This window comes from Streptomyces sp. NPDC037288, assembly GCF_055603265.1.
In genome coordinates this window covers 1-53,575 of the sequence record NZ_JBVJVY010000001.1, presented here as the reverse complement: position 1 = coordinate 53,575, position 53,575 = coordinate 1, and the positions used below count along the sequence as shown (strand labels likewise).

Below are 53,575 nucleotides of genomic sequence, written 5' to 3'. Positions count from 1 at the left end.
GTGCGCCGGGGGCTCGCGAACAGCTCCTGCGTCTCCTTCGAGTCGCGGAACTACCCCGGCGACTACCTGCGCCACTACGACTACAAGCTCTACCGGCAGCCCATGGACGGCACCGCCCGGTTCCGGGCCGACGCCACCTTCTGCCCGCAGACCGGCAAGAGCGGCACCGGCATCTCGTTCGCCTCCTACAACTACCCGACGAGGTACCTGCGGCACTACGCCTACGACCTCTACACAGCGAGCGACGGCGGCTCCAACGACTTCGACAGCGGCACGTCCTGGACCGACGACGTCAGCTGGGCGGTCAGCTCGCCCTGGGCGCCGTAGCCGCAGCGTCCGCGAACTGTGCGGATACGACGGGCAGTCGGGCGGTCACCGTGAAACCGCCGCGTGGCGACGGGCCGGCCGTGAGCGAGCCGCCCGCCGCCGCGAGGCGCTCGGTCAGCCCCTTCAGTCCCGTGCCGCCGATGCCCTGCTCGGGCCGGCGCGCGGGACTGCCGCCGTCGTTGTCGGTCACGGTGAGCCTGGCCTGCTCGGTGCCGCTCTCCACAGAGATCTCACAGCGGCCCGCGTCGCTGTGCCGGACCACATTGGTGACCGCCTCGCGCACCACCCAGCTCAGCAGGGCCTCCGTCTGTGGTTCGAGCGGCACACCGGACTGGCGCACCACCGGCTCCACGCCGGCCGCGGCCAGCGCCGAACGGGCCCGGGTCAGCTCCGTGGCGAGGCTGCCCTCGCGGTAGCCGGTCACCGCCTCGCGGATCTCGGTGAGCGCCTGCCGGCCCACCGACTCGATGTCCGTGATCTGGCCCAGCGCCGCGTCCATGTCGCGCGGAGCCAGCCGCCGGGCCGCCTCCGACTTCACCACGATCACCGACAGCGTGTGCCCGAGCAGGTCGTGCAGGTCCCGCGAGAAGCGCAGCCGCTCCTTCTCCACCGCGCGCCGGGCCAGCTCCTCACGGGCGGCGCGCAGTTCCCGTACGGCCTCGGACAGACCGAGGATCGCGGCGGTCACCATGCTGGAGAGGAAGGTCGCGTAGCCGATGTTCGTCGCGTCCTCCCAGCCGCCACGGACGGCGGAGACGCAGGCCGCGTACACCGTCAGCAGCAGCCCTGTGCGGCCCAGCCACGGCCCGCGCAGGGCGGCGCCGACGGCGAGGCCGAGCAGCGGGAAGAACATCAGCCAGTTGCCGCCGTAGCCGAGGGCGAGTCCCGTGGTCACCAGGCTCATCAGGAGCACCGCCACCCTGGTGGAGGCGGCCTCCCGCTTCTCCCGGTCGAAGGAGCGGAAGGTGACGTAGATGTACAGGGAGTTGAAGGCCATCAGGCCCAGACCGCCGATCAACGGGTTCGGGGTCCTGCCCTGGAGCAGGTTGGAGAAGGACCCCATCCCCATCAGCAGCCAGGGCAGCAGGGTGAAACCGGTGGGCGGCGGCCCCGGATGGTCGACGTCCGGCTCCCCGCCCTGCTTCCGGGCGGCCCGTTGCGCCGCCTTGAAGCGCTCGTGCGCGGCCCGCCACTGGTGCCGCTCGGCCTGCAGGGCCTGTATCTGGCACCGAACTCCCGTAACCCACGACATCTCTGTTTCCCCCGGTCAGATGGTCCCCGCCCGACGGCGGGACGACAGCACAGCGTATGAGCCGAACAGAACGAGCCAGGCCGTCGGCACGATGATGGCACCGGCGCCTGACGCACGGCAGATGCGCATGTACGGCCTCGGGCAGTACGAATGTCACCGCCGCTACACCTGACACAGCGTCAGGAGCCTTCACAACTGCGGGGCGCTGGGCTATACAGAGGGCGCCGGACTGGAACGCGTTCTAGATCGGCCCGTGGCGACCTCGGTGCGGCCGACGGTGCGGACGGCCGTGCCGAGGTCTTGAGACCTCCCAGGAGTCCCATGCCCATCGACGCAGCCAAAGCCCTGGCCGCCGAGCCACGCTCCGGCCCGATCACCTGGACCACCAAGGACGTCCAGCTCTACCACCTCGGCATCGGCGCGGGCATCCCCGCCACGGACCCGGACGAACTGCGCTACACCCTGGAATCCCGGCTGCACGTCCTGCCGAGCTTCGCCACCGTCGCCGGCTCCGGCGCGCCGGGCGTGATCGGGGGGCTGTCCCTGCCCGGTGTGGAGGTCGAGCTCGCCAAGGTCCTGCACGGCGGGCAGACGCTGGAGGTCCACCGCCCCCTCCCGGCCGAGGGCACGGCGACCGCCACCCGTCGGCTCGCCGCCCTCTACGACAAGGGCAAGGCCGCCGTCCTCGTCCTGCGCACCGAGGTCGCCGACGACGACGGCCCGCTGTGGACGGACGACGCGCAGATCTTCGTCCGGGGCGAGGGCGGCTTCGGCGGCGACCGCGGCCCGTCCGGCCGCCTCGACCCGCCCACCGGAGAACCCGACCGGACCGTCGAACGCCCCGTCCGCGAGGACCAGGCCCTGCTCTACCGTCTTTGCGGCGACTGGAACCCGCTGCACGCCGACCCCGAGTTCGCCAGGCTCGCCGGGTTCGAGCGGCCCATCCTGCACGGCCTGTGCACCTACGGCATCACGCTCAAGGCGGTCGTGGACACGCTGCTGGGCGGCGATGTCACCCGCGTCCGCGGCTACCGCACACGGTTCGCCGGGGTGATGTATCCGGGCGAGACCCTGCGCATCCGCATGTGGCGGCAAGAGGGCGGCGTCCGGGTGGCCGTGAGCGCGGTGGAGCGGGGCGACGCGCCGGTCCTCGCCGACACCGTCGTCCACCACTCCTGAGCCAGCCCACCTCCGAGGGGAGAGGCGCACCATGCGCGCAGCCGTACTGCACGAGATCGGCCAGGAAAAGCTGGAGGTCCTCGACGACGTCGAGGCGGTGGGATTCGGCCCCGGCAGGGTCCGGGTCCGGGTGCGGGCCACCGGGTTGTGCCACTCGGACCTGTCCGCGATGAACGGGGTGCTGCCGCAGCCCGCGCCGTTCGTGCCGGGCCACGAGGGCGCGGGCGAGATCCTCGAAGTGGGGGAGGGGGTGCGGGGCCTGAAACCGGGCGACCGGGTCGTCCTGTGCTGGCTGCCCGCCTGCGGTGCGTGTCCGGCGTGCAGGCGCGGGCAGACGGAGCTGTGCCTGGCCGGGTTCATGAACGCGGGCACGCCGAACTTCAGGCGTTCCGGCACCGACGTGTTCGGCTTCGCCGGCACCGGTACCTTCGCCGAGGAGGTCGTGGTCGACGCCGGCTGCGCGGTGCCGATCCCCGAGGACGTGCCCTTCGACATCGCCGCGCTGATCGGCTGCGGCGTGACCACCGGACTCGGCGCCGCCCTCAACACCGCCGATGTGGAGGCCGGTTCGTCGGTCGCCGTCATCGGGTGCGGGGGTGTCGGCATCTCCGCCGTACAGGGGGCCCGGCTGAAGGGCGCCGCCGAGATCGTCGCCGTCGACCCGGTGGCCTCCCGGCGTGAGTCCGCTCTCAGGTTCGGTGCGACGAAGGCGGTTTCGCCGGAGGAGCTGGCCGACGCCAAGCAGCAGGTCACCGGCGGCGAGGGCTTCGACTACGTCTTCGAGGTCGTCGGCAGGTCCGCCACCGCGCGGACGGCGTACGAGAACACCCGGCGCGGCGGCACCCTGGTCGTGGTCGGCGCCGGCGCCATGGACGACTTCCTGCAGCTCAGCATGTTCGAGCTGTTCTTCGACGAGAAGCGGATCCTGCCGTCCTTGTACGGCGGCGGGGACGTCCTGCGCTCCTACGAGCGCACGATCGCCCTGTGGCGGGCGGGCCGCGTCGATCTCGCCGGGCTGATCACCCACCGGGTGCCGCTGGCCGGGATCAACGAGGCACTGGACCAGATGCGTGCCGGGACGGCCCTGCGCACGTGCATCGAGATCTGAGGACGCCGCGCATGTCACTGCCACTCGAAGGCCGGTCCGCGATCGTCACCGGCGCCGGACGCGGGCTCGGCCGGGCCGAGGCCCTGGAACTCGCCCGGCTCGGTGCGGCCGTCGTCGTCAACGACTACGGGCAGCCCGGCCGGGACGGTTCGGGCGCGGCCTCGGCGGGCCCGGCCGAAGAGGTCGCCGCCGAGATCCGCGACCGGGGCGGCCGGGCCGTCGCGCACATCGGGGACGTCGCCGACTTCGCACAGGCGCAGGAGCTCGTCAGGTCGGCGATCGAGGAGTTCGGCAAGCTGGACATCCTCGTCAACAACGCGGGCATCCTGCGCGACCGCATGGTCTTCTCCATGAGCGAGGACGAGTGGGACGCGGTGATCCGCGTCCACCTCAAAGGCCACTTCAACACCACCCGCTTCGCCGCCGCGCACTGGCGGGAGCGGTCCAAGGCGGCTGGGGGAGCGAAGGTCTACGGGCGGATCGTGAACACCTCCTCGGAGGCCTTCCTCGCCGGCTCCGCGGGACAGCCCAACTACGCGGCGGCCAAGGGCGGAATCGTCGGGCTCACCACCTGCACGGCCCTCGCCCTCGCCAGGTACGGCGTGACCGCCAACGTCATCTGCCCCCGCGCCCGCACCCGGATGACCGAGGACGTCTTCGCCGGCTTCCAGCGGCCGGACCAGGGCCTGGACCCGCTGGCACCCGAGCATGTCGCCCCGCTCGTCGGCTACCTGGCCGCACCGGCCGCCGCCCGCGTCAACGGCCAGTTGCTCGTCGTCCACGGCGGCATGGTCGCCATCGTCGAACGGCCCCGGGTGCAGGCCAGGTTCGACAGCAAGCAGGAGACGTTCACGTACGACGAACTCGACGCGCTGCTCACCCCGCACTACGCGGAACGGCCCGAGGGGGAGACCTTCGCGGCGGCGGAGGTGCTGGGGCTCAAGCGGGGCTGAGAACGGGAAGAGGGGGTGCCCGTCAAAGGCACCCCCTCTTCCCGCAACCGTCAGGCAGCCGCCTCCGCGGTCTCCTCGGCCGGCCTACGGTGCCGGCCGTGCGGAGCCGTCTCGCTCTCCTGGGCCGCGACCGGGCCGCGGTGCCTGCCGTGGCCGGCAGCCTCCTGGGAGTCGGCCTGGGAGTGGGCGGACAGCTGCTCCATCGTGCTGGTGTCGCTCATCGGACGTATTCACCCCGTCATATGATCTTTCGTACAGCCGGGCGAGTGTAACCAACGCACCACCGGCCGAATCCAGGCGCACACGCCAACCGCCACTACTTCGTTACAAGACGTCCCAAGGGCGCCTGCTGCAGCGGCACAGGACGTGCCGCGACCGGCTGCGGAGCCGCCTGAAGGTGCGCAGGCTCCGGAGGGTCCGGTTCCGTCGGCGGCCGTGACGCCTCGGGCGCCTCGTCCGCCGTGCCGTCCCGGACCGGACCCTCCAGGCCCGCGCCCCCCGACCCCCCGGTTCCCCCCGAAGACCCGGCGATGCCGCTCCCCGCGGGGGCCGGGCCTCCCGTCTCCCCCCTGGGCGCCGCCAGCTCCGCCACGCCGCACGGAGTCTCCCGCGTGGCGTACGGCAGCCGCAGCACCCCGTCCCGAGTCCACAGCCCGGCCCCGGCCAGCCAGCCCTCGGGCGCCGGGAGATGACTCACCTGCCGCCCGGCCGGCCGCCAGGTGCTCACCCAGCTGCCGACCGGTCCGTCCACGCGCAGCGCCACCGCGCAGTTCTCCGGCATCAGCACCTGTCCGGGCTGGATCGCGAACGGCGTCACCGCGCAGTCCGGCATGCGCAGGCTCTCCGGGAAGCGGACCGGCAGCATGCTGCCGAGCACGCCCCAGCCCAGTCGTTCCTCCCCCGGCGAGGGGGCGTCGGAGGAGATGAGCAGCAGTCCGCTGTCGGGGTCGGCGAGCAGCAGCCGGTCGTGGCTGGTGGCCGCGATCTGCAGCAGCGGCGACACCTCGGCGCGCTCCAGGTCCACCACGACCGTCTTGACCGGCCCGCCCAGCTCGCGGTCCAGCGCCAGCATCCGCCCGGCACGGTCCAGCCAGACCCCGCCCGAACAGCGCCCCGGCACCTCGGCGAGCCGCTCGGGCCCGAAGGTGCCGCCCGCCACCAGCCACACCACGCTGGAGCGCGGGCCGACGGCGAGGGCGTACGCCCGTGCACCCCCCGGTGCCGGCGGTAGCAGCGTGAGACGGGTGCCGGGTTCGGGGCACTCCACCGCGCCCAGCGGCAGCTCACCGGTGCCGGGGCCGGCCGGGTACAGCAGCGAGAAGGCGTGCCGGTGCCCGACCAGCCGGTGGATCAGGACCCGGCCGTCGGACAGGGGCTGCACCTCGGTGCCGGGCTCCTCCGGCTGGTTGCCGGGCAACGGCACCGCGTACGGCTCCGGGCCGTCCAGCGTCCAGCGCTCCGGGAACCACGACTCGCCGTTCCGCGCGAGCCGGGCCGCGTACGCGCCGTCCGCCGTGATGGCGCACCCCGCCCCGCCGCCCTCCGCACCACCGGTCGACGGGGGTTCGATCGCACAGGCCGTCATCGTTCGGTCACCTCCGGTGAACGAAGCTAGTTTTCGCACGCACAGGCGGGGGAGCGGCCGACATCGGCTTCACACATAAGGGTGGAGCAGAAGCGATTCACCTGAGGAAACCGGTGCTTATGTGCTGAGCGGGGTCAGACCCGGCGCATGCGGTACGGCCCGCGGACCAGCCAGGTAGCCTTTCCCTCGTGCCCCGTCTGTCTGAAGTCATCGCCGCGCTGGAGAGCCTGTGGCCCGCCGAGCGGGCCGAGTCCTGGGACGCGGTCGGCACGGTCGTGGGCGACCCCGACCAGGAGGTCACCCGGGTCCTGTTCGCCGTCGACCCCGTGCAGGAGATCGTCGACGAGGCGCTGAAGCTCGGCGCCGACCTGCTGGTCACCCACCACCCGCTGTACCTGCGCGGGACGACCACGGTCGCCGCGAACCACTTCAAGGGGCGTGTCGTGCACACCCTCATCAAGAACGACATCGCTCTGCACGTCGCCCACACCAACGCCGACACCGCCGACCCGGGTGTCTCGGACGCCCTCGCCGGCGCGCTCGACCTCCGGGTCGTACGCCCCCTCGTGCCGGACCCCACCGACCCGCAGGGCTGCCGGGGCCTGGGCCGCGTCTGCGAACTCGACCACCCGCTGACCGTCCGTGAACTGGCCGCGCGCGCCGCCGAACGGCTGCCCGCCACCGCGCAGGGCATCCGGGTGGCCGGCGACCCCGACGCCGTCGTCCGCACGGTCGCCGTCAGCGGCGGCTCCGGCGACAGCCTCTTCGACCAGGTCCGCGCGGCGGGCGTCGACGCCTTCCTCACCGCCGACCTGCGCCACCACCCCGCCTCGGAGGCGGTGGCCCAAAGCCCCCTCGCGCTGCTCGACGCGGCGCACTGGGCCACCGAGTGGCCCTGGTGCGAGCTGGCCGCAGCCCAGCTCGACGAGATCTCCGACCGCCACGGCTGGGACCTTCGGGTCCATGTCTCCAAGACGGTCACCGACCCCTGGACCGCCCACGCGGCGTCCACCGTCACCACTAGCTAATGGGAGCCCCCAACTGAACGCCGCGCCCGCCGACCAGATCCGACTCCTCGACGTCCAGGGCCTCGACGTCCGCCTGCAGCAGCTGGCGCACAAGCGGAAGTCGCTGCCCGAGCACGCCGAGATCGACTCGCTGAACAAGGACCTCACGCAGCTGCGTGACCTGCTCGTCGCCGCGCAGACCGAGGAGAGCGACACCGCCCGCGAGCAGACCAAGGCCGAGCAGGACGTGGACCAGGTGCGCCAGCGGGCCGCCCGCGACCAGCAGCGCCTGGACTCCGGCGCGGTCACCTCGCCGAAGGACCTGTCCAACCTCCAGCACGAGATCACCTCCCTCGCCAAGCGGCAGGGCGATCTGGAGGACGTGGTCCTGGAGGTCATGGAGCGCCGCGAGGCCGCGCAGGAGCGGGTGAACGAGCTGACCGAGCGTGTCGCCTCCGTCCAGTCGAAGATCGACGACGCGACCGCGCGCCGGGACGCGGCCCTCGAGGAGATCGACGGCGAGGCCGCCTCGGTGACCAAGGAGCGCGAGGTCGTGGCGGCCGCCGTCCCCGCCGACCTCCTCAAGCTCTACGACAAGCTGCGCGAGCAGCAGGGCGGCATCGGCGCGGCCAAGCTGTACGCCCGCACCTGCCAGGGCTGCCGCCAGGAGCTGGCGATCACCGAGCTGAACGACATCCGCGCGGCGGCGCCGGACACGGTGGTGCGGTGCGAGAACTGCCGCCGCATCCTGGTGCGTACGGCCGAGTCGGGTCTGTAAGAGTCGGTAAGGGGCTTTCGGGGTGCGGGAGTTCATCGTCGAGGCGGACGGCGGGTCGCGGGGCAACCCGGGGCCCGCGGGCTACGGGGCGGTCGTGCGGGACGCGGCGACGGGGCAGACCCTGACGGAGGCCGCGCAGTACATCGGCGTCGCCACGAACAACGTGGCCGAGTACCGAGGCCTGGTGGCCGGCCTGCGCGCCGCGCACGCCCTCGACCCGTCGGCCCGGGTCCACGTCCGCATGGACTCCAAGCTGGTCATCGAGCAGATGTCGGGGCGCTGGAAGATCAAGCACCCCGACATGAAGCCCCTGGCGGCCGAGGCACGGTCGGTCCTCCCCCCGGACCAGGTCACCTACGAGTGGATCCCCCGCGAACAGAACAAGTACGCGGACCGCTTGGCGAACGAGGCGATGGACGCGGGCGCCAAGGGCGGGCAGTGGTCCCCGTGGGAGTCGAGGGCGGCTCTGGACACGGCGTCCACGGTCCCGGAGCCGTCAGGCCCGCCGGGCGGCGCGGCGGCACGGGTGGGCGCCGGGGGCACCTCCCGGGCCGTTCCGGTACCGGGGGAGGCACCTCTCGGCGAGCAGCGCCCTGCCACCCCCGACGAGCAGCGCCTCTCCAGTGCCCCTGGCTGGAGCTCGGCCCCCGACCTCGGCGCCCCCGCCACCTTCGTGCTCCTCCGCCACGGCGAAACCCCCCTCACCCCCCAGAAACGCTTCTCCGGCAGCGGCGGCACCGACCCCTCCCTCTCCGCCGCCGGCCGCGAACAGGCCCACCGGGTCGCAGAGGCACTCGCCAGGCGCGGCACCGTCCAGGCCGTCCTCGCCTCCCCCCTCACCCGCACCCGCGAGACCGCCGCCGCCGTCGCCGCCCGCCTCGGTCTCGAGGTGACCATCGAAGACGGCCTGCGCGAGACGGACTTCGGCTCCTGGGAGGGCCTCACCTTCGGCGAGGTCCGCGAGCGCTACCCGGACGATCTGAACGCCTGGCTCGCCGACCCGGAGGCCCACCCCACCGGCGGCGGCGAGAGCTTCGCCGAGACGGCCACCCGGATCGCCGCGACCCGCGACAAGCTGGTCGCGGCCTACGCGGGCCGCACCGTCCTGCTGGTCAGCCACGTCACCCCGATCAAGACCCTCGTCCGCCTCGCCCTCGGCGCCCCGCCCGAGTCGCTGTTCCGCATGGAACTGTCCGCCGCCTCCCTGTCGGTGGTGGCGTACTACGCGGACGGCAATGCGAGCGTACGGCTGTTCAACGACACGTCCCACCTGCGTCCCTGAGCCCGGCGAGCCGCGCCGCGCCCCGCGCCAGCTCTTCCACGCGGGCCCAGTCCCCGGCGGCCACCGCGTCCGCCGGGACCATCCAACTCCCGCCCACACAGCCGACGTTGGGCAGCGACAGATACTCCGGTGCGGTCGCCGGACCGATCCCGCCCGTCGGACAGAAGCGGGCCTGCGGCAGCGGACCGGCCAGGGACTTCAGATAGGCCGTGCCGCCCGCGGCCTGCGCCGGGAAGAACTTCATCTCCCGCACCCCGCGCTCCAGCAGCGCCACCACCTCCGAGGTGGTCGAGACGCCGGGCAGGAACGGCACCCCGGACGCCCGCATCGCCGCCAGCAGCGCGTCCGTCCATCCAGGGCTGACCAGGAACCGTGCCCCGGCCGCCACACACTCGGTCACCTGCTCCGGGGTGATCACCGTCCCCGCTCCCACGACCGCCTCGGGCACCGCACCGGTGATCGCGCGGATCGCCTCCAGTGCCGTCGGAGTCCTGAGCGTCACCTCGACGGCGGGCAGCCCGCCCGCCACCAGCGCCCGCGCCAGCGGTACGGCGTCGGAGGCGTCTGAGAGGACCACCACGGGCACGACGGGCGCGAGATCCAGTACGGAGGCGGCCGAAGAGGAGGGCAGCGGTGAGGTCATGCCCTCATCGTGGCCAGGGGATGCAGCATGCGCAAAGAGCGTTGCGCATGCTGCAATGCCGGAGGGGTCGGCACCCCCAACGGCGATTCCTCAGTGGATCTCCTCCACCAGCACATCCAGCGACCACGGCTTCCCGGCCTTCCCCGGCGCCTCCGCCTCCACCTCGTACCCGAGCTCCCGCAGCACCTCGACCAGCTCGGCGGGGTCCTTCGGCGCGGCACCGGCCGTCAGCAGGCTCCGTACCATCCGGCCCTTGGTCGCCTTGTTGAAGTGGCTGACCACCTTCCGGGTCGGCGCGTGCAGTACCCGCACGGTCGCCGTCCGCCCCGCGACCTCGCCCTTCGGCCGCCACGCCGCCGCGTAGGCCGAGGAGCGCAGGTCCAGCACCAGCCCGTCCCCGGCCGCCGCCGGCAGCACCTCGGCCATCGGCGTCCGCCAGTGCCCGGCCAGCGCGCCGAGCCCCGGCAGCTTCACGCCCATCGAGCAGCGGTAGGAGGGGATGCGGTCGGTGACCCGCACCGCGCCCCACAGCCCGGAGAACACCAGCAGCGCGTCCGCCGCGCGCCGCCGGGCCGCCGCGTCCAGCGTGGCCAGGCCGAGGGCGTCGTACAGCACACCGGTGTAGATCTCCCCGGCGGGCCGGGCACCGGCCGTGCGCAGCCCGGCGTTCTTCGCGACCTCGCCGCGCAGCCCCTCGCTCAGCCCGAGCACCTCGCGCGCCTTCCCCTCGTCACCGCAGCACAGCTCGACCAGCTCGCCCAGCACGGCTTCCCGCGCGGCGGTCAGCCCCGGCAGCGACAGCGACCCAAGCTCCAGCGCGGCACCCTCACCCGCGTTCGCCTTGCCTTCCGAGGGCGGCAGCAGGACCAGCAACACGTACTCCTCACGTAGACCTCCGCGACAGCGTACGGCGTGCTCCCGGCCCGGCCCCGCCATACGCTCGCTGTATGCCCCGCCGCAAGATCCGCGTGACCGGTGCCCCCGAGGCCCCCTTGCGGGCCGCCCTCGCCGCGCTGCGCGGCGAACTCGGCCTCCCGGGGGACTTCCCGCCGCAGGTTCGGGCCGAGGCCGAGCGAGCGGCGAAGTCGCCCGTCCTGCCGTCGTACGACGCCACCGACATCCCCTTCCTCACCCTCGGCCCTCCCGCCCCGACCGACCTCGACCAGGCCGCCCACCTGTCCCGGCAGGGCGCCGGCTACCGGGTCCGGTACGCCGTCGCCGACGTCGCCGCCTTCGTCGTACCCGGCGGAGCGCTGGACGCGGAGGCGCACCGGCGGGTGAACACCCTGTACTTCCCGGACGAGCAGGTCCCCCTGCACCCCGCCGTGCTCAGCGAGGACGCGGCCGGCCTGCTGCCGGACCGGGTCCGCCCCGCCGTCCTGTGGACGATCGACCTGGACGCGGAGGGCCGGGCCGTCGCCGTCGACGTGCGCCGCGCCCTGGTCCGCAGCCGGGCCCGGCTCGACCACGCGGGCGTGCAGCGGCAGATCGACGCCGGGACCGCCGAGGAGCCTCTCGCGCTGCTCAAGGAGATCGGCCAGGCCCGGGAACGGCAGGAGACCGAGCGCGGCGGCATCTCCCTGACCGTGCCCGAGCAGGAGATCACCGAGCAGGACCACACCTACGTCCTCGGCTACCGGGCCCCGCTGCCCGCCGCGGCCTGGCACGCCCAGCTCTCGCTCCTCACCGGCATGGCCGCCGCCGACCTGATGCTCGCCCACGGCACCGGCGTCCTGCGCACCCTCCCGGCGGCCCCGGACGGCGCCGTCGCCCGGTTGCGCCGTACCGCGACCGCGCTGCACATCGACTGGCCGCACCATGTGTCGTACGCCGCGCTGGTCCGCACCCTCGACCCGCACCACCCGCACCACGCGGCCTTCCTCCAGGAGTGCACCACCCTGCTGCGCGGCGCCGGCTACACCGTCTTCCGCGACGGCGTCCTGCCGGCGATCACGACCCACGCCGCCGTCGCCGCCCCCTACACGCACTGCACCGCCCCGCTGCGCCGCCTGGCCGACCGGTACGCCTCGGAGATCTGCCTCGCCGCCGTCGCCGGTCAGGCCCCGCCCGACTGGGTGCTCAGCCGCCCTCGACGCGCTGCCCCGGCGGATGGCCGACGGCTCCCGCACCGCCGGCACGGTGGAGCGCGCGTGCGTGGACATCGTGGAGGCGGCCCTGCTCAAGGACCGGGTCGGGGACGTCTTCGAGGGATGTGTGGTGGACGTCGACGAGCACCGGCCGGGCGTGGGGACCGTGCAGGTGGACTCGCCTGCGGTCATCGGCCGGATCGAGGGCGACCGCCTCCCGCTCGGCGAACGCCTGCGGGTACGGCTCGGCCGGGCCGATCCCGGGACGGCGAAGATCCTGTTCAGGCCCGCGTGAGCGCCTGGACGAGGGTGCCGGGGTCGTCGGCGTGCAGGCGCACCGTGCGCACCTGCCGGGGGCGGCCGAGGAACGACCGGTGGGTGACGGGCTCCGCCAGCTCCAGCCGCACCGACGTCCGGGAACCGATCGCGAGGTCCAGCACGTCGTCCGCCGGCCGGTGCGTCATCCGTGTCTCGCGGTGGACGGCCGTGATCGCGCCCAGCGGAATCCGCAGGTCCACATGGACCCCGTACCGCACCCGCAGCGCCTGCCCGGTCAGCACGTGCGGGCGGACCACACAGGCCGCGTGCAGGCCGACGACGAGCAGCACGGTGTAGACGTCCAGCACGAGCAGGACGTCGTGCGCGGTGGGCATGTCGCGCAGCATCGCGGACACGCCGATCGTCTCGACCACGCACACGAAGGCCAGCCCCCACATCGTGGCGCCCTGCCCGCGCATGTACCCGAAACCCCGGCCGCCGCCGGTCCCCTGAGTGCGTCGGGCCAGCCACAGCGCGAGGCTGGTGTAGAGCCGCACCTCGTGCGCCGCCAGCCGTCCCAGTGCCTTCAGCATCCTCATCCCCCCTCCTCGGCAAGGATATTGAGCGCGCGGCGGATCACCTCGGCCTGGGCGGGCGCGAAGTCGGCGTACAGGGCGCGCAGGACGGCGTGGCCGGAGTCGACCGGACCGGCCGGCAGCAGTCCCGGGGGGATGCAGCCGGCCAGGGACCGCGCGGCCTCCGCCACGCGCGGGTCGTCCGGTTCCGCGTTCGCGAGCACGTCGAGCAGCGCGTACACCTCGCGGGTCCGCGCCAGGGTCTCCGGATCGTCCAGGACGCCGCGCAGCGCGCACAGCAGCCGCTCCCGCTCCTCGGGCCCCGCCCCGGTGTCGATCAGGGCGAGAATCTCGCGGTCCTTGGCGGCCGTGGGGGAGTCGTCACCGGCCAACGAGCCGAACAGTTCGGCGAGTTGCGGCGAGACGGGACCCTCGGCGGGCAGCTCCCCACCGTCCAGCAGGGCCCGCAGCCGCTGCCGGCGCTCCCGGATCTCCGCCTCCTGCCGGGCCAGGTCCCCGTCCAGTTCGGTGAGCACCTCGACCAGGTCCTTCCCGGCGTCGTCGGCGAGCACGTCCCGCACCTCGGCGAGACCCAGACCCAGCTCGGTCAGCCGCCGGATCCGGGCGAGGACGACGGCGTGCCGCAGGGTGTAGCGCCGGTAGCCGTTGGACCTGCGCTCGGGCTCGGGCAGCAGGCCCAGGTGGTGGTAGTGCCGCACGGTGCGCGTCGTGACGCCGACGGCGGCGGCGAGTTCTCCGATCCGCATGGGACCAGTACAGACGTTGACGTCGCGACAGGGTCAAGCGGCGACCCGGGGCATGCCGAGCCAGTGTTCCAGGGACTCCGGCAGGCCCTTGCCGCCCTCGTTCCCGGTGGCCCAGGCCACGAACCCGTCCGGCCGCAGGAACAGCGCCTTGAGTTCGGGCCGGTCCGGGCAGGCGAGCGTACGGACCTCCAGCCGGTCGCCGTACCCCTCGGCGCGGGCGCGCAGTCCGGCGTCGTCGGCGAGGTCGAGCAGCAGGGCGCGCCCGGAGTGCAGATGGTCGCCGAGCCGGGAGCCGTCGGCCAGTACCAGGTCGGGGGCGCTGGCACCGGTCAGCGGGTGGTCGCCGGGCAGGTCGTAGCGCTGCCAGATGCCGGAGATCCGCGTGACGAGGTACGTCGTGCCGGTGGTGGTCAGCGCCAGGTCGGTGACCACCCGGCGCAGGGCGCGGGCGTGCCGGTCCGGGCGCATCACCGCGATCTGCGCGCGGGTCCAGTCGAGCACCCAGGCGCCGATGGGATGCCGTTCGGCGGTGTAGCTGTCCAGCAGCGACTCGGGTGCCGTACCGCGTACGACGGCGGCCAGCTTCCAGCCCAGGTTCATCGCGTCCCCGATGCCGAGGTTGAGCCCCTGCCCGCCGAACGGCGAGTGCACATGCGCGGCGTCGCCCGCGAGCAGCACCCGGCCCCTGCGGTAGTCGGTGGCCTGGCGGGCGTTGTCGGTGAACCGGGTGGCGGTGATCACCCTGTCGACGCAGACCTCGGGAACGCCCGAGACCCGGCGCAGGCTGGCCTGCAACTCCTCGGCCGTGACGGGCGCCGACCGGTCGGCGGGCGGCCCGTCGAACTCCACGCTGAGGACACGGCCCGGGAAGGGCCCGTAGACGTACGTCCCCACGTCCGTCGTGTTCCAGCCCGTGCGCAGCCGCTCGCCGCCGGTCAGCTCCACGACCGCCTGATAGCCGGTGATCTCCGGATCCGTGCCCGGGAAGTCGAACCCGGCGAGCTTGCGGACCGTACTGCGGCCGCCGTCGCAGCCCACCAGCCAGCCGGCGCGGATCGTCCCCTCGCCGGTGTGTACGGCGACCCCGTCCTCGTCGGCGTCGAAGCCGGTGAGCTCCACGCCCCGGCGCACCGCCACCCCGAGCCGCGCGGCCCACCGGGCCAGGATCCGCTCCAGCTCGGCCTGGGGTACGCCGAGCCCCGTGTCCCCGGCGGGGCCGGCGTCCGCCCAGGCCGGGTCGGAGCCGTCGAAGAGGTCGGGGTCCATGGTGATCCCGGCGAAGTGTCCGGCGAACTTGGGCGGGAGCTTGCTGAGCTTGCCCCTGTCCTCGGGCCTGCCGCTCTTCTGGAAGGCGCGCAGCCGTTCCCGCGCCGCCTCCCACACCGCCGCCAGCTCCGGCAGCAGCCCCCGCCGATAGAAGGAGACCGCGCTCGGGACGTTGATCGCACCCGCCTTGATCGTCTCGTCCACCTCGGCCAGCCGCTCCACGACCAGCACCCGCGCACCGCCGAGCCCCAGCTCACAGCCGAGGAAGAGCCCCACGGGACCGGCGCCCGCCACCACTACGTCGTACTCGGTCATCGTCGTCATGGGCGTTTACTATAGTCACTAAAAGTTTTGAGCGGATATAATTTCTCCATGCATGAGGAGCTTTCCCTGAGGGAGCGCAAGAAGCGGGAGACGCGGCAGCGGATCTCGGACATCGCGACGGGCCTGTTCGCCGAGCGCGGCTTCGACGCCGTGACCGTCGCGGAAGTGGCGCGGGCGGCGGGGGTCTCCGCGATGACGGTCTTCAACTACTTCCCGCGCAAGGAGGACCTGTTCCTCGACCGCATCCCGCAGGCCGCCGAACTCCTGGCCGGGGCGGTCCGCGACCGCGCACCCGGTCAGTCCCCGCTCACCGCCCTGCGCGGCCTCGCGCTGCGCCTGCTCGACGAGCGGCACCCGCTCGGCGGCGTGGGCGAGACCTTCGCCCCCTTCTGGCGGGTCGTCGTCGGCTCGCCGGCGCTGTGTGCCCGCGCCCGCGAGGGGGTCGAGGAGGTGGAGCGGGCGCTGGCCGCCGCCCTCGGCGAGAGCGGCGCGCCCGACCCCGACCTGCTGGCGGCCCTGGTCGTGGCGGCCTACCGGACGGTTTTCGCCGCCTCCGTGCGCCGGCTGATGTCGGGCGACGCGGTGGAGGAGGTGGCCCGGGATCACCGGGCGGCCCTGGAGGCCGCCTTCGCCGCGCTCGAACGGACGGGCCTGGACGGCTGACGGTCGTGGCCCGGGTGCCCGGCGCACCGTCGCCGCCTGCTCGCCGCCTGCTCGCCACCGCGATGGCTGCCCGGCGCCCGCTGGTCGGCGAGCGCGGCGCCTTGCGTGAAGGCCTGGCCAACAGCGCCGGCAAGGCGAGCGCCGGCCAGCCGGTGCGGCGCAGGGCGGTGAGGGTGGCCCGGAGTGCGGCCCTGGACTTCCTCCTCCTGCCCGCCCCGGCCTTCCCGGCCTTCCTGGCCGACGCGCCCCGCACGGCCAGGGGACAGCCGGCGCCGGACGGCTCACGCCCCGGGCCCGCGAGATCGTGACGGCCGCCCGCGACCTCCCGGAGGAGTCCGGGCCCGCCCTGCTCACCCCGCGCACCCTCGCAGACCGCATCGGGGACAAGGCGCCGTATCGAGGAGCCGGCCGACCGCCATGAAGCCACCGAGACCGCGCCCCGGCTCCCTCTAGGCTCACCGGCCGACGCCGACCTCGGCGCGGCATGGAAACGGGGCCCGAAGGCGTTGCCCCCATGAGCGCATGACAGGCAAGGGGGTGCCCGATGACGGAACAGGCGCTGTGGACCAGGGCGCGACTGGGCCGGCTCGGTCCGCCGCTCGACCTGCTGACGGCGAACTTCCGCCGGCACACCTACGCCCCGCACGCCCACGAGGAGTACACGGTCGGCGTCTGCGTCGGCGGCTGTGAGGTGATCGACTACCGGGGCGGCCACATCCGCACCGGACCGGGCACCATCGTCGTCCTCGACCCCGGCGAGATGCACACCGGCGGCCCCGCCAACGCCGCCGACGGCTACGCCTACCGCGCCCTGTACGCGGAGCCGGCGCTGCTGACCGACGGCATCCTCGGCGGCCTGCCGTACTTCCGCGAACCGCTCCTCGACGACCCCGAGCTCGCCGCCGCGCTCCGCCGCGCCCACACCGAACTCAGCTCCTGCCCCGACCCGCTGGAGGCCGAGTCCGTCCTGCCCTGGCTGCTGACCGCGCTGGCCCGCCGCCACTCCACGGCCAGACCGGGACGCGACCTGGTCCCCGGCGCGCGCACGATAGCCCTGACGGTCCGCGACCGCCTGGCCGGCGAACTCACCGCACCCCCGCCGCTGTCGTGCCTCGCCGCCGACCTGGGCCTGTCCCGCTACCAGCTGCTGCGGGCCTTCCGTACGACGATGGGCGTACCCCCGTACGCCTGGCTCGCCCAGTACCGGGTGAGCAGGGCGCGGGGCCTGCTGGAGGCCGGTCTGCGCCCGGCGGAGGTGGCGGGCCTGGTGGGCTTCGCCGACCAGGCGCACCTGACCCGCTGGTTCCGCCGGGTGCTCGGGGTGACGCCGGCGGCGTACCGCACCAGCGTCACCTCGGCGGCACATCGCAACAGCGTTCAAGACACCCTGTGAGGACGCGGCCGAAACTCGTCGCATGACTGCACGTGGCTGGTTCCTGTTCTCCCTCATGGGAGTGATCTGGGGCGTCCCCTATCTGATGATCAAGGTGGCGGTGGACGAGGTGTCCCCGCCGGTGGTCGTGTTCACCCGCTGTGCGCTCGGCGCGCTCCTGCTGCTGCCCTTCGCCCTGCGCCAGGGCGGCCTGCCCCGGACCGTACGGACCCACTGGCGGCCCCTGCTGGCCTTCGCGTGTCTGGAGATCATCGTCCCCTGGTTCACGCTCACCGACGCCGAACGGCATCTGTCCAGTTCAACGGCCGGCCTGCTGATCGCGGGCGTACCGATCGTGGGCGTGATCGCCGCCCGCCTGCTCGGTGACACCGAACACCTCGGAGCCCGCCGCCTCACGGGCCTCGCCCTGGGCCTGGGCGGAGTGACGGTCCTGACCCTTCCCCACCTGACCGGCGGCGACGCCCGCTCCCTGGCCGAGGTGCTGCTGACGGTCCTGGGTTACGCCACCGCCCCGCTGGTAGCCGCGCGCCGGTTGAAAGAGGTCCCGTCCCTGCACCTGACGGCGGCCTGTCTCACCCTGGCGGCCGTGGTCTACGCCCCGGTGGCGATCGTGGCGCGGCCGTCGTCCGTCCCCTCCTCCACCGCCTTGGCGGCCCTGGCCGGCCTGGGCGTGCTCTGCACGGCGGTGGCGTTCGTGGCGTTCCTGGAGCTCATCAGGGAGGCGGGTCCCACTCGTGCCACGGTGATCACGTACGTCAACCCGGCGGTCGCGGTGGCGGCGGGCGCGGTCTTCCTCAGCGAGCCGCTGACTCCCACGGTCCTGGTGGCCTTCGCCCTCATCCTGGCCGGCTCGGTCCTGGCCACGGCCGCCGGCCCGCGCCGGCCCCGGCGCCCGGTACCATGGTCGACACGGCAGACGAGCCGGGCGGGCGGCCGCGTGGAGTCCCCCTAGGGGGCTTCCCGAGGAACGTCCGGGCTCCACAGGGCAGGGTGGTGGCTAACGGCCACCCGGGGTGACCCGCGGGACAGTGCCACAGAAAGCAGACCGCCCGGGGCTCCGGCCCCTGGTAAGGGTGAAACGGTGGTGTAAGAGACCACCAGTGCCCAGGGTGACCTGGGCAGCTAGGTAAACCCCACCCGGAGCAAGGTCAAAAGGAAGCACTCCGGTGCTTCTGCGCGGACGTTCGAGGGCTGCCCGCCCGAGTCCGCGGGTAGACCGCACGAGGCCGGTGGCAACACCGGCCCTAGATGGATGGCCGTCGCCCCGGCGCCCGCGAGGGCACCGGGGAACAGAACCCGGCGTACAGCCCGACTCGTCTGCCTCGCTTGTTTTCGCGCAGGAGCCTCAGCTCGCGGCCGGGTGACAGGATGTGTGACGTCCGGGTGTCCCAGGACGGCACCTCCTGCTACTTCTCCTGCTCCTAGCTCCTCCTGCCCCTACTCCTCGAACAGCACCTCCTGCTCGCCCTCCTTCTTCACCCGCACCCGCCGCGCGCGCACGCCCACGACCAGCGCCGTCGCCGCGGCCGTGGCGCCGAGGGCCGCCGGGACCATCCAGCCGCGGTCGAAGACATGGCCGAAGGCGTGGTCGAGGGAGAGCCGGCCGGGGCCCGTGACGCCGAGGCCGGCTGCCGCGAGCCCGAGGCTCGCCGCGTGCTCGTAGCCGCCCTCCTGGGCGAAGAAGCCGTTGGGCAGGTGGACCGCCGCCGCCCCCGCCATCGCGCCGGCCGCCGCCGCGCCCGCCGCCGGGGTCGCCAGGCCCAGGGCGAGCAGGGTGCCGCCGCCGGCCTCCGCGAGCCCGGCCGCCGTCGCGCTCGCCCTGCCGGGCGCGTAGCCGACGGACTCCATGAACTGACCGGTGCCCTCCAGGCCGTGCCCGCCGAACCAGCCGAACAGCTTCTGCGCGCCGTGCGCGGCCAGCACCCCGCCGGTCCCCAGCCGGAGGAGCAGCAGGCCCAGATCACGTCGGTCGTAACAGCTCACGGTGACTCCCATGCAGACAGGCGGACGGGGACAGGTTCCTCCCGCGTTTCCACCGTCGCAGCTCTCACACCGGCGGGCCCGCCGTGGCGGGCGTTCGGGTGGCGGGTCGGGGAGGGCGGTGTGAACCTGGCGCCATGACGATTCAGCCAGCCAAGCTCAGCGATCCGGCGGTCCGGGCCTTCGTGAACGCCGTCAACTCCCATGACCGGGAAGGCTTCCTGGAGTTGCTCGCGCCCGGCGCGACCATGTCCGACGACGGCTCCGACCGTGACCTCGCCGACTGGATCGACCGGGAGATCTTCTCCTCCCACGGCCACATGGAGGTCGACAACGAGTCCGCCGGCGGCCGGGCGCTGCTGGCCCGCTACTGCAACGACACCTGGGGCGAGATGCGCACCAGGTGGACCTTCACGGTGGAGGACGACGGCCGGATCTCCCGATTCGAGACCGGGCAGGCATAGGCGGGCAGCGGAAAGGGAGTTGAGAAACCGAGGTAACTCATCGGATTTTCATAACGCGGCAAATTCCGCGCCCTCCGGCCCGCCCTGGGCGAATCCCCTGCTGGGCGCGGTGTACGGTCCCCGGGTGCGTGAATGTTCCCGGCTCAGCCGACGTGCCGTCCTCGGGTTGACGGCCGCCGCCCTTCCCGTGTCCACGGCCACCGCGGCCGCCGCCGTCGACTCCCCCGTCATCGGGGGTGAGCGGCTGGCCCGCTCCGGTGTCCAGGTGCGCGGCGCCTCGGGGCTGCCCAAGAAGATCACCGCCCAGTCCTGGCTGATCGCCGACTGCGACAGCGGAGACGTGCTCGCCTCGTTCAACGCGCACCGGCGGCTCCCGCCCGCGTCCACGCTGAAGATGCTGTTCGCGGACACCGTGCTGAAGAAGTTCGACCGCGCCGAGCGGTACACGGTCAAGGACGCCGATGTCGCCGACGTCCCGGCCGGCTCCAGCCTGGTCGGCATCAAACCCGGCATCACCTACACCGTCGAGCAGCTTTGGCAGGGCGTGTTCCTGCGCTCCGGCAACGACGCCGTGCACGTGCTCTCCCACATGAACGGCGGCATCGCCAGGACCGTCGCCGAGATGCAGGCCAAGGCCGCGGACCTGCAGGCCCTGGACACCCATGTGGTCAGCCCCGACGGCTTCGACCACCCCGGCCAGATCTCCTCGGCGTACGACCTCACGCTGTTCGCCCGGCACGGCCTCAAGGACGCCGACTTCCGCGGCTACTGCGGCACGCGGACCGCCGACTTCCCGGCGGGCGGCAAGAAGACCTTCCAGATCCAGAACACCGACCGCCTGCTGACCGGGGCGTGGGGACTGAAGACGTACAACGGCCTGATCGGCGTCAAGAACGGCTACACCAGCCACGCCGGCAACACCTTCACCGGTGCGGCCACCCGGGGCGGGCGCACCCTGCTGGTGACGGTCATGCACCCCGCCGAGGGCAGCAACGCCGTCTACGAGCAGGCCGCCGCGTTGCTCGACTGGGGCTTCGGGCACGGGCGTTCGGCGCAGGCGGTGGGCACGCTCGTCGATCCGCTCAGCGAGGGCGGGGCGAGCGCGGGTCCGGCACGCGCGCGCAAGGCGGTACAGGCTGCGGCCGGCGCGCCCGGCCCGGACTCCGGCGGCCCGTCCACCGGACGGCTGGTGGAGGGTGCGGGAGGCACGGCGCTGCTGCTGGCGGCGGCGGGCGTGCTGGTGGTGAAGAAGCGGCGCAGGGCGGTGGCGGCAGCCGCGGCGGCCGAGGCGTCCCAGGGGGCCGGGGAACCGGCGGCGCCGGGCGGCCGGCACCGGCGCTGACGTGTGCGGCGGCCGTTCCACCGGCCGGTGCGCACCCCGCGTCGCGCGGGGGCCGCCCCCAACTCCGGCCCGGTGGAACGGCCGCCGCCTCCCCCCTCGGTATGGCCTGCGGAATCCACATGCTCCAACTGTGAAGCTCTTGTGGAGGAAAGTTGAGCATATGTGCTTGACCGGCCGCAATACCGCAGGTGTTCGAAGTCCGTGCGCGCGGGCAGGGTCAGCCGCGTCCGATGTACGGCATCGCCGTCGCCAGTACCGTCGCGAACTGCACGTTCGCCTCCAGCGGCAGCTCGGCCATGTGCCGCACGGTGCGCGCCACGTCGGCCACGTCCATCACCGGCTCCGCGACCACCTCGCCGTTCGCCTGGAGTGCGCCGGCCTGCATCCGGGCCGTCATGTCGGTCGCCGCGTTGCCGATGTCGATCTGCCCGACCGCGATGCGGTACGGCCGCCCGTCCAGCGACAGCGACTTGGTCAGCCCGGTCAGCGCGTGCTTGGTCGTGGTGTAGGCGACCGAGAGCGGGCGGGGCGTGTGGGCCGAGATCGAGCCGTTGTTGATGATCCGGCCGCCTTGCGGATCCTGCTCCTTCATCCGCCGGTACGCCGCCTGCGCGCACAGGAACGCCCCGTTGAGGTTGGTGTCCACCACGTGCCGCCAGTCGTCGTACGACAGCTCCTCGACCGGGACCTCGCGGGGACCGTTGATCCCCGCGTTGTTGAACAGCAGGTCCACCCGGCCGAACCGCTCCACCGTCGCCGTGAACAGGGCCTCCACGTCCTCGGGCCGGGACACGTCGGTGCCCACGGCGAGCGCGGCGGCCCCCGGGACCAGTGCCGCCGTCGCCTCCAGCGGCTCGGTGCGCCGGCCGGCCAGCGCCACCGACCAGCCGGCCCCGAGCAGCTCCACGGCGACGGCCCGCCCGATGCCGGAACCGGCGCCCGTCACCACCGCGATCTTCGATTGCCTGTCAGTCATGGCTCCGCAGCGTAGGCGGAACATCCGCCATGCGGAATCCAGTGTCCGCCATACGGTTACACGGCCGCGGCGACCGTCTCCCCGGGACACCGCACCCCGATCCGCTCCCGCGGTCGCCCGTACCGCCGGCGATCGAACAGTGCGGCGCCGCCACCGCCCCGCCCTCGCTCACGTGTGCCCCGGCGGCGTGTGCGAGCTGAGAGCATGGGTGCCGGTCAGCACCAGGGAGGGACAGATGCCCGAGCACGCGGCGGCACCGCCACCGGAGACGGAACACGGCTCCACCACCCCTGCCACGCCACCGACCGCCGCCACCCGCCGCACCGGCCTGCTCGTCACCCTCGTCCTCGGCGGCCTCACCGCGACACCCCCGCTCGCGATGGACATGTACCTTCCGTCCCTGCCGGAGGTCACCCGGTCCCTGCACGCCCCCGCCGCCACCGTCCAGCTCACCCTCACCGCCTGCCTGCTGGGCATGGCGCTCGGGCAGCTGATCGTCGGCCCGATGAGCGACCGCTGGGGCCGCCGCCGCCCGCTGCTCACCGGCCTCGCCGTCTACCTCCTCGCCACCGCCCTGTGCGCGGTGGCGCCGAACGTGGAGACCCTCGTCGCCTTCCGCCTGGCCCAGGGCCTCGCGGGCGCGGCCGGCATCGTCATCGCGCGGGCCGTCGTACGCGACCTGTACGACGGAGTCGCCATGGCCCGCTTCTTCTCCACCCTGATGCTGATCTCCGGGGTCGCGCCGATCGTCGCCCCGCTCATCGGCGGGCAGATCCTGCGGGTGACCGACTGGCGCGGTGTGTTCGTCGTCCTCACGGCGGTCGGCGCCCTGCTCACCGCGCTGGTCTGGCTGCGGCTGCCCGAGACCCTGGCACCGGGCGACCGGCACGAGGGCGGAGTCGGCGAGGCCCTGCGTTCCATGCGGGCCCTCCTCGCCGACCTGCCCTTCACCGGCTACATGCTGGCCGGCGGCTTCGCCTTCGCCGCGCTGTTCGCGTACATATCCGCGTCCCCCTTCGTCGTCCAGGAGATCTACGGCGCCTCCCCGCAGACCTTCAGCCTGCTGTTCGGCCTGAACTCGGTCGGCCTGGTGATCGCCGGGCAGGTCAACGGCAAGCTGCTGGTCGGCCGGGTCGCCCTGGACAAGGTCCTCGCCACCGGCCTGACGGTGACCGTGCTCGCCGCGACCGCCCTGCTGCTGATGTCCACCGGCGCCCTCGGCGAGGTGGGCCTCGCCCCCGTCGCCGCCGCGCTGTTCGTCCTCATGTCCGCCATGGGCATCACCCTGCCCAACGCGCAGTCCCTCGCCCTGCTGCGCACCCGGCACGCCGCCGGCTCCGCCTCCGCGCTGCTCGGCACCTCCTCCTTCCTCGTCGGCGCGGTCGCCTCACCGCTCGTCGGCGTCGCCGGAGAGCACACCGCCGTCCCCATGGCGCTGGTCCAGCTGGCGGGAGCACTGGTCGCGGCGGCCTGCTTCGTGGGAATGTGCCGTCCCTGGAACACACGTGGGAACGCACGTGCGCGATCGGAGGGAGACGGGAACTGAGCGCACCGAGACTGCGCGCCGACACACCGGAACGGGCCGGGCTCGACCCCGTGGAGCTCGGGCACCTGGTCGGCGAGGCGCACGCCCTCACCGCCGGCGACCGCCCCTGGGCGGCCGGCGCCGTCGTGCTGGCCGGCCGCGGCCCCGTGATCGCCGTGGCCGAGGCGTCGGGCTGGGCGGTCCGCTACGCCTCCTACGACCCCGAGACCGACACCGCCGTCGAACTGCCGCCCGCCGCCCGGGTCCCGGCCACCGTCGGCACGCCCTTCGACCTGGCCTCCCTCACCAAGCTGTTCACCGCCGTCGCCGCGGTGCAGCAGATCGAGCGCGGCACCCTCGGCATGGACGCCCGGGTCGGCGACTACCTGCCCGACTTCCACGCCGCGGCCGCCCACGGCATCACGGTGCGGCAGCTCCTCACGCACACCTCAGGGCTGCGCCCCGAGCTGCCCCTGTACGACTGCCCGGACGACGCCGCCCGGCTGGCCCTGCTGCGCGCCGAGATCCCCACCGCCCAGCCGGGCCGGTACCGCTACTCCGACCTGAACATGCTCCTGCTCCAGTTCGTCCTGGAACGCATCACCGGCCGCGCCCTCGACGTCCTCGTCCGGGACGGCATCACCCGCCCGCTCGGCATGACCGCCACCGGCTTCTCACCCTGCCCCGGCGCCGCCGCCACCGAGGACCAGCGGCGTCCGTGGGCCAAGGCGGACCGGGGGATGCTGCGGGGCGTGGTCCACGACGAGAACGCCTGGGCGCTCGGCGGCGTCGCCGGGCACGCGGGCCTGTTCTCCACCGCCCGCGACCTCGCGGTCTTCTGCCGCACCCTGCTCGCGGGCGGCTCGTACGGCCCCGCCCGCATCCTCGGCCCCGACTTCGTCGAACTGCTGCTGACCCCGCCGGGCCTGGGCTTCGTCGTCGACCAGCCGTGGTTCATGGGCGAACTGGCGGGCGACGGCGCGGCGGGCCACACCGGCTTCACCGGGACGTCGCTCGTCCTCGACCCGAGGACGGACACGTTCCTGGTGCTGCTGGCCAACACCGTGCATCCCAGGCGCAGGGCACCGGACAGCGGACCCCGGGCAGCACTGGCCACCCGTCTGGCGAGGGCGGTGATCTGAGTCCGCCGTAGAATCACCGGGTGAACGACCCCGTGACCCCGGCCCAGACCCTGCGCGCCGCCCTGGACGACGTCCTCGCCGGGCTCCCGCCCACCCAGGCCGCCGGAGCCGTGGAACGGCTGATCGACAACTACCGCGGGGAGACCCCCACCCACGCCCCGATCCTCCGCGACCGAGCCGACGTGGCCGCCTACGCCGCCTACCGCATGCCCGCCACCTTCGAAGCGGTCCGCTCGGCACTGGAGGCGTTCGCACAGGCCGTGCCCGACTGGACGCCCGGCAGCCACACCGACGTCGGCGGCGGCACCGGCGCCGCCACCTGGGCCGTCACCGCTACCTGGCCCGGCGAGCGCGGCGTCACCGTGCTGGACTGGGCCGAGCCCGCGCTCGCCCTCGGCCGGGAGATCGCCGCCGCCAACCCGGCCCTGCGCGGCGCCCGCTGGCAGCGCGCCCGGATCGGCGCCGACCTCACCCTCCAGGACACCGACCTCGTCACGGTGTCGTACGTCCTCAACGAGCTGGCCGAGCCCGACCGCGCCGTCCTCGTCGACGCCGCCGCGGACGCCGCGCAGACCGTGGTGATCGTGGAGGCCGGCACCCCGGCCGGCTACGCCCGCGTCATCGAGGCCCGCGACCGCCTGATCCACGCCGGACTCCACGTCGTCGCCCCCTGCCCGCACAGCGCCGCCTGCCCCATCGAGCCCGGCAGGGACTGGTGCCACTTCTCCGCCCGGGTGAGCCGCTCCTCCCTGCACCGCCGGGTCAAGGGCGGCACCCTGCCGTACGAGGACGAGAAGTTCTCGTACGTCGTCGCCACCCGCCTGCCCGCCGAGCCGGCCCCCGCCCGCGTCATCCGGCGCCCGCAGATCCGCAAGGGCCAGGTGCTGCTGGACCTGTGCGAGGCCGACGACCAGCTGCGCCGCACCACGGTCACCAAACGCCACGGCTCCCTGTACCGGGCGGCCCGCGACGCAGAGTGGGGCGACGCCTGGCCGCCGGAGGACGCGGACGCCTAGGCAGCGCCCCGAAGGGCGCGAGGCGGTGCCCGGTGCGCGGCCGCCGCCGCGTGGGCGCGACCGGCCACAACGGACCCGCAGACGCCGGACGACCCGTCCCGGCGCCACCGGCGCACCGCCGGACCAGCGGAGCTTGTAGCGTCGCCCCCATGGTCAACAAGCCGGCCCCCGACGCCACCCGCCGCAGCGAGAGATCCCGCCGAGCGATCTACGACGCCGCCCTCGCCCTGGTCGGCGAGGTCGGGTACCCGAAGACCACCGTCGAGGGGATCGCCGCCCGGGCCGGGGTCGGCAAGCAGACGATCTACCGCTGGTGGCCGTCCAAGGCGGCCGTCCTGCTGGAGGCGTTCCTCGACCTCTCCCGGCAGGCGGCACAGGAAGCGGGCCAGGAGCCGTACGTCATCCCGGACACCGGGGACCTCGCCGCCGACCTCAAGACGGTGCTGCGGATCACGGTGGACCAGCTGCTCGACCCGCGCTTCGAGGTGCCCGCCCGGGCGCTGGCCGCCGAGGGGGTGGTCAACGAGCCGCTCGGCCGCGAGTTCGTCACCGAACTCCTCGAACCCCAGCTCCAGCTGTACGTCGACCGGCTGCGCGCCGCACAGGACGCCGGGGACGTACGGGTCGGCGTCGATCCCCGTATCGCCCTGGAACTGTTCGTCTCACCGCTCGCGCAGCGCTGGCTGCAGCACACGGGACCGATCTCGTACGCCTACACGGACACGTTGGTCGAGTACGCCCTGCACGGAATCGCATCTCAGCCACCCCGAAGCGCATGAAGACGGGACGATAAGGCACACTGTCCGCACACCAGCGAGGCGACCACCCAGACTGAGGCGATAGATGAGCGCGACGTTCGGCAGCCGGTCGGGCCGGCAGGGCAAACTCTCCCAGTGGCTGCTCGGACGCCGCCCGAAGGAAGCCGCCGACGAAGGCGGCCGTGAGTCCCTGCTGCTCGCCGCCGCCGGGGCGGGCCTGCCGCTCGCCCCCGCCGCGTACCCCGCGCCCGGCTACCGCTGCTCCTGCGACCGCGTCGGCTGTCCCACCCCGGCCCGGCACCCGGTGTCGTTCGCCTGGCAGACCCAGTCCACCACCGACCGCGCCCAGATCGAGCGCTGGGCCCGGCACCAGCCGCAGGCCAACTTCATCACCGCCACTGGCATGGTCCACGACGTCCTCGACGTGCCCCTGGAGGCCGGGCGGGAGGCCCTTGAGCGGCTGCTCTCCTGCGGGGTCGAGGTCGGCCCCGTCGCCGAGAGCGACGACGGCCGCATGCTGTTCTTCACCCTCACCCGCGGCACCCCCGAGGACGAGGACGAGTGGTGGCCGTGCGAGCTGGACTGCCACCCCGAGACCATGGACGAGCACCCCGGGCTGCGCTGGCATTGCCGGGGGTCGTACGTGCTCGTGCCGCCGGCGCGACTGCCCGGTGACGATCAGCGGGTGCGGTGGGTGCGGGGGCCGGAGCACGCGTTGCCGGACCCCCTGAGTCTGCTGGAGGCGCTCACCGACACGGCGGCGCGGTACGCGGACACCGGTGCGGGTTGGCCTTTGCGGCACTGAGCGGTTGCCCGCGCCGCTGACGGAGTTTCACTCACCCTGCGCCGACACAAGACCCGGCACTCTCCCCAACACCGACACCTTGCCGCTCCGCGCCGGGTCCAGGGCCACGTCGGCCGACATGAACTCCAGGGTCAGGGACTGCTTCACCTCGCCCTTGGTCAGGGCCTGCACGTCCTTCGTCTGGGTCGGGACCGTGGTGCCGGTGGCGGCGGTCTGTTTCTCGTAGTGGTGCGTGGTGAAGAACACCAGCGCACCGCCGTCCGCCGTGCGCAGCGCCAGCGGGGCGTAGTCGCCGCTCGTCAGCGGCCGGTCAATGAACTGCGTGACCAGGCCCGGCCGGTGGCCCCGCTCGGCGCGGTTGGCGCGTTCGGCACTGGTGTACGTGCCGTCGGCGAAGGTCTGGCCGCCCTTCTTCAGGTAGGTCGCGTAGTCCGCGCTCAGCTTCCCGGGCGCGACGGCGAGCTGTGCGGAGCCGGCCGGTACCGCCTCCGCCCAGCCGTCCTTGTCCGTCTTGAACTCCGGTACGGTGCCGGGCGCCAGGAGGGTCACGTACGCCACCCGCCAGCGCCGGCCGAGGTCGCCCCGGGTGAACACCATCAGCCAGCGGGCCTTGCCGGTCTTGCTGCCCTGGGCGTCGGCGACGAACCAGCGCGGCCAGCCGGTCTTCTCAGGGATCGTGATCTTCACGTCCGACAGCTTCAGCGGCACGTGGTTCGGGTTGCCGGACGGGCTGCCCGCGTGCAAGGCCTTCAGCCGGGCGGCGGTGATGTCGCCGAACGGGCCGGTGAGATAGGGCGCGTCCAGGGAGTTGTCGTATGCCTTGTCGGCCTTGTTGTACGCGGTCGTGAACGCGGTGAGCGCCTTGGCGGCCTCGGCGCGGGTGGCGGCGGGGAGCATCTCACGCTCCCCGTGCACCACCACGCATCCGCTCGCCGTCAGCGACAAAGCGGTCAGCGAGGCCGCTATGAGTGCGTTCCGGTCACGCCTGCGGAGCCTGCGCGGGCTGTGATCCCTGCTCATCGGATCCCTTCACCTTCCCCTTTCCGGAGGCGAACCCTACCGGGGCGAGGAAGATCGCGAGCGTCGGGATCAGGTACAGCAGCCACACCGTGACCTGGAGGACCGTCGGGTCGGGCTGGAAGTTGAGGACGCCCTTGAGGAGGGTGCCGTACCAGCTGTCCGGCGGGATGGTGTCGCTGATGTCGAAGGCCAGGTGCGTCAGGCCGGGGAGCCAGCTCGCCTCCTGCAGGTCGTGGAAGCCGTAGGCGAGGACTCCCGCCGCGACCACGACCAGCATGCCGCCGGTCCAGGTGAAGAACTTCGCGAGGTTGATCTTCAGGGCGCCCCGGTAGAACAGCCAGCCGAGCAGGACCGCGGTGGCCAGGCCCAGGGCCACGCCGATCAGCGGGCGCGGGGTGCCGTCGCTCGCCGCGTGCACCGACGCCCACACGAACAGCGCGGTCTCCAGGCCCTCCCGGCCGACGGCCAGGAACGCGGTGGCGACCAGCGCGCCCGTGCCCATGGCGAGGGCCGCGTCCAGCTTGCCGTGCAGCTCCGACTTCAGGTGCCGGGCGGTGCGCCGCATCCAGAACACCATCCAGGTCACCAGGCCGACGGCGACCACCGACAGCGAGCCGCCGAGTGCCTCCTGCGCCTGGAACGTCAGCTCCTGGGAGCCGTACTGCAGGACACAGCCGAAGCCCATCGCGATGGCGACCGCGATGCCGATGCCGATCCAGACCGGCTTCAGCGCGTCCCGGCGGCCGGTCTTGACCAGATACGCGATGAGGATGCAGACGACGAGCGACGCCTCCAGGCCCTCGCGCAGGCCGATCAGGTAGTTGGAGAACACGGGCTACGCCTCCTCGGAGAACAGCGTGCGGCCCCACCAGTCGCCCGAGTCCCGGACGCCGGGCGGTACCGCGAAGACCGCCGAACCCACGTGCTGGATGTACTCGTTGAGCGCGTCGTGCGCGGACAGCTTGCGCTGCAGCGGGATGAACCCCTTGCGCACGTCCCGCTGGTAGGCCAGGAAGAACAGGCCGGCGTCCAGGCGGCCGAGGCCGTCGGTGCCGTCGGTGAAGGAGTAGCCCCGGCGCAGGATCGTGATCCCGTCGTTCGAGTCCGGGTGCGCGAGGCGCACATGCGCGTCGGGCTTCATCGCCTTCAGGAACGGCTCGTCGTGCTCCTTGGCCTTGCCGACCGGCGCGCCCTCGCGCTTGTCCCGCCCGAACACGTCCTCCTGCTCCTGCAGGGAGGTGCGGTCCCAGGTCTCGATGTTCATGCGGATGCGCCGGGCGACGAGATACGACCCTCCGGTCATCCAGGCGTCCTCGGCGCCCACGTCGCCGTCGCCGACCCACACGAACTTCTTCAGCCGGTCGGTCTCGGTGCCCGCGATGTTGCGGGTGCCGTCCTTGAAGCCCATCAGGTTGCGCGGCGTCTGCGCGTCCGGGGTGGTCGAGGAGGTCTTGCCGAAACCGAGCTGCGACCAGCGGATGGCGACCTTGCCGAAGCCGATGCGGGCGAGGTTGCGGATCGCGTGCACGGCCACCTGGGGGTCGTCCGCGCAGGCCTGGACGCACAGGTCGCCGCCGGTGCGGGACCTGTCCAGGTTGTCGCCGGGGAACTGCGGCAGGTCGGCGAGGGCCGCCGGCCGCCGGTCGCGCAGCCCGAAGTGCTCGAAGAACGAGGGCCCGAAGCCGATGGTGAGCGTCAGCCGCGAGGGCTTGAGCCCCAGCGCCTCGCCGGTGTCGTCCGGCGGTGCCTCGGTGAGTGCGCCGTAGGCGCCCTCGCCGACGGGCTTGCCGGCGGCCATCCGCCGGGCCGCCGCCGTCCAGTCCTTGAGCATCCGGACGAACTCGTCGCGGTCCTCGGTCTTCACGTCGAACGCGGCGAAGTGCAGCCGGTCCTGGACGGGCGTGGCGATGCCCGCCTGGTGGGCGCCGTGGAACTCCACCGCGCCGCCCGCCTCGGCGGCCACCGGGTCCACGTCGTTGCCGGCGTTGGCCATCGCCACCGCGCCGCCGGCCGCCGCGGCACCGAGCGCGAGCCCGGCACCGCCCCAGCCGATCAGCGCACGGCGCGACGGATTGCTCCCCTGGGTCTCGGTCATCGCCCTGTCCCCCTGCTTACTTCACGACCGCGGCGGCGAGCTTGGACAGCGGTTCGGCGAGCGCGTTCACCGAGTCCGACAGCTCCTTGCGCTGCTCCTTGGTGACCTTGTCGTAGGAGACGAAGTCATAGGAGTCCTTGTCCGAGCGGTACTTGTCGAGCACGCCGTTCAGGGCGGTGAACTGCTTGTCCAGCTCCTTGGTGAGCGCCGGGTCGTTCTTCGCGGCGACCGGCTTCAGCAGCTCGTACGCCTTCTGCGCGCCCTCCACGTTGCCCTTGAAGTCGGCCAGGTCGGTGTGCGAGTAGCGGTCCTCCTCACCGGTGACCTTGCCGGTGGCGACCTCGTCGAGCAGTTCCTTGGCGCCGTTGGCCATGGAAGTCGGCGTGATCTCGGCCTTGCCGACCCGCTGCTGCCAGTCCTTCAGGTCGCTCACCAACTGGTCGGCGAGGGCCTTCTCGTCGGCGCCGATCTTCTTGTCCGCCCAGAGGGCCTTCTCCAGCCGGTGCCAGCCCGTCCACTTGTGGCCCTTCTCCAGGCCGTCGGCGCGGGTGTCGGTCTTGGGATCGATGTCACCGAAGGACTCGGCGACCGGCTCGGTGCGCTCCCAGCCCAGACGGGAGGGCGCGTAGGCCTTCTTGGCGGCGTCGAGGTCGCCGGCCTTGATCGCCTCGGCGAAGGTCTCGGCGAGCGGCACGGTGGCGTCGGCCTGGTCCTGCGCGTACTGGCGGTAGTCGGCGACCGCCTTGTCCAGCTGCGGGTTCCGCTGCGCGTTCGTACCGCCGCCGGTCACGTCGAGCTTCTGCCGCACGCCGTGGCCCTTCATGCCGGGGCGGCAGGCGATCTCGTACGAGCCCGCCTTGATCTCGGCGGTCAGCGTGTACTCGGTGCCCGGCCCGATGTTCTCCTTCTCGGAGACGATCCGGTCGTCCGGGAAGAGGATCTCGACCTCGGTGGCCTTGGAGCCCTTGTTCTCGATCTTCAGCGTGACATGGCCGGCGGGGACCGACTTGGCGGAGGTGTCGCACTTGGAGTCGGCCGCGGTGACCTGGATCGCGTCGCCGTCCTTGGCCTCGCTCTTCGCGGTGCAGGCCGCGAGGGCGGTCAGGGCTGCCGTGGCGACGGCGGCGGTGACGGTAAGTCGGGCGGCTCGCATGCGGGCTCCAAGCGGATCTGGTGTGGTGAGGCTGGCCTAACTTACCTGAGGCTTACCTCACCTCTACCCACCCGGTTGGTGATTCAGCTCTCACGGATCGGTCGCAGATACGGCTTGATCTCGATGGCTCAAAGGAGACGCCAATAAACGGCAAAGGAAAGGCCAAGGGGTGGGAAGGTGGGCGGCATGGGGAACACGCGCAGGGAACTCCTGGGGGCCGGCCGGCTGGTGCTGGAGATCGCGCACCGGGCGGCGCCGCCCGCACTCCGCTTCGAGGCCACCGAGGACGGACGGCGGAAGGTGCTCCGGCAGGGCGAGGCGCCCGTCCTGCTCGGCGGCCTCACCGGCGACGGATGCTGCCACGACCTGCACCTGCACCGCCTGACCGGCTACCGCTCACCCCTGCCGCCCCTCCGCTCCGCCGAACTGAGGGCGACCGTCAACTGGCCGCACCGGTACGCGACATGGCTGGTGGAGGCCGCGGGAACACCCCTGGACGACGGGCGCTGGGAGCTCGCGCTGCGCACCGCCCTGCCCTCCTACGTCTGGACGTCCGACTTCGTCCGCGACTGGCCCGGCGGCAGCCTGGAGCTGTACTGCGGCGGTGGCTGGCAGGGCGTCCTGCCGTTGCGGGAACTCGCACCGCCGGACGCCCCGCGCGTGAAGGCGTACCGCAGACACGCCCGTGACGGCACCCTCGCGCCCGTCCTCCTGTGGTGGGTGCCCTTCCTCGACGGCTGGATGATTCTCGACGGCCATGACCGGGTGGCCGCCGCGCTGGCGGAGGGACGGGCCCCGGAGTGCGTGGTGCTCACACGGCTGCTCGACGAGGAGCTGTGGCGCCGCGACGCCCAGGTGATGACCGAAGGCCACCGCCGGAACATGGACCGGCTCGCCGCACGCCCCGCCACGCCCGCGCTCGAACGGCGGCGGGCGGCCATGGAGCAGGGCTACGGCGACGCGCTGGCCGGGCTGCCGTACGGCCCCTCCGGCCTGCGCACCTGGCCGCTCCCCGGCGGCGCCCCCGCCTGGGACGCGCTCGCCGCCGCCGCGATGTTTCAATTCCCCTGTGACTGACTACGACGTGCTCCGTGTCTTCTGCGGACCGAACGGCGGCTACGGCAACGAACTCGGTGTCGTCCGCGACGGCTCGGTGCTGCCCGAGCGGAGCGACCGGCAGGCGCTGGCGGCCGAACTCGGCTTCAGCGAGACCGTGTTCGTGGACGACCCCGAGCGCGGTGTGATCGACATCTACACGCCCACCCTGCGGCTGCCCTTCGCCGGGCACCCCTGCGTCGGCACGGCCTGGCTGCTCGACGTGCCCGAACTGGTCACCCCCGCCGGAGTGGCCGGCGCCCGCCTGGACGGCGAGTTCAGCTGGATCGAGGCGCGAGCGGAGTGGGCCCCGCCGCGCACCCTGCGCCAGTACGCCACCGCCGCCGAGGTCGACGCCCTCGACGTGCCCCCGGCCGGGGAGTGGATCTACGCCTGGGCCTGGGAGGACGAGGCGGCCGGCCGGGTCCGCGCCCGCGCCTTCCCCGGCCGTGGCGACGGCATCGACGAGGACGAGGCCACCGGCGCCGCCGCGCTCCTCCTCACCGACCGGCTGGGCCGCGCCCTGAACATCATCCAGGGCCGCGGCTCCCAGATCCTGACCGCACCGCAGCCGCACGGCTGGGTGGAGATCGGCGGCAGGGTGTTCCTGGAACACCGGCCGCCCTCGAACGCCGTCCGCCCTCGCATGCCGGCCGCCCTCGAACGCTAGGCGCTCAGCGGGAACTCCTCGCCCAGCGCCCGGAAGACGGCGGTGTTCAATGCGAACGCCCGCTTGCATTCCGCCACGACCCGTTGCTTGTCCAGGTCGTCCACCCGTATCCCGTCCAACAGCTCCCGGTAACCCCGCTTGAACGCGGCGGGGTTGGCGACGCCCTCGAAGACGTAGAAGCGGACGCCGTCGCCCTTCTTCGCGAAGCCCCAGGTCCGCTCCGCCTTGTCCCGGATGACCTGGCCGCCGGACAGATCGCCCAGGTAGCGGGTGTAGTGGTGGGCGACATAACCGCCGGGCCAGCGCTCGGCGCACTCCCGGACCCGGTCCGCGTACGCCCGGGTCGCGGGCAGGGCGGACAGGCCCGCCCGCCACCCCGGCCCCCGCAGATGGGCCAAGTCCCGCTCCAGCGCGGGCAGCCGGAACAGCTCGGGCCGCACGAACGGCCCCGCCACCGGATCCGCGGCCAGCCGTCCGGCCGCGGTCTCCAGCGCCTCGTACACGAACCACAACTGCTCGGTGTAGCGCGTGTACGCGTCCACGCCGAGCCTGCCGCCGAGCAGGTCGCCCATGAACGTCGAGGTCTCCGCCTCCATGTGCTGTTCGTGGGACGCGATGCGGATGAGGGACGAGAACGACTCCATGGACACTCCCCGGTTTGCCGACGACCTGTCGGTAAGTTTACCGACAGCGTGTCGGAAAATCATCAGGGCCGGGAAGGGCATGAAAAAGGCCCGCCCTCCGAAGAGAGCGGGCCGGCGGAAGCGCGGCGCTACGGCAGGGTCAGGATCTCCGCACCCGTCTCCGTCACCACCAGCGTGTGCTCGAACTGCGCGGTCCGCCTGCGGTCCTTGGTCACGACCGTCCAGCCGTCGTCCCACATGTCGTACTCGTGGGTGCCCAGCGTCAGCATCGGCTCGATGGTGAAGGTCATGCCCGGCTGCATGACCGTCGTCGCGTGCGGGCTGTCGTAGTGCGGGATGATCAGCCCGGAGTGGAACGACGAGCTGATCCCGTGCCCGGTGAAGTCCCGCACCACCCCGTACCCGAACCGCTTGGCGTACGACTCGATGACCCGGCCGATGACGTTGATCTGCCGGCCCGGCCTGACCGCCTTGATCGCGCGGTTGAGGGACTCGCGGGTCCGCTCCACCAGCAACCGGGACTCCTCGTCCACGTCCCCGACCAGGTAGGTGGCGTTGTTGTCGCCGTGCACCCCGCCGATGTACGCCGTCACGTCCAGGTTGACGATGTCGCCGTCCCTGAGGACCGTCGAGTCCGGGATGCCGTGGCAGATGACCTCGTTGACCGACGTGCACAGCGACTTCGGGAAGCCGCGGTAGCCGAGCGTGGACGGGTAGGCGCCGTGGTCGCACATGTACGCGTGCGCCACCTTGTCCAGCTGGTCCGTGGTGACCCCGGGCGCGATGATCTTCGCGGCCTCCTCCATCGCCTGCGCGGCGATACGGCCGGCGATCCGCATCGCCTCGATGGTCTCCGCGGTCTGCACCTCCGGCCCGGTGTACGGCGCCGGCGCGGGCTTGCCGACGTACTCGGGGCGGCGGATGTTTCCGGGAACCGGACGGGTGGGAGACAGCTCCCCTGGAACGAGCAGCGACTGGCCAGACATGCCAGCGAGTCTATCGAGCGGACATGGGGGAACATGTCGGTGGCGAGAGGAGCTGTTCATGGCCCTGTTCAAGAAGCGCACCGCCGGCAAGCCGGGCGAGTGGTACTACTGCCTGGAGCACAAGAAGGTCGAGGAGGGCCCGGACTGCCCCGGCAAGGACCGCTTCGGGCCTTACACCTCTCCCCAGGAGGCCCAGCGCGCGATGGAGACCGCCGCCGAGCGCAACCTCCAGTGGGAGAACGACCCGCGCTGGCACGACGCGTCCACGACGGGCGACACCGACGACGCGTGAGGGCGGGGGTCCGAGGGCGGGGGTCAGGCCCGCACGGCGGCGCGGCGTTCACGCATCCGCAGTGCGTGTTCACTGGTCCGGGCGTCGTACGTCATGAGATCCGGCAGGCACAGCGCCAGCAGCCCCATCGCACCCGCGCACGCCAGCCCGCCTGAGACGACGGAGGTCCGTACGCCCGCCCAGGCGGCCAGACCACCCGCCCGGACCTGGCCCAGCTGCGGGCCGACCGAGTAGGACAGCAGCTCGATCCCGGCGAGCCGGCCGCGCAGCTCGTCCGGGACCGTCTGGAGAGGCGGCGGAAGTCCGCGGAGGCCTTCCAGGGGGAGAGGTCGGGCAGGAGGGCGCGGGTCACTGAGGCATGTTCGGCCGACCGGGATCAGCAGGCAACTGTATTTCGCCTCGGGGCGGCCGCGCCCCTCACCAGGGGGCGGGCGGCGGTGCCGTCAGGATCTCCGTCAGTCTTGCCAGCCGGTCCCGGAATCCCCGCCGCACCCTCGGAGGGCCACCGTTCTCCCCGGCCGCCGCGCTGACCAGGTGCTGGACCGTGTCCAGGTCCAGCTCCGCCCCCTCCGGCACGGTCAGCGTGTCGTGCGCCATCGCGGCGAGTTCTCCCCCGCCGGAGCCCAACGCCAGCACCGTCACCCCGGTCCGCCGAGCCGCGTGGACGTGCTCCAGCAGCGGCGCGGGCTCCTCGGGCGCCACCACCAGCAGGGTCTCCCCGCGCCGCGCCGCCTCGATCCGGCCCGGTCCGACGGCCAGGTGAGGCGGGTCGCAGGGGCGCGCATGATGGCGTACCAGGGTCGGGGCCAGCTCCGGCGTGCCGGACCACGCCGCCTCGTCCGTCAGGTGCGCGGCCAGATGCCACGGCTCGTACTCCGGCGTGCCCACCAGCAGCAGACCGCCCCCGTGCGCCACCACCGACCCGCGCAGCACCCCCGCGAACCGCCGGGTGGCCCCCAGCCACTCGGTCCCGGCGAGCACTTCCCTGAGCAGCGCGACCCGTACGGCGTCCATGCGCCCGCATCCTGCCGCAACCGGCTACTCGTGACGTGGAGTTCACACGGAATTCGCCCGCCCCGGGGACGTGCACCACCTCACCCGCCCCCTGTGCATCGCCAGGAGCCGCCCGACGACCGGCACCACCGTCCCCTTCCGCGCCGGGCACGAGGGCTGCGCCGGCTTCCGGATACCGGCGACCCCGCCTTCCGCGTCCTGACGACGATCCGCGTCTCCGCCGGCGGCGGCACCACCCGGCGCACGGCCTTCACCGCCGACGGGCCGCCCGCCGCCTGCTCCGACCTGGTCCGCGTCGACCGTGACCCGGTGGGACTGCCGTACGAGACCGGTGACTTCAGCGCCTACGAGACGATCACCTTCCGCCGGGTTCCCGGGCGCCGGCTCGCCTGAGCCGGTGCCGCCCGCGCCGCGGACGTAGGCTCACCTCCATGACCTCTACCGACAGCGCACAGACCCCTGCCAAGGCCCCCGCCAAGGACCCCTGGGACCTGCCCGACGTCTCCGGGTACGTCGTCGGCGTGCTCGGCGGCACCGGACCGCAGGGCAAGGGCCTCGCCTACCGGCTCGCCCGGGCCGGCCAGAAGGTGATCATCGGGTCCCGTGCCGCCGAGCGCGCCCGGGCCGCCGCCGGGGAACTCGGTCACGGCGTCGAGGGCGCGGACAACGCCGAGACCGCGCGCCGCAGCGACATCGTGATCGTCGCCGTCCCGTGGGACGGCCACGGCGACACGCTGAAGTCCCTGCGCGAGGAGCTGGCCGGCAAGCTCGTCGTGGACTGCGTCAACCCGCTCGGCTTCGACAAGAAGGGCGCCTACGCCCTCAAGCCCGAGGAGGGCAGCGCAGCCGAGCAGGCCGCCGCCCTGCTGCCGGACTCCCGGGTCACCGCCGCCTTCCACCACCTGTCGGCCGTCCTGCTCCAGGACCCGGAGACCGAGCAGATCGACACCGATGTCATGGTGCTGGGTGAGGAGCGGGCCGATGTCGAGATCGTGCAGGCCCTCGCCGGGCGCATCCCCGGGATGCGCGGCATCTTCGCCGGGCGGCTGCGCAACGCCCACCAGGTCGAGTCGCTCGTCGCGAACCTGATCTCCGTCAACCGCCGCTACAAGGCGCACGCCGGGCTCCGCGTCACGGACGTGTGACCTCATGGGGGACACTGGTGACCTCAGCAGTGTCCCCCCGACAGGATCCGGAGCCGACCCCATGCCCCGCATCGCCCTCTACACCCTCGTCGTGTGCGTCCTCTCCGTGGCCGCCGCCGTCGTCTCCTTCCTCCAGGGCAGCTGGCTGGGGATCGTGTGGGTGCTGCTGGCGGGCCTGACGTCCAACATGACCTGGTACTACGTCAAGCGCGGCCGGACCGCCGCCGGGCAGGGCAAGTCCGTCACGGGTTGACCTGGCAGATCTCGGGGGTGCCCTGCCAGAAGCGGTACAGCTCCTGACCGCAGTAGCGCGGGAAGTCGCCCACGCCCAGATGCTGCAGAAGCGCGTCTATGACGTCGAAGAACACGGTGTTGACCGACGGCACCCACAGCAGCGCGAACACGAACAGCAGGCCGAACGGCGCGAACGGCTCCACCTGGCGCTTCACCTTGTACGACAGCCAGGGCTCGATGACGCCGTAGCCGTCCAGGCCCGGCACCGGCAGGAAGTTCAGGATCGCGGCCGTCACCTGGAGCAGGGCCAGGAACGCCAGCGCGTACTGGAAGTCGGCGGGGACGCCGTCCAGGCCGTGCAGCCAGAACGGTGCGGTGCACACGGCCGCGAACAGCACGTTCGTCAGCGGACCCGCCGCCGAGATCAGGCTGTGCCGCCAGCGGCCCCGGATCCGGCCGCGCTCGATGAACACCGCGCCACCCGGCAGACCGATCCCGCCCATGATCACGAAGAGCACCGGGAGCACGATGCTCAGCAGCGCGTGCGTGTACTTCAGCGGGTTCAGCGTGAGGTAGCCCTTGGCGCCGACCGTGATGTCCCCGCTGTGCAGGGCGGTGCGCGCGTGCGCGTACTCGTGCAGGCACAGGGAGACGATCCAGGCCGCCGTCACGAACAGGAACACCGCGACGCCCGGCTGCGCCGCGTACCCGCTCCAGGTGGCCCAGCCCGTCACCGCCGTCACGGCCAGGATCCCGGCGAACACCGGACTGACTCGGCGTTCGCCGCGGCGGGTGGTGGCGGTGGTCATCGGCAGACTCCTGTGCGGACGGGGACGGTCGAGTGCGACCGTACCGGCCGCGCACGCGAGGGGGAAACGTCTCGCGCTCGCCGTCCGGTTCCTGGAAACCTGGGGGGATGCCAGGGATGAGGGTGTTCTACGAGGACCGGCAGAGGGAGTGCCGCGGCAGGCCGTTCGGCGTGGGCCAGGAAGTCGGCCGGCGGCTGGTTACCGTCGACGAGGAGGAGGCGTGGGTGGAGAACCACGGCGGCCCGAACCGGAAGACCGTCGGCGCACGGACCCTGGAGCCCGTCGACAGGTGTCCCAGGTGGTTCCGGGGCTTCCGGGGCTTCCGGGAGGAGGAGCGGCCGCCGCGGCGGGTTCCGTACCGTGTCCGCATCGCCGTCGGCGCCCTCGTCACCCTCGACGTCCCCGACGGCGCACCGGCGCAACGCCGTGACCGCCCCTGACTGTTCCGGAGACAATGGACCCCGTGCGCTATCGCCTGCTCGGCACCACCGAGGTACTCCGCCCCGACGGTACGGCCGTCCCGGTCGGCGGGGCGCGGCTGCGTGCCCTGCTGGGCGTGCTCGCGCTGCGGACCGGTCGGACCGTGCCCGTGGGCGTGCTGGTCGACGAGGTGTGGGGCGCCGAGCCGCCCGCCGACGCCGCCGGGGCGCTCCAGGCACTCGTCGGCCGGCTGCGCCGCACCCTCGGCGCGGACGCCGTCGCCTCCGCCGAGGGCGGCTACCGCCTCACCGGCACGCCCGACGACGTCGACCTCACCCGCTTCGAGCGGCTGACCGGCGACGGCCTCGCCGCACTCGCCGACGGAGACCCGGCCAAGGCCGCCGCCGTCCTCGACGACGCGCTCGCCCTGTGGCGCGGTCCCGCCCTCGCCGACCTGCCCGACCACACGGCCGAGGCGGCCCGCTGGGAGACCCGCCGCCGCGACGCCCTGCGCGCCCGGCACACCGCCGCCCTCGCCCTCGGGCACGCCGAGCGGTCCCTGCCCGAGCTGACCGCCCTGTGCGACGACCACCCGCTCGACGAGCCGCTGCAGGCGCTGCGGCTGCGCGCCCTGCGCGACACCGGCCGCCCGGCCCAGGCACTCGCCGCCTACGAGGACGTACGACGGCTGCTCGCGGACCGGCTCGGCTCCGACCCCGGCCCCGAACTGCGCACCCTGCACGCGGAGTTGCTGCTCACGGAGGCTCCGCCCGAGCCCGAGCGCCGGGTCCTCGGCAACCTGCCCGCCCGGCTGACCTCCTTCGTCGGCCGGGAAGCCGACATCGAGGCCATCGGCGCCGATCTCGCCGCCGCCCGCCTGGTCACCCTGCTCGGGCCCGGCGGCGCCGGGAAGACCCGGCTGTCCCAGGAGGCCGCCGAAGCGGTACGGCACACCGTCCGGGACGGGGTGTGGCTGGCCGAGCTCGCACCCGTGGACGACCCCGACGCCGTACCGCAGGCCGTGCTCACCGCGATCGGCGCCCGCGAGACCGTGCTGCACGGCGCCGGCGCCGAGACCATCCGCGCGGTCGCCGACCGCTACGACGACCCCCTCGAACGGCTCGTGGAGCACTGCGCGCGGCGCCGGATGCTGATCGTGCTCGACAACTGCGAGCATGTCGTCGAGGCCGCCGCCCACCTCACCGAGCGGCTGCTGGCCCGCTGCCCCGGGCTGACCGTCCTCGCCACCAGCCGGGAACCCCTCGGTGTGCCGGGGGAGCTGGTGCGTCCGGTGGAGCCGCTGCCGGAGCCGGTCGCGCTGCGGCTGCTCGCCGACCGGGGCGCGGCGGCCCGGCCCGGATTCCGTACCGGGGACGATCCCGGGGCGTGCGCCGAGATCTGCCGGCGGCTGGACGGACTGCCCCTCGCGATCGAACTGGCGGCGGCGCGGCTGCGCATGCTCACCCCGCGCCAGATAGCCGACCGCCTCGACGACCGCTTCCGGCTGCTCACCTCCGGCAGTCGCACCGTGCTGCCCCGCCAGCAGACCCTGCGGGCCGTCGTGGACTGGTCCTGGGAACTGCTCGACACGGACGAACGGGACGTCCTCGCCCGGCTGTCCGTTTTCGCGGGCGGCTGCGACCTGGCCGCCGCCGAGGCCGTGTGCGGGCCCGTCGCCCTGGACGCACTCGGCTCGCTGGTCGACAAGTCCCTGGTGGTGGCCGCGCCTTTGCCAGGCGAGGGGGCCGACGGCGGGATGCGCTACCGGCTCCTGGAGACCGTCGCCGAGTACGCCGGCGAACGGCTGGACGAGATGGGCCGCCGCGCCGACGCCGAGCGCGCCCACCTGACGTACTACCGCGAACTCGCCCGCGTCACCGACGGGTTGCTGCGCGGCCGGGAGCAGCGGACCGCCGTCGACCGGTTCCAGCTGGAGTACGAGAACCTGCGCACCGCGCTGCGGCACGCCGTCGCCGCCCGGGACGAGCAGGAGGCGCTGTGCCTGGTGCTGTCCCTGGTGGTCTTCTGGCAGATGCGGGACCAGCGCATCGAGACCCGCACGTGGTGCGAGGAGGTCATGGCGCTCGGCCCCGACCCCTTCGCCGTGCCGGTGCGGCCCGCCCCGCCGCTGTGGCAGCGCTGCACCGACGCCCCGCCCCCGTACACCGGTGACGTCCTCGCCGAGGCCCGGCGCGGCGTCCATCTCGCGCATCTCTCCTGCATGGACCACGACATGGAGACGTGGCAGACGCCCGAGGCGCAGGCCAAGCTGCGCGCCATCGTGGAGACCTACGAGCCCGGGCTGCCGCAGACCTGCCGGGTGCCCGGCCTGCTCTGGTTCTTCGCCGTCATGCTGACCGGCGGGGCCGAGCGGATGTGGGCCGTCATCGACGCCTGCGTCCAGACCTGCCGCGACACCCCCGGTTTCGAGTGGGAACTGGCCCTGACCCTGCAGTTGCGCGCCAACCTCCGCGCCAACCGCGCCGCCTGGGCCGGCAACGCCACCCGCGACGCCGAGGAGTCGCTGGAGATCTTCCGCCGCCTCGACGACGCCTGGGGTACCGCGGAGGCGCTGTCCGCCCGCGGCGAGGCCCATGAACGCCAGGGTGCCTACCGCGAGGCCGCCGAGGACTACCGGGCGGCCATCGAACACGCCGAACGCCTCGGCGCCCGCGGCCAGATGGCCATCCTCCGCGCTCGCCTCGGCAGCGTGCTCATGGAGACGGGCGACCGGGAGCGCGGCGAACAACTGCTCCGGGACGTCATCGCGAGCCAGGAAGGCTCCCTCAACGAGGCGATGCCCGCCGCCCGGCTCTTCCTCGGCTGCTGGCTGGGCCTGACCGGTCGCATCCCCGAGGCCCGGGAGCAACTGCGCCTGCTGCGCGAGGAGTTCAAGATCTCACACTTCGTCGTCTTCGACTCCATGATCCTCTGCCAGGAGGCCTGGCTCGACGCTCTCGACGGTCAGGCCGGGGCCGCCCTGGACCGGTGCCGGCGGGCGCTGCGCCTCACCTGCGAACCGCTGGCCCAGGCGATCGCCCCGCACCTGAACTCCGTCTGCCTCACCACCGCGGCGACGGCCCTCGCCGGACTGGACGGCGGCAGCCGCGCCGCCGACGCCGCCCGCTGCCTGGGCGCCGCCGACGCCCTGCTGCCGGCCGGCCACATCCTCTCCGGCGTCGAGCTGCGGTGCCACGACCTGGCCGAGGCCCGGATCCGCCAGGTCCTGGACGAGCCGGTCTACCGGGCCGCGTACGCCGAGGGCGGTGGCCTCTCCCTCTCGGAGGCCACCGCCCTGATCTGAGCCACGGCTCAGCTCTTGGTGCGGAACTTGTGGATGGCGACCGGTGCCATGACCGCCGTGATGGCCGCCGACCAGGCCAGCGTCACCCACAGGGGATGCGCGACCGGTCCGCCGACCATCAGGCCGCGGGCCGCGTCCGCGAGCGTGGACAGCGGGTTGTAGTCGGTGAAGTGCTGCAGCCAGCCCGGCATCGACCTCGGCGGCGCGAAGATCGAGGACCCGAACTGCAGCGGGAACAGCACCAGGAAGCCCATCGCCTGCACGGACTGCGCGTTCTTCAGGATCACGCCGAGGGTGAGGAACACCCACATGATCGAGGAGGCGAACAGCGCGGACAGACCCACGGCCGCGAACAGACCGGCCCAGTGGTGGATGTGGAACCCGACCAGCACGGCGACGACCATCAGCACGGTCGTGGCGAACAGCATGCGGGCCAGCTCGACGGCGATCTTCGCGAACAGCACGGACCCGCGGCCGATCGGCAGCGACCGGAACCGGTCCATGACGCCGCTGTTGAAGTCCTGGCTGAACCCGGTGCCGACGCCCTGCGACAGGGTCATGCTCATCATCGCGATCATGCCGGGGATGACGTACTGCACGTACTGGCCCTGGCCGCCGCCCAGCGCCTGCCCGATCGAGCCGCCGAAGACGTACACGAACAGCAGCGTGAAGACGACCGGCATCAGCAGCGCGTCGAACATCGACTCGGGGTCCTGGCGGATCCAGAGCAGGTTGCGGCGGATGAGCGCGCCGGTGTGCCGCAGGTGCCCGCGCAGCGGGATGCGGACGTCGGTGTCGGTGACAATGGCGGCGCTCATACGGCGACCTCCTGGCGGGCTTCGGCGGGCGTGGTGTCCTGCGGGGCACTGGCGCGGTGGCCGGTGAGGGACAGGAACACCTCGTCCAGGCTGGGCAGTTCGGTGCTGATGGAGGAGATGGTGATGCCGCGCGCGGTGACCGCGCCGACCACGGCCGTCAGCTGTTCGTCGCTGAGGATCGGCACCAGCAGCGTCCCGGTCTCGGCGTCCACGGTGGTGCCGGCGAGCCCGGTGACGCCCAGTTCGTCCAGCATGCCGGCGAGCGGGCGCAGCTGCAGCGGGTCGACCGGCCGGACCCGGAGGGTGCGCCCGCCGACGCGGGCCTTCAGCTCCTCGATGCCGCCGGTGGCGATGACCTTGCCGCGGTCCACGACCGTCAGCTCGGAGGCGAGTTGCTCGGCCTCCTCCATGTACTGGGTGGTCAGCAGCACGGTGACACCGTCGCCGACCATCGCCTTCACCTCGTCCCACACCTCGTTGCGGGTACGGGGGTCGAGTCCGGTGGTCGGCTCGTCGAGGTAGAGCACGGCCGGCCGGCCGATCATCGAGGCGGCGAGATCCAGCCGTCGCCGCATACCACCGGAGTACGTGCTCGCCGGCCGCCTGGCCGCCTCCGTCAGGGAGAACCGCTCCAGCAGCTCGTCGGCGCGGGCGCGGGCGTCCTTTCGGGACAGGTCCAGCAGCCGGCCGATCATGTACAGGTTCTCCCAGCCGGGGAGCTTCTCGTCGACGGAGGCGTACTGCCCGGTGAGGCCTATCACCCGGCGCAACTGCCGCGGCTGCCGTACGACGTCGTACCCGGCCACGGTGGCCTGGCCGGCGTCCGGGGTGATCAGGGTGGACAGAATCCGTACGAGGGTGGTCTTGCCGGCGCCGTTCGGGCCGAGCACACCCATCACGGTGCCCTCGCGCACGTCCAGGTCCACACCGTCCAGCGCCTTGGTCTCGCCGTAGTGCTTGACCAGTCCCCGTACCGTCACTGCGTGGCTTGCGCCGACGGGGTTGTCATCGATTCGCGTCATGCGTCAGACAGTGCCAGCGCCCACCGACAAACCACCGACAAGCCACCGACAGCCACCGACAAGTTCCCGACGACCACCGCGACCGTCCATCGAGGAACCACGACGCCGAGCGACCACCTCCGCGGGAGCGGCGCCGGCTCAGGCGCAGGAACGGGTCAGCCCGCCGACGGGGGAAGATCGGCGGGCTGCCCGGTGTTGCCGCGATGGCTCAGTGGACGGAGTGTTCCTCCAGCGGGAACGTCCCGCCGACGACGTCCTCCGCGAACGCCTTCGCCGCGCTGCCCATGACCTCACGGAGGTCCGCGTACTTCTTGACGAACTTCGGGACCCGGCCGGAGGTCAGCCCGAGCATGTCCGTCCAGACCAGCACCTGTGCGTCCGTCTCGGGACCGGCGCCGATCCCCACCGTCGGAACGTGCAGCACCCGCGTCACCTCGGCCGCCAGCTCCGCCGGCACCAGCTCCAGGACGACCGCGAAGGCACCCGCGTCCTGCACCGCCTTCGCGTCCCGCAGCAGCTGCTGCGCCGCCTCCTCGCCGCGGCCCTGCACGCGGTAGCCCATCGCGTTGACGGACTGCGGGGTCAGCCCGATGTGGGCCATGACCGGGATGCCGGACTCCACCAGCAGCCGGATCTGCTCGTGCGAGCGCTCGCCGCCCTCCAGCTTGACCGCGCCGACCCCGGCCTCCTTCACCAGCCGGGTCGCCGAGCGCAGCGCCTGCACCGGGCCCTCCTGGTAGGAACCGAAGGGGAGGTCGCCGACGATCAGGGCGCGCTGCGTGCCGCGGACCACGGCCGCCGACAGCATCGTCATCTCGTCGAGGGTGACGGGCACGGTCGTCTCGTACCCGAGGTGGCAGTTGCCCGCCGAGTCGCCGACCAGGATCACCGGGATCCCGGCCTCGTCGAACACGGACGCGGTCATCGCGTCGTAGGCGGTGAGCATGGGCCACTTCTCGCCCCGCTCCTTGGCGAGCGTGATGTCGCGGACGGTGATGCGGCGGGTGCCCTTCCCCCCGTACAGCGCCTTGCTGCCGTCGGAAGGCTTGTTCTGGGCAGCCGAAAGCTGCGTCATGGCAACGGCTCCTTCAGTCATCTCGAGGCGCCCTGACGGCGTCCCCGGATCGTCTCCATGGTGGCACCTCGTGCCAGTCAGGACCAGAGGGGGCCCTTGTGATCCCCGCCCGGGACCACAGGGCCGCCGCGTGTAAGGCCTTGGTAAAGAACTAAGATACGAGACCGTTCCGTATCGAAATGGTCGTAGGCTCGAACACATGACAAGTCCCGTCCCTGCCTCCCGGATACCGGAAGCGGTGCACCGGCGCCGCTGGGCGATCCTCGGCGTGCTCATGCTCAGCCTGCTGATCGTGGTGCTCGACAACTCGATCCTGAACGTCGCCATCAAGACCATCTCCAGCCCCGCGCCGACCGGCCTCGGCGCCACCCAGGGCCAGATCGAGTGGGCGATCAACGCCTACACCCTCGTCTTCGCCGGCCTGCTGTTCACCGCCGGCCTCATCGGCGACCGCCTCGGCCGCAAGAGGGTGCTCCTCGGCGGCATCGCCGTGTTCGGCATCGGCTCGATGCTCGCCGCCGAGTCCGGCTCGCCGGGCCAGCTGATCGCCTACCGCGCCCTGATGGCCCTCGGTGCCGCCTTCGTGATGCCCGCCACCCTCGCCGTCCTGATGAACGTCTTCGAGCGCGAGGAGCAGCCCAAGGCCATCGGCATCTGGGCCGGCGGCGTCGGCCTCGCCATCGCCATCGGGCCGATCACCGGCGGCGCGCTCCTCGACCACTTCTGGTGGGGCTCGGTCTTCTTCGTCAACGTGCCGATCGTGATCGTCGCGCTGGTGCTGATGACCTGGCTGGTGCCCGACTCCCGCGACCCCCGGCCGGGCCGCCTCGACCCCGTCGGCGTCGTCCTGTCCGTCGTCGGCCTGGTCCTGCTGGTCTACGGCATCATCAAGGGCGGCGAGCTCGCCGACTTCACCGACGCCAAGGTGCTGGCGACGATCCTCGCCGGTCTCGCCGTGCTGGCCGGTTTCGTCGTCTTCGAGAAGCGCAGCGACCACCCGTCGCTCGACGTGACCTACTTCAAGAACAAGGTCTTCTCGGCCGCCATGAGCGCCATCGCGCTGGTCTTCTTCGCGCTGATGGGCGTCACGTTCTTCGGCGTCTTCTACACCCAGAGCGTGCGCGGCTACTCCCCGCTGGAGTCCGGTGTGCTGATGCTGCCGCTCGCCGCCGCCCAGCTGATCTTCGCGCCGCGCGCCCGGCTGCTGGTCGACCGGTTCGGCAACAAGGCCACCACCACCGCCGGCCTGGTGCTGATCGCGGTGACGCTGGCCATGTTCGCCACCTTCGAGGCCGACACGCCGATCTGGCTGCTCGAGGTCGTCTTCTTCCTCATGGGCACCGGCATGGCGCACATCATGACGCCGACCTCGGTCGTCATCATGCAGGCGCTGCCGCGCGAGAAGGCCGGCTCCGCCTCCGCGCTCAGCAACACCTTCCGCCAGGTCGGCGGCGCGCTCGGCATCGCCGTCCTCGGCTCGGTGCTCGCCACCTCGTACCGCAACGGCATCGAGGGCAAGCTCGGCATGCTGCCGCCCGCCCTGCGCGACAAGGCCGCCGAGTCCATCGAGGCCACCCTCGGCATCGCCGGCAAGCTCGGCCCGCGGGGCAAGGCCCTGGTCACGCCCGCCGACGACGCGTTCCTGCACGCCATGCACGTCACCGCGCTGTGCGGGGTGGGCGTCGCACTGATCGGCGCCGTCGTCACGGCCCTGTTCCTGCCGGGCAAGCCGCCCGCCGCGGAGCGGGGCGAGAAGGAAGCGGAGTTGGTCGCGGCCGCCGACTGACGAGACCGCGGCTCCACGGGGGAAGGAGGCGGCTGCGGGACAATTCCCGCAGCACAGTGAGAGGACGGATCGACGTGAGCCTTGCCGAAAGCCGGCCGCGCCCGGTCGGCCCCGTACGGGGCAGGCCCCGTAGCGAGGCCGTGGAACGCGCCATCATCGAGGGCGTGATGAAGCTCCTGGAGGACGGCGTCTGCCTCGCCGAACTCTCCATCGAGCGCATCGCCCGCACCGCCGGGGTCGGCAAGGCCACCATCTACCGCCGCTGGAGCGGCAAGGAGGAACTCTTCATCGACGTGGTACGCGCCGTTGAACCCGCCGACCCCGAACTCCCCGGCGTGTCCATGCGCGACGACCTCGTCGTCCTGCTGGAGAACCTGCGCCAGCGCGGCCTCGCCAGCCGGACGTCGGCGATCCTGCACAACGCCCACGCCCAGATGAAGAGCAGCCCCAGGATCTGGGCCGCGTACCACGCGAACGTCGTCGCGCCGCGGCGCGTCCTCGGTCTGGAAGTGCTGCGCCGCGGCCAGCGCAACGGCGAACTCCGGGCGGACGTCGACCTGGAACTGGCCAACGACATGCTCGTCGGCCCCATGCTCACCCGGGCCGTGCTGCGCCCGGACGCCGAGCTGCCCGAGGGCCTGGCCGAGCAGATCGTCGACACGGTCCTGGAAGGCCTACGGCCCGTCAGCTCGACAGCCTCGTAGCACTCATGTGCGCGTTTCGTCACAGACCCCGGCTGTCGGGGAGTGAACGGAACTCCCCGCCCCGCCTCGTACGTCCTCGTCTTCCGTACGGCCGTCATGGGACGGCGGGAACGGAGCCGATCATCCCCTAGGGTCGGAAGAACACGGGGACGACGGTGTGCACGGCAGGCAGTGAGGCAGGCGGTATGGCGCAGCAGGCGTACATGACGGAGACGGCGGACGGCGGCTCGGGGCCCGAGCGACCGGGATCCCGGCTTCGGCGCCTGATGCACCGCCTGCTCGCCGGCTGGCGCGGGGATCCACGGGTCTGGCGCCGCGGCATCATCCTCGCGGTCCTCGCCCTGCTCCTCGCCCTGGTGATGCTGGTGCACTCGCGCATCCCGAACCGGCTGGGCAACCTCGGCAGTCTGACCGAGACGTTTCTGCCCTGGCTCGGCCTCGCCATCCCGGTCCTGCTGCTGCTCGGCCTGATCCGGAAGTCGGCGACCGCGCTCATCGCCGTACTGCTCCCGGCGATCGTGTGGCTGAACCTCTTCGGCGGGCTGCTCACCGACAAGTCGGGCTCGGGCGGCGACCTGATGGTGGCGACCCACAACGTCAACGCCGACAACCCCGACCCCGCCGTGACCGCCCAGGACGTCGCCTCCTCCGGCGCCGACGTCCTGGCCCTGGAGGAGGTCCCCGGTGCGGCCGTGGCCGTCTACGAGAAGGCGCTCGCACCGACGTACCGGTACCACGCGGTCGTCGGCACGGTCGGCCTGTGGAGCAGGTACCCGATGAGCGATGTGCAGGCGGTGGACATCAAGCTCGGCTGGAAGCGCGCGATGCGGGCCAACGTCACCACCCCGCACGGCCCCATCGCGGTGTACGTCGCCCACATGCCCTCGGTGCGGGTGAAGGTGGAGGCCGGGTTCACCGCCCGCCAGCGCGACAAGAGCGCCGACGCGCTCGGCGAGGCCATCGCCGACGAGCCCCTGAAGCGGGTCGTCCTGCTCGGTGACCTGAACGGCACGATGAACGACCGCTCGCTCAACGCCGTCACCTCCCAGATGCGTTCCACGCAGGGCGCGGCGGGCAGCGGTTTCGGGTTCAGCTGGCCGGCGTCGTTCCCGATGGCGCGGATCGACCAGATCATGGTCCGGGGCGTGGAGCCGGAGAGCTCCTGGACACTGCCGCGCACCGGCAGCGACCACCTTCCGGTGGCCGCCCGTGTGAAGCTGGACACATCCTCGTAACCCGGTGGAACAACGGGCCTGAGAGATTTTGTTCCGTTGCTGAACATAGGCTGTACGGAACTCCGCTCTCCTTGACTCTCACGTGGAAAGGCACAGGCCCTTCATGCCCCTGGCCCTGCTCGCCCTGGCCGTCGGCGCTTTCGGAATAGGTACGACCGAGTTCGTGATGATGGGGCTGCTCCCCGACGTCGCGGACGACCTGCACATCTCCATCCCCACCGCCGGACACCTGGTATCGGCGTACGCGCTGGGCGTGGTGATCGGCGCCCCGCTGCTCGCCGCGCTCACGGCCCGCATGTCCCGCCGCACGGTCCTGATCGCCCTGATGGCCCTGTTCGTGGCGGGCAACGCCCTGTCGGCGTTCGCCCCCGGCAACGGCTCCCTCCTCGCCGCCCGCTTCCTCAGCGGCCTGCCGCACGGTGCCTTCTTCGGCGTGGGCGCGGTCGTGGCGACGTCGATGGTCCCGCCGGAGCGCAAGGCCCGCTCCGTCTCCCTGATGTTCCTCGGCCTGACCGTCGCCAACATCGCGGGCGTGCCGGTGGCGACGCTGGTCGGCCAGCACCTGGGCTGGCGTGCGACGTTCCTGGGCGTGAGCGTGATCGGCCTGGCGGCGATCGCCTCGCTGGCCCTGCTGATCCCGCGGGACCGGGCACACGCCGCCTCGTCGGCCGGCCTGCGCGGCGAACTGGCCGCCCTGCGTTCCCTCCCGGTCTGGCTGGCCCTCGGTACGACGGTGGCGGGCTTCGGCGCGCTCTTCGCGGCCTACAGCTACGTCACCCCGATGCTGACGGACGCGGCGGGCTACGCCGAGACGAACGTGACCCTGCTGCTCGCGTTGTTCGGTGTGGGCGCCACGGCGGGCAACCTGCTGGGCGGCCGGCTGGCCGACCACTCCCTGCGGGGCACACTGTTCGGCGGCCTGGCTTCTCTGGCCGCGGTCCTGCTGCTCTTCCCGCTGCTCATGCGCGCGGAGTGGACCGCGGCCCTGGCGGTGGCGCTGCTGGGCATGGCGGCGTTCATCACGGGTTCACCCCTCCAGCTGATGGTGATGGAGAAGGCGGCAGCGGCCCCGTCCCTGGCCTCCTCCGCCAACCAGGCGGCCTTCAACCTGGCGAACGCCGGCGGCGCCTGGATCGGCGGCCTCGCCCTCGCGGCGGGCTTCGGCACGACGTCCCCCGCGCTGGCGGGCGCGATGCTGGCGGTGCTGGGGCTGGGCGTGGCGAGCGTGGCGTACGCGGTGGACCGGCGCCGGGCGACTCCGTCGGCGGGGCGGGTCGTCAGCTCGCACGTGCCGGAGGGGTCGGGGGCGCTGCACCACTGACTTCCGTGCCGCCCGCCCACCCGACTCGGTCGGCCGGGCAGTGAGGTGAAGTCCGCTGCTGTGGCCCCACGCCTGCCAGTTGCCGTCGGACCGCTCGCTTCCCGACACTGGCCCAAGAAGCGGGCGGCCCCACGGCAACTTCACAGCTCGCACCAGACCGTCTTCCGGTCGGCCCACTGCTCCACGCCCCACCGTTCGGCGAGCGCCTCGAGCAGCGCCAACCCCCGCCCGGACTCCGCCACTTCTGTTGCGGACAGCAGGACGGGCAGGGCGAGCGGGGCGGGGTCGGTCACCTCGATGCGGGTACGGCCGTGATCCGCCGCCGTACCGATGACCCGTACGGTCACCGGTGTGCCCTCGCCCACGTGGTCGATCACGTTCGTCAGTAACTCCGTCGCGCACAGACGGACCTCGAAGCCGTGTCCACGGAGGTGGTGCCGCAGTTTCGGCGCGGCCTTCGGCGTGGCGAGCAGACGGAGTTCGAGCACGGTCCTCACCGGCCCGCCGTCTTCCTGAGCGCGGCGGCCAGCGCCCGCGCCGTGGCCGTGTTGCAGTTCCCGAGCGTGACGAGTCCGGCGGGCGGGGCGTACGTACCCGCGAAGCTCGGCAGATCCACGCGGAGGGACGGAAGCGTGATGCCGTGCAGGGCGAGGGCGGAGCGGAGGTCCTCGACGCAGAGGGTCACGTCGAAGGCGGTGGGGGAGTGGTCGGACATGGTTGTCGGTGACCTTCTGTGCGGTGTGTGACGTACTCCTCACAGACTGTCGCGCTGCTCGCTACCGTAAAAGAGGTTTCGCGTTCGCGACCAGGGCAGCGAAAGGTGAGCGATGGCACGGCGCAAGGACATCGACGGCTCGATGAGCGTCCCGACCTTCTACGGCAAGGAGTTGCGGTGGAAGAGGGAGGCGGCGGGCCTGTCGCTGGAAGCGTTCCTCGAGGGCAGCTTCTACGGCAAGACCTACCTCAGCGACATCGAGCGCGGGGAGCGGAGGATGCCGCTCGACCTGGCCCGGCATGCGGATCGGGTACTGGAGACGGACGGGTTCTTCGAGCGGAACTGTGAGGACGTGCGGAAGGCTAAGAGGGCTGGGCATGCCGAGTACTTCGCGAAGGTACTGGAGGCGGAGAAGCACGCCCTGACCATCGAGGAGTGGAGCCCCAACCTCTTCCCGGGGCTGCTTCAGACTCCGGCCTACGCGAGGGCCGTCATCCTGGCGGGCCTTCCGCTGTCCGCCGACGCCGAGGTGGAGGAGAAGGTCAGGGCCCGGAGGGCGCGCGCTGACCTCTTCGAAGCGGACCACCACACCCCGGAGTACTGGGCCATCCTGCACGAGTCGTTGCTCACCGAACCGCTCCTGGAGTGCCAGGAAATGGCCGAACAGCTCGATCACATCGCGGAGTTGGCGGACCGGCGCCGGATCACTCCGCAGATCGTTCCGCGGAAGCAGAAGGCGTATCCCCTGATGGCCGCCTCCGTCATGACCATGACGTTCCCGGATGCCCCGCCACTGGTGTACACCGAGGCGTCCTACACCGGGGACACCATCGATGATCCAGCCTTCGTGGAGCAGTACCGCAAGGCATACGATCGGCTCAGGGCCGTCGCGCTGTCACCAGACACGTCCCTCGCCATGATCAAGGCAGCGGCAGAGGATTACCGAAATGGCAAGCAACCGGATCGACTTGAGTGAAGTGCTCTGGCTCAAGAGCAGCTACAGCAACGAAAGCGGCGGCAACTGCGTCGAAGTAGCCCCCAACATCCCCGCCCTCGTCCCCGTCCGCGACTCGAAGGTCCCCGGCGGCCCCACCCTCCTCCTCACCCCCACCGCCTGGACCCCCTTCATCACCGCGCTGAAGTCCCGCTGAGGTCGGTTACCGCCGCCAGGGCAGGGTCTTCTCCAGTACTCCCCCGACACGGCCCGCGACGTCCTGTCCCGCAGCGAAGGTGAGTACGCCGGCGACGACGAGGCTCCAGCGCAGGCTTCCGGCCACTGCTGTCTGTTGGGCGAGTGGGGGGAGCAGGGGCAGGAGCACGCCGCAGGCGATCAGCACCAGCGGCGGCCAGGCCCGTACCACGGCCTGGTAGACCCTGCGTACGACGGTCACCGACTCGGGGGCGTTGGCGAGCAGTGCCTCCCGGTCTCCGGTGGCGAACGCCTCGGCCGCCGCCAGCAGGGAGGCGACGATCCGGTCCGCGTCCGCCACGGTGTGCGCGGTGGCCACGGCTTCCTGGTGGGCGCGGAGGACAGCCGCCAACCGCAGCCCGTCCTGCCGGAGTCGGCGCCGCACAGGCAGGGGGGCCCGGCCCGGTGCGGTCATCGTTCGCTGGGCGGCCAGGGCGAGTGATTCGAGCTGGTGGCAAGCGAGGCGGGCCGTGGCGGCGGGGAGGTGCCGGCGGCTGTCGCGGTGCAGGGTGGCGGCCAGGCGCACGGTATGGATCAGCAGGCTGTCGTAGGGGCGGCAGCGGCGGGTCGTCGTTCTGTTGACGAGGACGGCCATGACCAGCCGGAACACCGACACGTCCAGGGAACAGCAGCAGGCAAAGAGCCAGCCGGCGACTGCGGCCGACGTAAGGACCCCGGTGACGGTGCGGTGCAGGGGGAGGGCGACGGGCAGGGAGAGCGCGGGGACGAGCAGGTCGGCCACCATCACGTCGGGGCCGTCGATCCGGCGGTACCGATGCCGCGCAACCCGGCGGATCAGGAGCTGTAGGAGCCCGGCCAGAACGGCTCCGCCCAGCCAGGCGAAAAGGGCGTGTGCCGTCAGAGCTGGACCGTAGGGGCCGTTGTGTTTGCCGTTCTGGAAGAGGGCGGTGATCTCCATGCCTGCGGTCACGACCGTCGGCGTCAGCAGCCCCACGATCGAGAACACCGCGTATTCGTCCACGTTGAGCCGGGGGTTGCGCCACCGCAGCGACGCGAAGAGGACCGCCGGGCGCAGGGCGCCGCGCTCGGGCTCGTCGAGCGGAAGGAGGTCGAATGCGTGCAGGTCGTCTCGGACGCTCACCTCAAGGGCGCGGACCTGCCGCGCGCGGTCGCTGCCGATGCTGATCGGAACATGGAGCCCGTTGGAGAGCAGGCGCAGCTCAGGGGGTGGTGGTAAGTCCGCCATGCAGGCATCGTAGGGCCGGACGGCAAGAGGGGGCGTGGGGGGTGGGGGAACCCCCACCCCCCCCCCCCCCCCCCGGGTCAGCGTGTTGGTGTTTTTTTTCCGACTGCCAGTAAACGTTCGCCGGCGAGCCCCCGCCCATCACATCGTTGTCGTCCCTCCCCACGGAG

Annotated in this window: 54 protein-coding genes, 1 other RNA gene and 4 pseudogenes (1 of these 59 cut by a window edge); 34 read left to right on the top strand and 25 right to left on the bottom strand. The window is 72.5% G+C overall.

From position 1 onward, the window contains the following. Positions 1-327, top strand: partial view of an AbfB domain-containing protein gene (locus tag ACZ7GZ_RS00295; protein WP_471020155.1) — the 3' end only. The gene continues 342 nt to the left of window position 1, outside the view; 327 of the gene's 669 nt are visible here — the last part of the coding sequence; its start codon lies beyond the left edge, outside the window; it ends in the stop codon at positions 325-327. Here ACZ7GZ_RS00295 and ACZ7GZ_RS00290 read toward each other — a convergent pair. After that, the gene (locus ACZ7GZ_RS00290) at positions 305-1,579 is read right to left on the bottom strand and encodes a sensor histidine kinase (RefSeq protein ID WP_471019225.1); all 1,275 of its coding nucleotides are present in this window, start codon (positions 1,577-1,579) and stop codon (positions 305-307) included. The genes ACZ7GZ_RS00295 and ACZ7GZ_RS00290 overlap by 23 nt on opposite strands. 321 nt (positions 1,580-1,900) lie before the next feature. On the opposite strand from ACZ7GZ_RS00290, the gene ACZ7GZ_RS00285 reads away from it, so the two are divergent. From ACZ7GZ_RS00285 to ACZ7GZ_RS00275, 3 genes are read left to right on the top strand one after another with little or no spacing between them, the layout of a single operon-like run. Beyond that, complete coding sequence (locus ACZ7GZ_RS00285; protein WP_471019222.1) at positions 1,901-2,758, top strand: MaoC/PaaZ C-terminal domain-containing protein; 858 nt, start codon at positions 1,901-1,903, stop codon at positions 2,756-2,758. A gap of 31 nt (positions 2,759-2,789) precedes the next feature. Continuing rightward, positions 2,790-3,866: a Zn-dependent alcohol dehydrogenase gene (locus ACZ7GZ_RS00280; protein WP_471019219.1), complete on the top strand. Its 1,077-nt coding sequence runs from the start codon at positions 2,790-2,792 to the stop codon at positions 3,864-3,866. A gap of 11 nt (positions 3,867-3,877) precedes the next feature. After that, positions 3,878-4,819, top strand: a complete 942-nt coding sequence (locus tag ACZ7GZ_RS00275; protein WP_471019217.1) for a 3-oxoacyl-ACP reductase — start codon at positions 3,878-3,880, stop codon at positions 4,817-4,819. A gap of 50 nt (positions 4,820-4,869) precedes the next feature. On the opposite strand, the gene ACZ7GZ_RS00270 is transcribed toward ACZ7GZ_RS00275, so the two are convergent. Both ACZ7GZ_RS00270 and ACZ7GZ_RS00265 read right to left on the bottom strand, forming a co-directional pair. Then, entirely contained in the window at positions 4,870-5,040 is a 171-nt protein-coding gene (locus ACZ7GZ_RS00270; protein WP_471019214.1) for a hypothetical protein, read from the bottom strand. Between the two features lie 95 nt (positions 5,041-5,135). Continuing rightward, on the bottom strand, positions 5,136-6,404 hold the full coding sequence (locus tag ACZ7GZ_RS00265) for a hypothetical protein (RefSeq protein WP_471019211.1): 1,269 nt from the start codon (positions 6,402-6,404) through the stop codon (positions 5,136-5,138). Positions 6,405-6,592: 188 nt separating this feature from the next. On the opposite strand from ACZ7GZ_RS00265, the gene ACZ7GZ_RS00260 reads away from it, so the two are divergent. The 3 genes from ACZ7GZ_RS00260 to ACZ7GZ_RS00250 are packed head-to-tail and all read left to right on the top strand — an operon-like array spanning position 6,593 to position 9,471. Further along, the gene (locus ACZ7GZ_RS00260; RefSeq protein ID WP_471019209.1) at positions 6,593-7,432 is read left to right on the top strand and encodes a Nif3-like dinuclear metal center hexameric protein; all 840 of its coding nucleotides are present in this window, start codon (positions 6,593-6,595) and stop codon (positions 7,430-7,432) included. Between the two features lie 13 nt (positions 7,433-7,445). Continuing rightward, positions 7,446-8,189 carry a zinc ribbon domain-containing protein gene (locus ACZ7GZ_RS00255; RefSeq protein ID WP_471020152.1) on the top strand — a complete coding sequence of 248 codons (744 nt, stop codon included), beginning with the start codon at positions 7,446-7,448 and terminating at the stop codon, positions 8,187-8,189. Between the two features lie 22 nt (positions 8,190-8,211). Then, the gene (locus ACZ7GZ_RS00250) at positions 8,212-9,471 is read left to right on the top strand and encodes a bifunctional RNase H/acid phosphatase (RefSeq protein ID WP_471019207.1); all 1,260 of its coding nucleotides are present in this window, start codon (positions 8,212-8,214) and stop codon (positions 9,469-9,471) included. Here the strand turns inward: ACZ7GZ_RS00250 and eda are convergent. Continuing rightward, on the bottom strand, positions 9,443-10,114 hold the full coding sequence (gene eda / locus ACZ7GZ_RS00245) for a bifunctional 4-hydroxy-2-oxoglutarate aldolase/2-dehydro-3-deoxy-phosphogluconate aldolase (RefSeq protein WP_471019206.1): 672 nt from the start codon (positions 10,112-10,114) through the stop codon (positions 9,443-9,445). The two genes, ACZ7GZ_RS00250 and eda, sit on opposite strands and share 29 nt — an antisense overlap. 90 nt (positions 10,115-10,204) lie before the next feature. Beyond that, a complete protein-coding gene (yaaA, locus tag ACZ7GZ_RS00240; protein ID WP_471020150.1) occupies positions 10,205-10,987 on the bottom strand; it encodes a peroxide stress protein YaaA in 783 nt (260 codons plus the stop codon). Positions 10,988-11,061: 74 nt separating this feature from the next. Here yaaA and ACZ7GZ_RS00235 point away from each other — a divergent pair. After that, positions 11,062-12,496 (top strand): annotated as a pseudogene (locus tag ACZ7GZ_RS00235) (RNB domain-containing ribonuclease). On the opposite strand, the gene ACZ7GZ_RS00230 reads toward ACZ7GZ_RS00235, so the two are convergent. From ACZ7GZ_RS00230 to ACZ7GZ_RS00220, 3 genes are read right to left on the bottom strand one after another with little or no spacing between them, the layout of a single operon-like run. Next, positions 12,483-13,052 carry a hypothetical protein gene (locus tag ACZ7GZ_RS00230; RefSeq protein ID WP_471020148.1) on the bottom strand — a complete coding sequence of 190 codons (570 nt, stop codon included), beginning with the start codon at positions 13,050-13,052 and terminating at the stop codon, positions 12,483-12,485. The pseudogene ACZ7GZ_RS00235 and the gene ACZ7GZ_RS00230 sit on opposite strands and share 14 nt — an antisense overlap. A 2-nt stretch (positions 13,053-13,054) precedes the next feature. Then, positions 13,055-13,801: a MerR family transcriptional regulator gene (locus tag ACZ7GZ_RS00225; RefSeq protein WP_471019204.1), complete on the bottom strand. Its 747-nt coding sequence runs from the start codon at positions 13,799-13,801 to the stop codon at positions 13,055-13,057. 33 nt (positions 13,802-13,834) lie between these two features. After that, positions 13,835-15,382 carry an FAD-dependent monooxygenase gene (locus tag ACZ7GZ_RS00220; RefSeq protein ID WP_471020146.1) on the bottom strand — a complete coding sequence of 516 codons (1,548 nt, stop codon included), beginning with the start codon at positions 15,380-15,382 and terminating at the stop codon, positions 13,835-13,837. Positions 15,383-15,439: 57 nt separating this feature from the next. On the opposite strand from ACZ7GZ_RS00220, the gene ACZ7GZ_RS00215 reads away from it, so the two are divergent. The 5 genes and pseudogenes from ACZ7GZ_RS00215 (at position 15,440) to rnpB (ending at position 18,767) form a co-directional block, all read left to right on the top strand. Then, positions 15,440-16,054 carry a TetR/AcrR family transcriptional regulator gene (locus ACZ7GZ_RS00215; RefSeq protein WP_471019202.1) on the top strand — a complete coding sequence of 205 codons (615 nt, stop codon included), beginning with the start codon at positions 15,440-15,442 and terminating at the stop codon, positions 16,052-16,054. A 5-nt stretch (positions 16,055-16,059) separates the two neighbouring features. Then, a complete protein-coding gene (locus ACZ7GZ_RS00210) occupies positions 16,060-16,362 on the top strand; it encodes a hypothetical protein (RefSeq protein WP_471019200.1) in 303 nt (100 codons plus the stop codon). Positions 16,363-16,598: 236 nt separating this feature from the next. Next, positions 16,599-17,447, top strand: coding sequence for an AraC family transcriptional regulator (locus ACZ7GZ_RS00205; RefSeq protein ID WP_471019199.1), 849 nt, complete (start codon positions 16,599-16,601; stop codon positions 17,445-17,447). A 22-nt stretch (positions 17,448-17,469) separates the two neighbouring features. Beyond that, positions 17,470-18,249: pseudogene (locus tag ACZ7GZ_RS00200) on the top strand (DMT family transporter); the annotation flags it as partial. A gap of 115 nt (positions 18,250-18,364) precedes the next feature. Beyond that, positions 18,365-18,767: RNase P RNA component class A (gene rnpB, locus ACZ7GZ_RS00195), an RNA gene on the top strand. Positions 18,768-18,884: 117 nt separating this feature from the next. On the opposite strand, the gene ACZ7GZ_RS00190 is transcribed toward rnpB, so the two are convergent. Further along, the gene (locus ACZ7GZ_RS00190) at positions 18,885-19,430 is read right to left on the bottom strand and encodes a DoxX family membrane protein (RefSeq protein WP_471019196.1); all 546 of its coding nucleotides are present in this window, start codon (positions 19,428-19,430) and stop codon (positions 18,885-18,887) included. A gap of 134 nt (positions 19,431-19,564) precedes the next feature. On the opposite strand from ACZ7GZ_RS00190, the gene ACZ7GZ_RS00185 reads away from it, so the two are divergent. Next, positions 19,565-19,891: a nuclear transport factor 2 family protein gene (locus ACZ7GZ_RS00185; protein WP_471019193.1), complete on the top strand. Its 327-nt coding sequence runs from the start codon at positions 19,565-19,567 to the stop codon at positions 19,889-19,891. A gap of 124 nt (positions 19,892-20,015) precedes the next feature. Continuing rightward, positions 20,016-21,233 (top strand): D-alanyl-D-alanine carboxypeptidase family protein, encoded by a 1,218-nt coding sequence (locus ACZ7GZ_RS00180; protein WP_471019192.1) that lies wholly within the window; start codon positions 20,016-20,018, stop codon positions 21,231-21,233. A 217-nt stretch (positions 21,234-21,450) separates the two neighbouring features. Here ACZ7GZ_RS00180 and ACZ7GZ_RS00175 read toward each other — a convergent pair whose 3' ends face one another. Continuing rightward, positions 21,451-22,209 (bottom strand): SDR family oxidoreductase, encoded by a 759-nt coding sequence (locus ACZ7GZ_RS00175; protein WP_471019189.1) that lies wholly within the window; start codon positions 22,207-22,209, stop codon positions 21,451-21,453. Between the two features lie 235 nt (positions 22,210-22,444). Between ACZ7GZ_RS00175 and ACZ7GZ_RS00170 the strand changes: the two genes are divergently transcribed. The 5 genes from ACZ7GZ_RS00170 (at position 22,445) to ACZ7GZ_RS00150 (ending at position 27,455) form a co-directional block, all read left to right on the top strand. Next, entirely contained in the window at positions 22,445-23,755 is a 1,311-nt protein-coding gene (locus tag ACZ7GZ_RS00170; protein ID WP_471019186.1) for a multidrug effflux MFS transporter, read from the top strand. Further along, entirely contained in the window at positions 23,695-24,876 is a 1,182-nt protein-coding gene (locus ACZ7GZ_RS00165) for a serine hydrolase domain-containing protein (protein WP_471019183.1), read from the top strand. The genes ACZ7GZ_RS00170 and ACZ7GZ_RS00165 overlap by 61 nt, the downstream gene beginning before the upstream one ends. A 20-nt stretch (positions 24,877-24,896) precedes the next feature. Next, positions 24,897-25,892, top strand: coding sequence for a small ribosomal subunit Rsm22 family protein (locus tag ACZ7GZ_RS00160; protein WP_471019180.1), 996 nt, complete (start codon positions 24,897-24,899; stop codon positions 25,890-25,892). Between the two features lie 149 nt (positions 25,893-26,041). Continuing rightward, a complete protein-coding gene (locus tag ACZ7GZ_RS00155; protein ID WP_471019179.1) occupies positions 26,042-26,671 on the top strand; it encodes a TetR/AcrR family transcriptional regulator in 630 nt (209 codons plus the stop codon). Positions 26,672-26,735: 64 nt separating this feature from the next. Next, positions 26,736-27,455, top strand: coding sequence for a bifunctional DNA primase/polymerase (locus ACZ7GZ_RS00150; RefSeq protein ID WP_471019176.1), 720 nt, complete (start codon positions 26,736-26,738; stop codon positions 27,453-27,455). Between the two features lie 27 nt (positions 27,456-27,482). Here the strand turns inward: ACZ7GZ_RS00150 and ACZ7GZ_RS00145 are convergent, their stop codons facing one another. From ACZ7GZ_RS00145 to efeO, 4 genes are read right to left on the bottom strand one after another with little or no spacing between them, the layout of a single operon-like run. Next, the gene (locus ACZ7GZ_RS00145; RefSeq protein ID WP_471019172.1) at positions 27,483-28,475 is read right to left on the bottom strand and encodes an SCO2278 family lipoprotein; all 993 of its coding nucleotides are present in this window, start codon (positions 28,473-28,475) and stop codon (positions 27,483-27,485) included. After that, complete coding sequence (gene efeU, locus ACZ7GZ_RS00140; RefSeq protein ID WP_471019170.1) at positions 28,435-29,307, bottom strand: iron uptake transporter permease EfeU; 873 nt, start codon at positions 29,305-29,307, stop codon at positions 28,435-28,437. Before efeU ends, ACZ7GZ_RS00145 begins: the two co-directional genes overlap by 41 nt. Before the next feature lie 3 nt (positions 29,308-29,310). Beyond that, positions 29,311-30,570 carry an iron uptake transporter deferrochelatase/peroxidase subunit gene (efeB, locus tag ACZ7GZ_RS00135; protein ID WP_471019167.1) on the bottom strand — a complete coding sequence of 420 codons (1,260 nt, stop codon included), beginning with the start codon at positions 30,568-30,570 and terminating at the stop codon, positions 29,311-29,313. Positions 30,571-30,586: 16 nt separating this feature from the next. Then, positions 30,587-31,723, bottom strand: a complete 1,137-nt coding sequence (gene efeO, locus ACZ7GZ_RS00130; RefSeq protein WP_471019163.1) for an iron uptake system protein EfeO — start codon at positions 31,721-31,723, stop codon at positions 30,587-30,589. Between the two features lie 186 nt (positions 31,724-31,909). Here efeO and ACZ7GZ_RS00125 point away from each other — a divergent pair, with 186 nt between their 5' ends. Together ACZ7GZ_RS00125 and ACZ7GZ_RS00120 are read left to right on the top strand one after the other, a co-directional pair. Continuing rightward, positions 31,910-32,800: a hypothetical protein gene (locus ACZ7GZ_RS00125; protein WP_471019160.1), complete on the top strand. Its 891-nt coding sequence runs from the start codon at positions 31,910-31,912 to the stop codon at positions 32,798-32,800. Then, the gene (locus ACZ7GZ_RS00120) at positions 32,793-33,488 is read left to right on the top strand and encodes a PhzF family phenazine biosynthesis protein (RefSeq protein ID WP_471019157.1); all 696 of its coding nucleotides are present in this window, start codon (positions 32,793-32,795) and stop codon (positions 33,486-33,488) included. The genes ACZ7GZ_RS00125 and ACZ7GZ_RS00120 overlap by 8 nt, the downstream gene beginning before the upstream one ends. On the opposite strand, the gene ACZ7GZ_RS00115 is transcribed toward ACZ7GZ_RS00120, so the two are convergent. Both ACZ7GZ_RS00115 and map read right to left on the bottom strand, forming a co-directional pair. Then, on the bottom strand, positions 33,485-34,132 hold the full coding sequence (locus ACZ7GZ_RS00115) for a biliverdin-producing heme oxygenase (RefSeq protein WP_471019153.1): 648 nt from the start codon (positions 34,130-34,132) through the stop codon (positions 33,485-33,487). The two genes, ACZ7GZ_RS00120 and ACZ7GZ_RS00115, sit on opposite strands and share 4 nt — an antisense overlap. Before the next feature lie 128 nt (positions 34,133-34,260). After that, positions 34,261-35,118, bottom strand: a complete 858-nt coding sequence (gene map, locus ACZ7GZ_RS00110; RefSeq protein WP_471019150.1) for a type I methionyl aminopeptidase — start codon at positions 35,116-35,118, stop codon at positions 34,261-34,263. Positions 35,119-35,176: 58 nt separating this feature from the next. Here map and ACZ7GZ_RS00105 point away from each other — a divergent pair, with 58 nt between their 5' ends. Further along, complete coding sequence (locus ACZ7GZ_RS00105) at positions 35,177-35,410, top strand: hypothetical protein (protein ID WP_471019147.1); 234 nt, start codon at positions 35,177-35,179, stop codon at positions 35,408-35,410. 23 nt (positions 35,411-35,433) lie between these two features. Here ACZ7GZ_RS00105 and ACZ7GZ_RS00100 read toward each other — a convergent pair. Together ACZ7GZ_RS00100 and ACZ7GZ_RS00095 are read right to left on the bottom strand one after the other, a co-directional pair. Beyond that, positions 35,434-35,697: pseudogene (locus ACZ7GZ_RS00100) on the bottom strand (MFS transporter); the annotation flags it as partial. Between the two features lie 130 nt (positions 35,698-35,827). Continuing rightward, positions 35,828-36,424 (bottom strand): hypothetical protein, encoded by a 597-nt coding sequence (locus ACZ7GZ_RS00095; RefSeq protein WP_471019144.1) that lies wholly within the window; start codon positions 36,422-36,424, stop codon positions 35,828-35,830. Positions 36,425-36,604: 180 nt separating this feature from the next. On the opposite strand from ACZ7GZ_RS00095, the pseudogene ACZ7GZ_RS00090 reads away from it, so the two are divergent. The 3 genes and pseudogenes from ACZ7GZ_RS00090 to ACZ7GZ_RS00080 form a co-directional block, all read left to right on the top strand. After that, a pseudogene (locus tag ACZ7GZ_RS00090) lies at positions 36,605-36,817 on the top strand (sialidase family protein); the annotation flags it as partial. Positions 36,818-36,855: 38 nt separating this feature from the next. Next, a complete protein-coding gene (npdG, locus tag ACZ7GZ_RS00085) occupies positions 36,856-37,569 on the top strand; it encodes an NADPH-dependent F420 reductase (RefSeq protein WP_471019141.1) in 714 nt (237 codons plus the stop codon). 61 nt (positions 37,570-37,630) lie between these two features. Beyond that, positions 37,631-37,822 carry a hypothetical protein gene (locus ACZ7GZ_RS00080; RefSeq protein ID WP_471019138.1) on the top strand — a complete coding sequence of 64 codons (192 nt, stop codon included), beginning with the start codon at positions 37,631-37,633 and terminating at the stop codon, positions 37,820-37,822. Here ACZ7GZ_RS00080 and ACZ7GZ_RS00075 read toward each other — a convergent pair. Next, positions 37,812-38,612: a site-2 protease family protein gene (locus ACZ7GZ_RS00075; RefSeq protein ID WP_471019133.1), complete on the bottom strand. Its 801-nt coding sequence runs from the start codon at positions 38,610-38,612 to the stop codon at positions 37,812-37,814. The two genes, ACZ7GZ_RS00080 and ACZ7GZ_RS00075, sit on opposite strands and share 11 nt — an antisense overlap. 116 nt (positions 38,613-38,728) lie before the next feature. Between ACZ7GZ_RS00075 and ACZ7GZ_RS00070 the strand changes: the two genes are divergently transcribed. Both ACZ7GZ_RS00070 and ACZ7GZ_RS00065 read left to right on the top strand, forming a co-directional pair. Then, positions 38,729-39,052 carry a hypothetical protein gene (locus ACZ7GZ_RS00070; protein ID WP_471019128.1) on the top strand — a complete coding sequence of 108 codons (324 nt, stop codon included), beginning with the start codon at positions 38,729-38,731 and terminating at the stop codon, positions 39,050-39,052. 14 nt (positions 39,053-39,066) lie between these two features. Then, positions 39,067-42,336 (top strand): AfsR/SARP family transcriptional regulator, encoded by a 3,270-nt coding sequence (locus ACZ7GZ_RS00065; RefSeq protein WP_471019125.1) that lies wholly within the window; start codon positions 39,067-39,069, stop codon positions 42,334-42,336. An 8-nt stretch (positions 42,337-42,344) separates the two neighbouring features. On the opposite strand, the gene ACZ7GZ_RS00060 is transcribed toward ACZ7GZ_RS00065, so the two are convergent. From ACZ7GZ_RS00060 to panB, 3 genes are all read right to left on the bottom strand, one after another. Next, positions 42,345-43,154, bottom strand: coding sequence for an ABC transporter permease (locus ACZ7GZ_RS00060; protein WP_471019122.1), 810 nt, complete (start codon positions 43,152-43,154; stop codon positions 42,345-42,347). Beyond that, a complete protein-coding gene (locus ACZ7GZ_RS00055) occupies positions 43,151-44,176 on the bottom strand; it encodes an ATP-binding cassette domain-containing protein (RefSeq protein WP_471019118.1) in 1,026 nt (341 codons plus the stop codon). The genes ACZ7GZ_RS00060 and ACZ7GZ_RS00055 overlap by 4 nt, the downstream gene beginning before the upstream one ends. Positions 44,177-44,384: 208 nt before the next feature. Then, positions 44,385-45,251 carry a 3-methyl-2-oxobutanoate hydroxymethyltransferase gene (panB, locus tag ACZ7GZ_RS00050; RefSeq protein ID WP_471019115.1) on the bottom strand — a complete coding sequence of 289 codons (867 nt, stop codon included), beginning with the start codon at positions 45,249-45,251 and terminating at the stop codon, positions 44,385-44,387. A gap of 199 nt (positions 45,252-45,450) precedes the next feature. Here panB and ACZ7GZ_RS00045 point away from each other — a divergent pair, with 199 nt between their 5' ends. The 4 genes from ACZ7GZ_RS00045 to ACZ7GZ_RS00030 all read left to right on the top strand — a co-directional run bounded on the left by ACZ7GZ_RS00045 (position 45,451) and on the right by ACZ7GZ_RS00030 (position 50,297). Further along, entirely contained in the window at positions 45,451-47,037 is a 1,587-nt protein-coding gene (locus tag ACZ7GZ_RS00045; protein ID WP_471019114.1) for an MFS transporter, read from the top strand. Positions 47,038-47,111: 74 nt separating this feature from the next. Next, positions 47,112-47,741, top strand: a complete 630-nt coding sequence (locus tag ACZ7GZ_RS00040) for a TetR/AcrR family transcriptional regulator (RefSeq protein WP_471019111.1) — start codon at positions 47,112-47,114, stop codon at positions 47,739-47,741. A 266-nt stretch (positions 47,742-48,007) separates the two neighbouring features. Next, positions 48,008-48,976 (top strand): endonuclease/exonuclease/phosphatase family protein, encoded by a 969-nt coding sequence (locus ACZ7GZ_RS00035; protein WP_471020144.1) that lies wholly within the window; start codon positions 48,008-48,010, stop codon positions 48,974-48,976. 103 nt (positions 48,977-49,079) lie between these two features. Beyond that, positions 49,080-50,297 carry an MFS transporter gene (locus ACZ7GZ_RS00030; RefSeq protein WP_471019108.1) on the top strand — a complete coding sequence of 406 codons (1,218 nt, stop codon included), beginning with the start codon at positions 49,080-49,082 and terminating at the stop codon, positions 50,295-50,297. A gap of 140 nt (positions 50,298-50,437) precedes the next feature. Here the strand turns inward: ACZ7GZ_RS00030 and ACZ7GZ_RS00025 are convergent, their stop codons facing one another. Continuing rightward, on the bottom strand, positions 50,438-50,794 hold the full coding sequence (locus ACZ7GZ_RS00025) for an ATP-binding protein (RefSeq protein WP_471019106.1): 357 nt from the start codon (positions 50,792-50,794) through the stop codon (positions 50,438-50,440). Continuing rightward, positions 50,791-51,012: a hypothetical protein gene (locus ACZ7GZ_RS00020; protein ID WP_471019103.1), complete on the bottom strand. Its 222-nt coding sequence runs from the start codon at positions 51,010-51,012 to the stop codon at positions 50,791-50,793. The genes ACZ7GZ_RS00025 and ACZ7GZ_RS00020 overlap by 4 nt, the downstream gene beginning before the upstream one ends. A gap of 112 nt (positions 51,013-51,124) precedes the next feature. Here ACZ7GZ_RS00020 and ACZ7GZ_RS00015 point away from each other — a divergent pair, with 112 nt between their 5' ends. Together ACZ7GZ_RS00015 and ACZ7GZ_RS00010 are read left to right on the top strand one after the other, a co-directional pair. Continuing rightward, positions 51,125-51,988, top strand: coding sequence for a helix-turn-helix domain-containing protein (locus ACZ7GZ_RS00015; RefSeq protein ID WP_471019101.1), 864 nt, complete (start codon positions 51,125-51,127; stop codon positions 51,986-51,988). Then, entirely contained in the window at positions 51,960-52,163 is a 204-nt protein-coding gene (locus ACZ7GZ_RS00010) for a DUF397 domain-containing protein (protein ID WP_471019098.1), read from the top strand. The genes ACZ7GZ_RS00015 and ACZ7GZ_RS00010 overlap by 29 nt, the downstream gene beginning before the upstream one ends. Before the next feature lie 6 nt (positions 52,164-52,169). Here ACZ7GZ_RS00010 and ACZ7GZ_RS00005 read toward each other — a convergent pair whose 3' ends face one another. Continuing rightward, the gene (locus ACZ7GZ_RS00005; RefSeq protein ID WP_471019096.1) at positions 52,170-53,408 is read right to left on the bottom strand and encodes a hypothetical protein; all 1,239 of its coding nucleotides are present in this window, start codon (positions 53,406-53,408) and stop codon (positions 52,170-52,172) included. Between the last annotated feature and the right edge of the window lie 167 nt (positions 53,409-53,575).

What these genes read in the sequence shown, in the direction of transcription:
- ACZ7GZ_RS00065 (WP_471019125.1), top strand. Translation starts at nt 39,067, where the DNA reads ATGGACCCCGTGCGCTATCGCCTGCTCGGCACCACCGAGGTACTCCGC.
- ACZ7GZ_RS00070 (WP_471019128.1), top strand. Translation starts at nt 38,729, where the DNA reads ATGAGGGTGTTCTACGAGGACCGGCAGAGGGAGTGCCGCGGCAGGCCG.
- ACZ7GZ_RS00280 (WP_471019219.1), top strand. Translation starts at nt 2,790, where the DNA reads ATGCGCGCAGCCGTACTGCACGAGATCGGCCAGGAAAAGCTGGAGGTC.
- ACZ7GZ_RS00215 (WP_471019202.1), top strand. Translation starts at nt 15,440, where the DNA reads ATGCATGAGGAGCTTTCCCTGAGGGAGCGCAAGAAGCGGGAGACGCGG.
- ACZ7GZ_RS00290 (WP_471019225.1), bottom strand. Translation starts at nt 1,579, where the DNA reads ATGTCGTGGGTTACGGGAGTTCGGTGCCAGATACAGGCCCTGCAGGCC.
- ACZ7GZ_RS00020 (WP_471019103.1), bottom strand. Translation starts at nt 51,012, where the DNA reads ATGTCCGACCACTCCCCCACCGCCTTCGACGTGACCCTCTGCGTCGAG.
- ACZ7GZ_RS00080 (WP_471019138.1), top strand. Translation starts at nt 37,631, where the DNA reads ATGCCCCGCATCGCCCTCTACACCCTCGTCGTGTGCGTCCTCTCCGTG.
- ACZ7GZ_RS00035 (WP_471020144.1), top strand. Translation starts at nt 48,008, where the DNA reads ATGCACCGCCTGCTCGCCGGCTGGCGCGGGGATCCACGGGTCTGGCGC.
- ACZ7GZ_RS00145 (WP_471019172.1), bottom strand. Translation starts at nt 28,475, where the DNA reads ATGAGCAGGGATCACAGCCCGCGCAGGCTCCGCAGGCGTGACCGGAAC.
- ACZ7GZ_RS00185 (WP_471019193.1), top strand. Translation starts at nt 19,565, where the DNA reads ATGACGATTCAGCCAGCCAAGCTCAGCGATCCGGCGGTCCGGGCCTTC.
- ACZ7GZ_RS00175 (WP_471019189.1), bottom strand. Translation starts at nt 22,209, where the DNA reads ATGACTGACAGGCAATCGAAGATCGCGGTGGTGACGGGCGCCGGTTCC.
- ACZ7GZ_RS00170 (WP_471019186.1), top strand. Translation starts at nt 22,445, where the DNA reads ATGCCCGAGCACGCGGCGGCACCGCCACCGGAGACGGAACACGGCTCC.
- efeB (WP_471019167.1), bottom strand. Translation starts at nt 30,570, where the DNA reads ATGACCGAGACCCAGGGGAGCAATCCGTCGCGCCGTGCGCTGATCGGC.
- ACZ7GZ_RS00015 (WP_471019101.1), top strand. Translation starts at nt 51,125, where the DNA reads ATGGCACGGCGCAAGGACATCGACGGCTCGATGAGCGTCCCGACCTTC.
- npdG (WP_471019141.1), top strand. Translation starts at nt 36,856, where the DNA reads ATGACCTCTACCGACAGCGCACAGACCCCTGCCAAGGCCCCCGCCAAG.
- ACZ7GZ_RS00060 (WP_471019122.1), bottom strand. Translation starts at nt 43,154, where the DNA reads ATGAGCGCCGCCATTGTCACCGACACCGACGTCCGCATCCCGCTGCGC.
- ACZ7GZ_RS00010 (WP_471019098.1), top strand. Translation starts at nt 51,960, where the DNA reads ATGGCAAGCAACCGGATCGACTTGAGTGAAGTGCTCTGGCTCAAGAGC.
- ACZ7GZ_RS00125 (WP_471019160.1), top strand. Translation starts at nt 31,910, where the DNA reads ATGGGGAACACGCGCAGGGAACTCCTGGGGGCCGGCCGGCTGGTGCTG.
- ACZ7GZ_RS00225 (WP_471019204.1), bottom strand. Translation starts at nt 13,801, where the DNA reads ATGCGGATCGGAGAACTCGCCGCCGCCGTCGGCGTCACGACGCGCACC.
- map (WP_471019150.1), bottom strand. Translation starts at nt 35,118, where the DNA reads ATGTCTGGCCAGTCGCTGCTCGTTCCAGGGGAGCTGTCTCCCACCCGT.
- ACZ7GZ_RS00285 (WP_471019222.1), top strand. Translation starts at nt 1,901, where the DNA reads ATGCCCATCGACGCAGCCAAAGCCCTGGCCGCCGAGCCACGCTCCGGC.
- ACZ7GZ_RS00230 (WP_471020148.1), bottom strand. Translation starts at nt 13,052, where the DNA reads ATGCTGAAGGCACTGGGACGGCTGGCGGCGCACGAGGTGCGGCTCTAC.
- eda (WP_471019206.1), bottom strand. Translation starts at nt 10,114, where the DNA reads ATGACCTCACCGCTGCCCTCCTCTTCGGCCGCCTCCGTACTGGATCTC.
- ACZ7GZ_RS00150 (WP_471019176.1), top strand. Translation starts at nt 26,736, where the DNA reads ATGAGCGCGACGTTCGGCAGCCGGTCGGGCCGGCAGGGCAAACTCTCC.
- ACZ7GZ_RS00155 (WP_471019179.1), top strand. Translation starts at nt 26,042, where the DNA reads ATGGTCAACAAGCCGGCCCCCGACGCCACCCGCCGCAGCGAGAGATCC.
- ACZ7GZ_RS00220 (WP_471020146.1), bottom strand. Translation starts at nt 15,382, where the DNA reads ATGACCGAGTACGACGTAGTGGTGGCGGGCGCCGGTCCCGTGGGGCTC.
- ACZ7GZ_RS00105 (WP_471019147.1), top strand. Translation starts at nt 35,177, where the DNA reads ATGGCCCTGTTCAAGAAGCGCACCGCCGGCAAGCCGGGCGAGTGGTAC.
- ACZ7GZ_RS00275 (WP_471019217.1), top strand. Translation starts at nt 3,878, where the DNA reads ATGTCACTGCCACTCGAAGGCCGGTCCGCGATCGTCACCGGCGCCGGA.
- ACZ7GZ_RS00055 (WP_471019118.1), bottom strand. Translation starts at nt 44,176, where the DNA reads ATGACGCGAATCGATGACAACCCCGTCGGCGCAAGCCACGCAGTGACG.
- ACZ7GZ_RS00005 (WP_471019096.1), bottom strand. Translation starts at nt 53,408, where the DNA reads ATGGCGGACTTACCACCACCCCCTGAGCTGCGCCTGCTCTCCAACGGG.
- ACZ7GZ_RS00205 (WP_471019199.1), top strand. Translation starts at nt 16,599, where the DNA reads ATGACGGAACAGGCGCTGTGGACCAGGGCGCGACTGGGCCGGCTCGGT.
- ACZ7GZ_RS00270 (WP_471019214.1), bottom strand. Translation starts at nt 5,040, where the DNA reads ATGAGCGACACCAGCACGATGGAGCAGCTGTCCGCCCACTCCCAGGCC.
- ACZ7GZ_RS00095 (WP_471019144.1), bottom strand. Translation starts at nt 36,424, where the DNA reads ATGGACGCCGTACGGGTCGCGCTGCTCAGGGAAGTGCTCGCCGGGACC.
- efeO (WP_471019163.1), bottom strand. Translation starts at nt 31,723, where the DNA reads ATGCGAGCCGCCCGACTTACCGTCACCGCCGCCGTCGCCACGGCAGCC.
- ACZ7GZ_RS00075 (WP_471019133.1), bottom strand. Translation starts at nt 38,612, where the DNA reads ATGACCACCGCCACCACCCGCCGCGGCGAACGCCGAGTCAGTCCGGTG.
- panB (WP_471019115.1), bottom strand. Translation starts at nt 45,251, where the DNA reads ATGACGCAGCTTTCGGCTGCCCAGAACAAGCCTTCCGACGGCAGCAAG.
- ACZ7GZ_RS00265 (WP_471019211.1), bottom strand. Translation starts at nt 6,404, where the DNA reads ATGACGGCCTGTGCGATCGAACCCCCGTCGACCGGTGGTGCGGAGGGC.
- ACZ7GZ_RS00045 (WP_471019114.1), top strand. Translation starts at nt 45,451, where the DNA reads ATGACAAGTCCCGTCCCTGCCTCCCGGATACCGGAAGCGGTGCACCGG.
- ACZ7GZ_RS00030 (WP_471019108.1), top strand. Translation starts at nt 49,080, where the DNA reads ATGCCCCTGGCCCTGCTCGCCCTGGCCGTCGGCGCTTTCGGAATAGGT.
- ACZ7GZ_RS00115 (WP_471019153.1), bottom strand. Translation starts at nt 34,132, where the DNA reads ATGGAGTCGTTCTCGTCCCTCATCCGCATCGCGTCCCACGAACAGCAC.